We start from the raw sequence: 56,171 nt of genomic DNA, 5'->3' as shown, positions 1-56,171 counted from the left end.
TGTTAGCACTTCATGGAGAATATGGGGAGGACGGTACGATTCAAGGTACACTAGAAACTCTCGGTGTTCCATATACCGGAAGTGTCATGCTATCAAGCGGTATTTGTATGGATAAAAATATGTCGAAAAAAATGATTCGTTATGAGGGCATTCAAACACCAGATTGGATTCATCTTTCAAATACGGAAGAGCTGCAGCTTGATGAAATAGATAAAATGGGATATCCGTTAGTAGTAAAACCAAATTCAGGTGGTTCCAGTGTAGGGGTAAAGATCGTATACGATAAGGATTCTTTACTTTCTTCTCTTGAGGATGTATTCAAATGGGATTCTGAAATAGTGATTGAAAAATATATAAAGGGCGAAGAAATTACATGTTCTATTTTGGACGGAAAGCTTTTACCAATCATTTCGATTCAACATACGGCTGAATTTTTTGATTATCATGCGAAATACGATGATATCGCTACGATTGAAGAGGTTGTGGAACTTCCGGCTACAACATATGAACGTGTTGTTGAAGCTGCAATGACCTGCTATAGAGCATTAAAATGCAGTGTTTATGCTAGGGTGGATATAATTATAAAAGATGGAATCCCGTATGTGATGGAAGTGAATACATTGCCGGGGATGACAAAAAATAGCTTGTTGCCTAAAAGTGCCCATGCGGCAGGAATCTCATATAGTAAGCTGTTAGATATGATTATAGAAACCTCATTACAAGTTAGAAAGAGCGAAGGTTTCTAATGGTGTATAAAATTAAAATATGATTTGAAATCTTAAAATTCTAACAAAAACACCATTTCTAGTTACTCAGTTCATTTAGGTCTATGTGAATACACAAAGCTTTTGATAGTTGTATGAACTAAAAAGTATTTCGTTTTTTCTATTATTCGCGAAATATATAAGATTTTTGAAAAGGGGAGTAAACAAAAATTCTATGCTCATATATTTTTTCTAACATGTAAATTGGATGACAGTGTAGTCAATTCAGAAGTTGTACCGAAATTTTGTGTTGGAAAATATAAAGATAATATGATTATACCTAGGGGGAATCATGCATGTCCGATTGGTCTCAATTAGATAAAGAATATGTAATGTCTACGTACCACCGCATACCGGTTACTATAGAAAAGAGTGAAGGTTGTAAGCTTTATGATGTGAATGGTAAAGAATATCTTGATTTATTCTCTGGTGTAGGAGTGAATATATTAGGCTACAATCATCCTAATATTATAAAAGCCACCTTTGAACAAGTTACAAGATGCTTACATCTTCCCTTTCATTTTTTAAACCCAGTTGCTATTGAATACGCCAAAAAATTAGTCAATTATTCTTTAAAAGATGGGAAAGTCTATTATACAACCTCTGGTGCGGAGGCTACCGAGGCGACCTTAAAACTAATCCACAAGTACAGACATATAACAAATCAAAAACGTGATGGAGTAATTGTACTTAAAGAAAGTTTTCATGGACGTACATTAGGTGCTCTTCACTTTACAAGACAAGAAAGTGTATATCAAAATTTTCCGCGTACGTCTATTCCTGTATATGAAGTGGAACGAGAGAATTTAGAGGAACTAGAAAGAACCATACTCAAGGAAAATCCAATTGCTATTATGCTAGAGCCAGTATTAGGAAGTGGTGGGATATATCCTTTGTCGGGTGAATATTTAAAAGGTGTTGAAGAGCTTTGCAGACAGTATAATGTGTTATTTATTGTTGACGAGGTGCAAAGTGGGATAGGGAGAACTGGAAAATTGTTTGCTTATCAGCATTTTGATATTACGCCTGATATTATTCAATTTGGTAAAGGAGCGGGAGGCGGTACACCTTTAGGGGGAATAATAGTAGGTCCACGACTTTATGATATATTCTCACCAGGTGATCACGGAACAACATTCGCACATTCACCAATTGGTACGGCTTTAGGATTAACTGTATTAAAAACATTAATGGATGATGGTTTAATGCAACAGTCTTATGAAACGTCCTTATATTTAAATGAAAAACTTCAAAAAATCCAGAAGGAAAACTCCTCTTTTATCGAAGAAGTACGTCATTGTGGAATGATGTTTGGAATCAGTATTCACGACACGAATGAAAATGTAAACAAACTACAATTAGAATTACTAAATAAAGGCATGCTTGTAGACGTTACAAAGGGAAATACAATTCGTTTACTTCCCCCTTATATTATTACAAAAGAAGAAATCGATGAATTTATTCATCAGTTTATTTCCTGTATCGAAAAATCATTCGCATTGACAAGCTGATTGTAGTAAATACTTATTCTCTCTTCTATTTACTATTGTGGCGTTAGAATAAAGTCGTACTGTTATATCCCTTTAGCTATAGTTAAAGGATATTTATTTTTTGATGAAAGGCATTGAAAGGAAGTTGTTCCTATGAGTAATCCAAAACATTATGTTTCAGCGGGTGTAGTCGTTTTAAACGATGAGGGGAAGATCCTATTAATTCATAGCCCGCGTAGAGGGTGGGAGCAACCAGGAGGGCAAGTTGAAGAAGGGGAATCTATTCAAGACGCTGCTATAAGAGAAGTAAAAGAAGAAACTGGGATTGATATTTGCGTGACAAAGTTCTGTGGTATATATCAAAATCTAAGTTCAGATGTTTGTGCGACTTGTTGGCTAGCAAAACCGATCGGGGGTAAGTTAGAAACAAGTAGTGAGAGTTTAGAAGTCGGATTCTTTACGGTTGAAGAGGCTTTACAGATGGTTACGTGGTCAAATTTTAAAGAGAGAATTGTAAAAAGTTTAGATGAAAAAGAGCAACCTTTTTTTGTGGTGTTTTAATAGATAATATAGGGTAATCAAAAATAGAGAAAGTATAGCTTTCTCTATTTTTGATTAACGTTTTATATGATTTAAAAAGGTAATTGTTTTTTCAACCGTAGTTTTATTAATCGAATAATACTTTGTTTTACCTTCTTTTCTCACATGAAGGAGATCGCCGCTTTCTAGTACAGCTAGGTGCCGAGATACAGTGCTTTGGTGTAATCCAGTTTCATTAATAATTTCTTGGGCAAATAATTCTTTATGATTAGCAAGCACCGTTAATATCGTTAAGCGTGCTTGATCCCCTAAAGCGGTAACAGTAGGGGTGATTTCGTCTATAGTTAAAAGAGTATTGGGTGTAGTATTTTGTTGTGGAGATGTTGACTTTGGTTCAAATAAAATATACAGTATCTCATCAACTTTAAAAAGAGATAAGAAGTTTCCCATATGCAATGTTGGAATAAAAGTAATGTTTTTGGAAGAACGAATTGTTTCAATCCAAGAACTGTCAGGATATAATCCGTATTCCTTTTATTCTGTCTCTTGTCTTCTGCTATTACTTCGATGTTTTAACCTACACGTATATGATCATCATAAGTTTTTTTATTCAGTGTTGCGGTTGTTTTTTTAATCCAGCACACCGGGCGCTATTACCAATTATAACCCCTATAGAACAGCGGAATATGACGAATAGTTTATATGATTCCGTAACGAGAGGGATAACTGTACTCAGCCCGTTTCTCTCCATATTGTTAATGAAGACAGTAGGTGTCATTCACTTTTTTACGATTGATGCAATTACATATTTCATAAGCGCACTTTTTCTTTTTAAGCTGAATGTAACAGGGGATGTGGTGGGTGCTAAAAAGAAACAGGTAAAAGAAGTATTTCTCTCATTACGTGAATTTTGGCTTTGGATGAAATCTAATAAACAAATTACATTTTTATTCCTCCTTACATTTACAATGGTTTTTATGAATACATGGGTTTGGAAAGTTGGATTATTATTATCATTGGGAGAGTTCACAAAAGAGAGTAAAGAAATTTATAGTGTCATTCAAGGGTTCTTTGGATGCGTAGTAATCATTACAAATATGATGATCCCCTTCATATGGAAAAACTTGAATTTAACTATTTATACAATCGCGTCTATCATCTGGGGTGTTGGGATCTTTTTGCTTGGATTTACATTTAATATTTCATTTTACTTTGTTGGAGTATGTATAGTCGGGATTGGTCTACCGTTAGCGGGACTAACGAGGGTATACATATTACAAAAACTCGTTCCGAAAGATATGTTAGGGCGAGGGTTCAGTTTTAATGCAGTTTTGCTTTACTTAGCAGATACAATATCTCTCTTTGTATTTGGAATTCTGTCTATATTTATTTCTCTAAATGTTATGTTTATTATGTGCGGAATTGGAATGATGATAATGTCAATTGCATTGAAATTCCTTGTCTTTAGAAGACACTCTGTGAAAGAAGAGGAAAAGTTAATGTGTTGAAATTGGAGGAGTTCTTATAAAAAAGGAATAAATCCAATGTAAGCGTGCGGATGTATTCCTTTTCTATTTTTTAAAATGTTGTTAGAGCTGCACTCGACTATTTTTCACAGGTTCGTACGTCTTATCAAGTATTAAGTTATAAGTCAGTCCAAGTAATACTAAAAAGCCTCCGATTATTTTACCGATAGATACATCATTTGATGTGAAGAAATCAATTATAACTCCCATAAATAATTGCCCCACAAAAATCAATAAAGTTAAATAGAAAGATGATATTTTAGGAGTAATATAGTTTGATAATACAATTACAATAACACCAACTAAACCTCCTAAATATACTACAAATGGTATGGAGTGCAATGTCGTAGCTGATACGTGAAGAGATTCATTGCTAAAGAGTAAAAATAAAAAAGAAAAAAACAATCCCGTAATATAATTAACAAATGTTCCTTGGAAAATTCCAATCTTTGCTGCTAAGTTAGCATTAATAATTCTTGCAACTACAATGGAAATTCCGGCTAAAATTGCAATGCAAATATATAACATAGTTCCATCCTCCATTAAAAAATAGTCATTACAACAATTCCCGAAGAAATCAGAAGTAATCCAAACATTTTTTTCTTTTCAAATTTCACGACCTTCATACCTAATAAGCCGAAATGATCGATAATAATAGATGAAACAGATTGCCCAAATAAACTTAAAGCGATTGTAATAGAGACACCGAGTGCTGTGAAGCTTATATTACTAAATAGTACGGTGAAAACACCGATAGCTCCTGCACTATAAAGATAAATCGGTATCCCTTTTTGCATGCGAAGTTTGGATTTGCTAACGAGTAAAACAATGACAATGGCAACTAATCCAACGATATGAATCATCACACTAGATGTATAGTTACCTGTCATTTCAGATAAGATCCCATTTAAAGGAATCATAATGGCGATGAAAGCACCTATAATAATTGAGAGTAAATTATACAATGACGTTCCCCCTTTATAAATTTACATGTAATGTATCATGATTAAATTGTGAGCTACTATGACATATGTCATAGTGAAAGGAAGAAATTTTCTTTATAATTAAAATGAGTTACAAAGGTGGGGGATGTATGAAGAAAATATGTAATTCTCATAAGTTAGATGATTATGTGCAAAAGAATAAAATTGCATCATTTTTTAGCAATGATATGAAATCATATATGGAACTATTACTCTTTAAAAAGAATGAGCATATTTGTAAGGAGAATGAAGATATTCACTATCTGTATTTCTTTGTTGAAGGAAAAGCGAAGGCTTATAACACATTAAGTAATGGGAAATCTGTATTATTATGTTTTTATGATAGCTTGCAAATATTGGGAGATGTTGAATTAATCCACTCACAAAAAACAGCTTCAAATGTACAAGTGATGGTAGACTCTTATTGCATTGGAATCCCTTTAGAAAAGGTGAGAGAACGATTGCTTCAGGATGCAACCTTTTTAAGGTGTATCTGTGGTTCTTTGTCTCATAAGTTAAATAGATTGTCAAAAAACAGTACGATTAATTTACTGTATCCTCTTGAGAATAGGTTAGCAAGTTACATTCTTGCGACTGGAGAAAGACTTATTCATAATGAACAAAGAATTATATTTAATGGGAATTTAACTGAGACATCGGAATTGCTAGGAACAAGCTACAGGCATTTATTAAGAACATTAAATACTCTTTGTGATAAAAGTGTAATTAGAAAGAATAATGGGTACTTTGAAGTGACAAACATCGGCCTTTTAAAAGAGCTTGCGGCAGATGTTTATAAATAAAGAGAATGTAAAAGTATATGTCTAGTGGTATTTCAATAAGAAAGTAAATTATTAAATTGTTACTTATATCGAATTTAAAAGCGCACTATTAATGATAAAAAGTTTCTTATCATCAATAGTGTGCTTTTTAGGTTTATAGGTTGAGTAGAAAGAAGAATTGTTTTCCTTGATTTGTAAAAAAGAAAACTATAATATTAAATCAAACATATGAACATATGAACATATGAACATATGAACAGTTATTCATATGTTATTGTAATAAAAAGGAGGAGGAAATATGTTAGATGTAATTATAGTAGGAGCTGGTCAAGCAGGTTTAGCTATGGGATATTACTTACAGCAAGGAAACTATAACTTTGTTTTATTGGATGGAGGGAAGAGGATTGGTGATTCATGGAGAAAGCGGTACGATTCTTTACAATTGTTTACACCAAGGGATTATTGTGCACTGCCAGGTATGAGGTTAAATGGAAATCAAAATGAATTTCCTAGTAAAGATGAAATTGCAAATTATTTAGAAGCTTATGCGAAACGTTTTTCCATACCGGTGAGGTTAAATATCAATGTTTCCAAAATAAGAAAGAAGGGACATGCGTTTGAGGTTTTTACTCCTAACGAAATTCTACAATCTAAACGAGTTATTATCGCATCAGGTGCTTTTCAGAGGCCTTACATTCCTTCTATTTCACAAAACCTTTCCAATGATACCTTTCAAATTCATTCTTCACAATACCAATCACCAATGCAAATTCCAGAGGGATTAGTCCTTGTAGTAGGAGGGGGGAATTCCGGTACACAAATTGCAGTAGAACTAGCGAAATCTCGTGATGTTACGATTGCTGTAAGTCATCCGCTTTCTTTTTTACCACTAAAAATAATGAGAAGGAGTATTTTTGCTTGGCTGGAAACAATAGGACTATTATATGCTGGAATCAACACATGGCGGGGAAGATGGTTTCAGAAGCAGAAAGATCCTATATTTGGTTATGAATGTAGAGAGCTTATTCGTAATGGAGCAATAGCATTGAAGCCGAAGGTCGTAAATGCATTGCAGAATAAAGTAGTGTTTTCAGATGATAGCGCATGCAATGTTCAGAATGTAGTATGGTCTACAGGGTTCATACCGAATTATCAGTGGATTGAAGTAGAAGCTGCAATGAATCAAGCAGGATCACCAGTTCATACAAGAGGTGTTAGCGGGGTGCAAGGGTTATACTATATTGGTTTACCTTGGCAACATCAAAGAGGATCAGCACTGCTTTGTGGTGTGGGCCGAGATGCAGAATTTTTATTTTCAGTTATTCAAAAAGAAGATTCAATGTTTAATACAAGAATAAAAAAATAGACCGGTAGCAATTCCTACCGATCAACAATATGTACATGAATTAGGAGAGGTCAAACTTTTATTAAATTCATTATAACGTATTCTGATAATTTAGAAAATTATAAAGTGATCTTTATATGTTGAGAAAGTTTTTTTGTGCTGCAATATATGGAGAATTAAGAATATCGCATGTGAAATATGTAGTATAGGTTTTATTTTCAAGGATAATAATACCAATTTTCGTGTTATTTAGAGATAGATTTTGGTAAAGTTATAATATGGATATTAATTTATATAAAATTGTTTTTATTTCTATAGTATGTCTATTAATAGAGAGAGGGATATAGTATGAAATTTGATGATCAACGTTTACTCGGAATTAGATTAGGTTCTTTACTTGTAACAGAAGAGAATCAATATTTAGTCATAAAGAAAAAAGAACATTATTCCTTATTAAATATTGAAATGTTAGAGTGTACACCTCTTGAAGTATCATTGGAGCATCTTGAAGAAATGCTTCACGAGGATCTTCAAGAAAGTATAAAGGAAATCATCGCTCCTGAGCATCTAAAGATTGTAGCTAAAAATATTATATAAAGTAAAAAAAGAAGAATAATAATTTGATGAAAAATGTAATGTTAGGTGGGGGATATAGGTGAAAATACGCATTCATGAAAAAGATAATTCTAAAATTGCAATTATAGAAAGTTCTGAAATCGTAATAAGGGATGTGCAAGGAGCATTAGACTTGATGGCATCCGTCAATTTTTCCTATGATTGTCAAAAAATATTGATTAACAAAGTAAATATTACAGAGGAATTTTTTAACTTAAGAACTGGCCTAGCGGGTGAAATATTACAAAAATATATGAACTACCGCATAAAATTAGCTATTGTTGGGGATTTCAATGTATACAATAGTAAAAGTCTTGCGGATTTTATATATGAATGTAATAAGGGAAAAGCTGTATTTTTTTTAAAAGATGAGGAATCCGCTTTAAGTGCTCTTCACTGTGTGTAGTTTCGGATATATAATTTTTTGTACTTAACTCTATAAAAACTTTTCTGTATATTATTGTCAGAACTAAAAAAAGCTAGCCTTTCGCTAGCTTTTTTAATGATAGCCCTTACTAAAGCTTTCTATAGTTCTAATAAGTTAATAATTTCTCCAATAATCCCTTCATTTTGGTGAACACCTAGGTCTGAATTTGTCATAATGATAGCACCGGTGCCTTTATGTGGATATGTAACAATCATGCATTGAAATCCAACGCCCCAGCCAAGTGAAGAAATTTGTATTTCTTGATCTGATTTATCAAGAAATACACCTAATCCGGTCCATTTTGAGCAACCTTGTGTGGAAATCATTTCTTTCATTATTTTTGATGATAGTCCGAGTTTACTATTGCCTTGCAAAGAATGGCTGATTTCCATTACTAGAGCAGCTAAATCTGTTGGGGTTGACCAAATTCCTGCAGCAGCTGAATAGGGATAGAACGGATACTTTCCATCTACTACATGTCCGTTCTTATTGTGACCACATGCAAGGTGATCATTTGTGATCTCTTGTTTAGGAGCTTCTAGTGTACTGTTATTCATATTTAAAGGTCCAAATATTAACTCTTGTAATAATAGATTAAAAGATTTTCCGGTAACGTCTTCTATCAGTTGTTCTATTATACAAAATCCAGCGTCTGAATAGTGAAACTTGCTTTCAGGCTCATATTGAACTTCGATAGGGACTGGGCAATAGGATGTTTTACCTTGAAGGATCTGTAAAATCGCAGGTTTTCCTTGGATGGGGTGATATATATCAAAACTTTCATCCGGATCAATAATTCCTGATTGATGACTTAATAGATTTCGTAAGGTAACTTTTTTATCATAAGTGAATTTATTTTCAGGAACTTTCCAGGATATAAGACGGTTATTTACATTTTCATCTAAGTCCAGTATTCCTTGATCTGCTAATTTCAATACGAGCATCGCTGTGAGGAATTTACTTATAGAACAAGCGTTGAAAATAGAATTCACGTTAACTTTTCTAACCGTCCTCAATTCAAGTGCGCCAAAGCCTTCAGCATGTTCTAATTCTCCATTACGAATAATAGCTAGGCTTAATCCAGCTACCAGATATTGATTCATTTTTTCATATATATCTAGCGTTTTGAGTTCCATATGATTATTCTCCTTTTTCAATGTTACATTCACTATATAATAAACAAAATGTTAAATAAAGGAATATAATGCGATGTATCGTATTTAACTAGATTGGGAGCGGAATGTTAAAAGTAAGATATAAAGAGAGAGAGAATAGTTAGCTTTTTCGTTAGATCAAAGACGAAATCAATGCATTAATTTCACCACAAATGTAATGACCCAATAAAGAGTTGAGAGGTACATAAATGATTTGTAAGGCTGATGTGATAAAACATCAGCCTTTATGTTACGTACTTATATATTCCATCTTAAAATTAGTCCTGCATGTACAAGGCCTCCACCGAATCCATACAAAAGTAAAGTGTCACCATTATTGATTTTTCCATCTTTTAATCCGATATCAAGTGCTAACGGAATAGAAGCAGCAGAGGTGTTTCCGCAATATTGTAGACTCATGAGTGTGCGATCAAGAGAAATACCTGTTCGTTCACAAATGGATTCAATCATCCTCAAATTGACACTATGTGGAATGAACCAATCAATATTTGATATATTTAAATGATTTTTTTCTAGTAATTCTTGCACGCCTTGTGGGACTGTATTTACAGCCCATTTGTAAACAGCTCTTCCGTTTTGAATGAGGTAAGGTGTGTCTTGTAATTGAGTTCCATTCATTGTTTTGGATAAGGCAGTTTGATATAAGTTGATTCCGCCAGAACCTTTAGATCCCATATGAGTTCCTAAAAAACTAGGGTTGTTTTCATCATATTCTACAAGGGCTGCACCAGCGCCATCTCCGAAAAGTATACAAGTAGTACGGTCGCTATAATCTGTGATTTTTGAAAGAGTTTCCGCACCGATAACTAGTATCTTTTTGTTTGTCCCGGAAGTAATAAGGCCGTTGGCAACAATTAGTCCATACACGAACCCAGCGCAAGCTGCACTAATATCAATTGCGCCTGTATGAGGTATTTCAAAATGAGCCTGAACTTGACTTGCTGTATTTGGGAACATGTAATCAGGTGTAGCAGTTGCGACAATAATTAAATCAACGTCATCAATAGAAACGTGGAATCGGTCGATTAAATTTTGAACAGCTCGAATACATAAAGTTGTAGAAAATTCATCAGAGGAAGTGATTCTTCTCTCATGCATACCGGTTCGTTGCACAATCCATTCATCTGTCGTTTCAACAAGATTCGATAAATCTTCATTTGATAGAACTTTCTCGGGTACATAAGTCCCAACAGCTGTAATTCGTGCTTTTGAATTCATACAAATCCCCCTCGTTTTATCACTAAGTTATAATACCTGGTTCTGATTATAAATAAAATTTCTTATTAATTCAATTATTTGTAAAAATAAGTCATTAATTATATGATCTGAATATAGAACTGGACTAGAAGGGAGAGTTTTTGATGTTGATAAGTAGGGTTACTTTATACAGTAACGCATTAGAAGAAATGAAAGATTTCTATTTAAATAAATTAGATTTTCAGTTATTACATAGTAGTGAAATGAGTTTTAGCATCCAAGTGGGAGAGAGTGAATTAGAATTTCGAAAAAATAATTTGAATAGCAAGCCTTTTTATCATTTTGCTTTCAATATACCGTCCAATCAGTTTTCTGAAGCAAAAGAATGGGCAAAAAAGAAGGTCGTTTTAAATGTAGAAGATGGAGAGGATGAAGTATATTTTTCACGCTCTAATGCACATTCGTTCTATTTTATGGATCCTGCGGGGAATATTGTAGAGTTTATCTCTAGGCATACTACATCTCCAGAAAGTAATGAACCTTTCTCTATTGATTCGATATTAAATATGAGTGAAATGAATTTGACGACAGATGAAGTTCTTGAAGTAGGGAATCAATTGATAGAATATGGGATTTCAGTAAGAGACGGAGAAGCATTAAGTGATGGTTTTCACTTTATGGGAGAAAACGGAGTCTACTTATTATTAGGGCCATCAGGGCGTCGATGGTTTTTCTCGGATTTAGATGCAGAAGTTCATCCGTTAATGCTAGAGATTGATAACGAAAAACAGATTGAGATAAATAGACAAGGAGAATGTAATATATCCATTAAGAAGTAAAGGGATCCAGATAAATGCCCTCATTTGTTTAAGATGAGGGCAGTAGTATTATGGTGTTTTTGAGGGAGTCTTGTATCGAAATATGTATAAAGTCCATCCTGCCATAATGAGCGGGATGATAACTGTTTTATTTTCGATTTGTTTTTTTGAAAATGAACCAGCCAATCATATCGAATAGTAAAGTCAATACAATGCAAAGGACGACAAATTGCAATGAAAATTTGAGGTAACGAATCATAGTGGATGTCCTCCTTCACATCAATGTAATAACTATATATGAAATTCATTTCATGGTAAAATTTTGATATTGAACATTGGTGCGAAATACATAGATTGTAAGGAGAGGAGAATATGGAATTTTGGATTGTAATACCATTTATTGTTTTTGGAGCCATTTATATTGGAGAAAAATTAAAGCAAATGGAAAAAAGAACGGATGCTAGACTAAAGCGTATGGAAACTAGATTAGAATTAATAACAAAACAAATGGGAATTAGAGAGGTAGAGCCCGAAATTAATAATGAACTGCGGCAGCTTGTGAAAGATGGAAAAACAATTACAGCAGTTAAGAAAGCGCGCGAAGCATTTGGGTATTCATTGCTGGAAGCGAAAAAATATGTGGATTCTTTATAACAATATAAATAGATCCATATCTTAATATGGATTATACTGAATGGAAAGCAGAAAAAAGATAAGCAAATTTGCTTATCTTTTTTCTTTTTCGCTCTGTTAAATTTTAATGTTGCTAATCAGATTCTAATGCTCCAGTTAATTGAAGAAGGTAGAAAGAATTCACAGTATTACACCTGAAAAGTTGCCTTTTAATACTACTTTTTCATTCTGGTTTTTACATGAAAAGGATGCGATAATAGCTGTTCTATGATTTTCTTGCCTTTCGTATTTTTCAATTTTAGCTTCACAAATTATTGTATCCCCAGTAAATACAGGTCTTAAAAACTCAAAATTCATAGTACGAGCCAGTACGTTATTATCTCCACCTATTTTCGTTGGTAGAGTTGCCGTTAGTAACCCTTGAGTTACAAGTCTTCCCTGTTCATCTGGGGTTATATGGTGAATCCCTTCATCACCTGAAACCTCTGTAAATAATTCAACATCTTTTACTGTAAAAGTTCGTTCAAACGTAATTATATCTCCGACTTTTAAAGACATATAAATCTCCTCCCTGAAGTTTAAATACTGCTATGGTCAGGTTTAATCTGAATATTGTAACAAAATCGAACGGTGTTCAACCATTCCGACTGTTAGTTTAATAAGGACTACATATTGAATTTTGATAAGCGTAAACCGTCATACGTTTTTCTCATTTCATTGATTAGACGACCACCAACAGAGGATGTAGGTTCAACAGAGTGTTTCTCTCATTGAAAAGCTTGCTCTTTTTTCGTTTGAGATAGTTTGTCCATATGCTTTAATAAGTTATTAAATGCTTTGTTCACCATTTCCCCTTAACAGAGCCCTCTTTTTAGAAGGATTAGTGAACCATTCTTGTGTTCACATAAGCTGCTAATACAACATGTCCAACGATAATAATAGGAACAATAATTTGTATGTTGGGCGTAGTGAAGACGCTACCAATTGCCGCAATAACACCAGCTGCTAAGTTATAAAGCCCAACTATGTTTGCTAGTTTTTGCTTATCTTGTACACGCTTTTCGTTAAATCCAGATAAGAGCCAAGTATACTGTTTTACTCCTACAAAGTAAGATAATGCGAAAGAAATTATAGCGATGATACATAATGATGGAGAAGCGAATAGGGCCATGATTACACCTCCGAAATCATTCTTATCCCGCATTAAAGGGCAGTAACACTCCTACCTCAAAATTCAGCGGAAGCGAAGAAGTTAGGTGGGAGATGAACTGTTCATAAAAGCCCGATTGGTTCAACTAATAATCAGTGGGGGATGGAGAAAACCCCCACTGATTAAAGTTTCACTTTATGTGCATTCTATAAATCGTCTAGCACTGTTAGAGAGTTTCCGATCTTTCAACCAGATTATTGATGATTCAGATTGGAATGGGAAATCTATTAAATCTACTATTCTGATAAATTCTTGCGGGATATAAGATACAGCACTTTTAGGTAGAATCGAGGCTCCGATCCCAGCCATGATGAGCATAAGTACAAATGCAGAGTCGGGACATTCACATGCTATATTTAATTTTATACCATGCCGACTGCATTCATCAATGACGAGCTGATGGTAACTGTCTTCTTTATCTTTATGTAAAAGTAAGAGGGGGATATGATCTAGTTTAGTTATGGAGATTGGAAGATTTGAATGATGAAGCTCCCATTTTGCAGGCATGACTAATACGAATGGCTCCTTTGATACACAAATACTAGAAAAAGCCTTCTTATTAAAAGGGGTACGTAAGACAGCGAGTTCAATATTCCGATTTTCTAATTGCTCTATTAAGTATAAAGGACCACCTTCCCATATTTTTAAGTTTACATTTGGATAGTTCTCTTGAAAATAGCGGATTTTTTCAGATAAAAAAGGACCAAAGTTTGTATGGATTGTAGCAGCAACCGCTTGGTCTATTTTTGAAATTGCGACCGCTTTTGCTGGAGAAATAGGGATGGCTGTTTTTGGGGGCTCTGCTTTAGCAGGATTTGCTCTGTTCCGAGTTTTATTTGGATTCACAGAAGGTCCATCTTTCGTGGTTTCGAATAAGACAGCAGCAAACTGGGCAGCGCCAAAAGAAAGAGCTTTTCTAACATCCCTTGGTTTTGTTGGTGTTCCGTTAGGCGCAGTATTAACTGCACCAGTAGCGGTTATGTTACTCTCTTTTACAAGTTGGAAAATGATGTTTTTCATCCTTGGTGCAATTGGGATTGTATGGGCGATTATTTGGTATTTTACTTTTACAAATATGCCTGAAGATCATCCGCGAGTGACGAAAGAAGAACTAGCTGAAATTCGTAGCTCTGAAGGTGTGCTTCAATCAGTAAAAGTAGAGAAAAGGATCCAAAAAGAGCCGTGGTATTCTTTCTTTAAAGTTCCGACATTCGTCATGGTTACGTTAGCGTATTTTTGCTTTCAATATATCAATTTCTTAATATTAACTTGGACACCGAAATATCTGCAAGATGTATTCCATTTTCAATTATCTTCTCTTTGGTATCTTGGCATGATTCCTTGGCTTGGAGCTTGTATTACATTACCGTTAGGGGCGAAGCTATCCGATCGTATTTTACGTAAAACAGGAAATCTTCGTTTAGCTCGAACAGGATTGCCGATTATCGCTTTATTCCTTACAGCGGTTTGCTTTAGTTTCATTCCAGCGATGGATAATTATGTAGCTGTATTAGCACTTATGTCACTTGGGAATGCATTTGCTTTTTTACCAAGTTCATTATTTTGGGCAATCATTGTCGACACAGCTCCTGTTCAAGCAGGAACTTATAGTGGAATTATGCATTTTATTGCGAATATCGCGACAATCTTAGCCCCGACCTTAACTGGATACTTAGTTGTAAGTTATGGCTATCCTTCTATGTTTATCGTAGCTGCCATTTTGGCCGCTATAGCAATGGGAGCGATGTTATTTGTGAAGCCAGGGCAGCAAACTAAGGCTGAAAGTTTGTTCAATTGGAAGAGTAAGGAGAGATTGGAGGAGCCTCGTACAAATATTTAAATGATTAGAATAAGTGGTGTGAAAAACGAGTTGTATACAAACTCGTTTTTTATTTGTCTGAAACGAATGTTTTCTATAGTGAAATATGAATTAAGTGGGAAAAAATTGAAAATAAAGGCTGGGATCGTACATGTATACAGTTGGACAGTTTTCAACAATATGTGGTGTATCCATTAAAACGTTACATTATTATGATGAAATTCATCTTGTGAAACCGCTGCATACTGATTCTGTAACAGGATATTTTATCGAATAGTAAAGAGCATGTATGTTTGAATCTGAAAAAATATAATTTTGGGACATTATATTCGGTCGTGTATGAGTTAAATAATTTGAGAATCCATCGTGCAGAAGGACAACCGAATCGTTGTAAATATAAAGAAGATAAAAGATTGGTAGAAGAAATTTATAAAAAGAGAAGGGGAATATAAAGTGAAGCTTTCTGAATTTCAGCAGTATGTATCAAATTTTAGTAAAGAAAAAGGGTTTGCGGATACGACAATTGAGGAGCGTACAATGTATTTGATGGCTGAACTAGGGGAACTAACAGAAGCGGTATTAAGGCGAAATGATGATGATAATATAAAAAGAGAAATAGGCTTAGAAATGTTTGATGTAATTTGGAATGTGTGTGATTTAGCGAATAAATTAGAAATTGATTTAGAGGAAGCATTTCAGGAAAAGATGGAAATCAATCGAGATAGAGAGTGGTAAAGATAGAAAGTGTGGATGGTATGACGCTAACATGAGATAATAGAGAAAGGAATGCAATAGGTAGGATTGTAATGGAGGAAGAAAGTGAACTTAAAATATAAATGTTTAATACTAGATCATGATGATACAGCAGTAAAAAGTACACCGGATATACATTATCCATCATTTGTAGAAGCTTTAAAAGATTTAAGACCTAATGAAACGCCATTATCATTAGAAGAGTTTGTTTCAAATTGTTTTCATCCTGGTTTTCTGAGTTTATGTAAAGATATTATTCGTTTTACACCAGAAGAGCAAGAGCACCAACAAAAAGTTTGGAAAAAATACACCGAATCGAAAATTCCAGACTTTTATGAAGGGTTTCCTGAATTGGTACGGGAGTTCAAGAGACAGGGCGGAATTGTAACGGTTGTTTCTCACTCTGAAAGTAGTCGCATTAAGAGGGATTATGAAAAGCATTGTGGATTTGTCCCAGATGCAGTGTTTGGATGGGAGTTAGAAGAAAATCAGAGAAAGCCACATCCGTATCCAGTGAAAAAGATTTTGTCTATGTTTCATCTACATGAAGATGAAGTCATCGTATTAGATGACTTGAAGCCTGCACTAGAAATGGCAAAGAGCTGCAACGTTACATTTGCAGCAGCTGGTTGGTCGCATCATATTCCGAAAATTAGAAAGCGAATGGAAGAGGAATCAGATTATTATTTTGAGAGTGTAGAGAAGTTTAAAGAATTTATCTTTAATGAGTAAAGAGGAGAAAGAACTTGGGAAACACCAAGTTCTTTTTTTATGCTACATCGCAGATATTAGAATAATTGTAGGTGTTCTATTGAACAAATAGCACATTTCAAGAGTGAATAGATTATGTAACTGTACGATTAGAAAAGTATGAAGATAAGAAGATCCCGTTAGTTTTTGTTGATTTTTGTATGTATAGCTTTATTAGGAGGAAGACAATATAACAGTATGGCTCCCTCAATATAATATTCTTTTTGGAGGTTGTTTAGTAAAATCAGCAGGTGCGAAAAATTTAGGGAATGTTGCGGATGCATATATAGATGAATCGATATGAAAATATAAAATCAGTTATACCAGGGCATGGAGATGTAGGAGATAAAAGTTTGCTTTCTCATACGTTAGAGTTATTACAAATAAAATAGAGAAATTGAAAGAGTGATAGAAAAGAACCCTTTGCAGGGTTCTTTTATTTTGATAATCTTTTGACTTGATGATCTTTTCCCCATTCACACAGTTCATTCATAATTTGAATTAAAGATTTTCCGTATTCGCTTATTGTGTATTCAACTCTTGGTGGAACTTCTTGATATACAGTACGATGGATAATCCCATCAGCTTCAAGTTGTCGCAATTGTTGCGTCAGAACTTTTTGTGTAATATCTGGGATCGCACGTTTCAGTTCGTGTGTCCGCTGCTTTCCGTTCATGAGAATGCATAAAATACTACTCTTCCATTTTCCTCCGATGACTTCAAGGGTAGTAGCGATAGGGAAGTTCTGATTCATCTTCATATTACACCTCCATAGGTACTTTGAGGTTCCTATAGCACCTGAAAGTACGTACTTTTCAATTATATGTAACTAATACATACTAATACTAAAGGATTTCATTTATTTATAAGGGGGAAGGGAATTTATGAAAACACTTGTAATTGTAGCACATCCAGATATTGAAAAATCAAGAATTAATAAAAGATGGATAGAAGAACTGGAGAAATATTCTAATGAGATAACAGTACATGAATTGTATAAAGCGGCTCCCAATTGGGAATTCGATGTTGATTATGAACAAAGACTATTATTAGAACACGATCGTTATATATTTCAATTTCCGCTCTATTGGTATAGTTCACCACCATTATTAAAAAAGTGGTTTGATGATGTGCTGACGTACGGTTTTGCATATGGTTCTACAGGGGATAAAGTACGTAATAAAGAATTTGGTTTGGCGATTTCTATAGGGGGATTAGAAACGCAGTATAAAGATGGGTTTACAATGAACGAACTAACAAAACCATTTCAGGCAACTTGTCTATACACAGGAATGAAGTTCATACCAACATTTACGTTGTATGGAGCAGAATACCAACTAAAGGATGAAGATATCGAAAGAAGTGCAGCTGAGTATATTAACTATATTATGAATAAAAGTAATCTTTATATATGATTTAAAAATATCCCGATCCTTTATAGGTATCGGGATATTTTTATTGGTTTGAAATAAAGTTTGAACAGAATGGATTCCAATATAAAAAATCGCCGGATAGAAAAAAGAGGGACCTTTTTCATAATTACTTCATATGAGTTATGACTTGTTCGGTTGAAAGTTGTTATGTAAGGGGTGTGTCATTGACTTTTGAAACTTTCTTACCATCTTTATAGACAAGACAAGAAACTTCAATTAATAAACCATTAAATACTGTAAAATAAAATCCATAACTACTACCTCTCATTGTATAAGGTTCCTTGTCTATTTCAATGCCTCCAGCTACTAAGCGATTATATGCTTGATCAACTTCACTTGAAGTTTCCACTAAAAATCCAATATGAAAAGCTTCAGGATATCTAATAGTCTTTTGCCCTTTGAATGCTTTCGGATCACTTAACACGAGAATAAATCCATTCTCATCACTCATTATTACAAGAGCCTTTCCTTTTTGTTTTAAAAATTGAAAATCAAAAAATGTCTCAAAGAAATGTCTAGCTTCTGATAAATCATCAACACATAGATTTAAATGGTTTAACCTCATTCAATCATCTCCTTTTAAACAGGAAATCCCTATATTAGTAACATTTGAAAGGGAATAGACAAGTATTTGAATGTTACGGTCATGGCTTTCTGTTTAGTTATAGTTAAGGCAACTAGACTATATATATGCTATGTAACATCATAATTATTCTATTCGTACCTTTTGATCTTTACTAGAAATAGAACAACAAACTAGTGAATCTATTCTTGCTAACCCTGTACAGGGTTTAGCGGTTAGAATGGGGGGAATAATGGGAAGTGAACAAGAAATGATGAATATGTTTATTAATTTACTAAATTCTGTATTTCATTTAAAATGATAAAGAAAATTCCAATAATATAAATTATTTGGCAGGAAGTATGATTCGTAAATTTCAGTCTTTGAGTATAAAGGAAGAGATAAAAATTGAAACAGCCATTGTTACAAGTAGAAACCGAAAGGCTTATGATCCGTCCTGTTCTAAAAGAAGATTATATAAGTTGGTATGAAGGTTTCAACAATCGTTTACCACCTCAATATAAGTATGATGATGGTTATCGAGATATGTCGTCTTCAACAAAAGAATGGTTTACTGAATGGATTATCAATGGGCGATGATAGGGTATTCAATCCATAATCAGTACGGGAAAATGGGCTGTGGCTTAGAAAGTGTACGGGCCGCTATGGACTTATTCTTTGATCATCTTAAATTCCATCGCATTGAACTGCATATAAATGTTGATAACGAGCCATCGATTCGTCTGGCGGAAAGAGCAGGATTCGTTTTTGAATGTACAAGAAAAGCGTTTTCTCTTGAGAACGGAAAATGGACTGATTATTTAACTTATTATAAAAATCGTCCTGAAGAGGTTTGATCCATCTTTAGGAGAGTTAGATTGGTAGTTTCAATTTTTGTATAGAAGGGTGAACACAATGTACAATCTTACAACTATTCAAAACATATTTGGCCCCTCGAAAAAAGTATTAAATGGTTTGCCAAATGCAGTAACAATTGAAGAAATGGATGAAGATTCTTTTTATGATGCTCAAAATTATAAAGAGCAGATAAAAAAGTTTGAAGAGCTTTGTTCAAATTGGAATGTAAAAAGAGCAAGCATTTTACTAGATAAAAGTTTCAACAGTTATACTCTGAGTGCAAAAGTGTTACGTGAATTTGGCTTTGAGCTTTATGCAGCGAAAATAGAGGTGTTTCGTAAGCTTTCGGATAGCGTAACTCTAGAAAAACAGTATGATTTTTGCTCTATAGACGTAGGGACGTTGTCTGAAGAGGAATTTAAGTCGCTTTGGGAACGATGTATGTCAGATTCGGACAACAAATCATCAAGTCTTAACATTAATGAACATTTTCATGCTATACAAGCAGAATTAGGTAAGGGGTGGGAAAAATCATGTATTGCTTTTTATGATAAAGAGCAACCGATTGGAATATCCATTCCTCATATTGAACCTGGTACGAAGAATGAAGGTCGATTATTTTATTTTGGACTATTGCCGGAGGAACGTGGAAAAGGACTTAGTGCTCATATCCATCTTCAATCTTTATACATGTTAGAACAGATGGGGGCTACTTATTATATTGGAAGTACTCATATGACAAATGAAAAAATGCAAAAGGTTTTTTGGAAAAACGGATGCTCTATAAGGACAGAAACGGAATTGTATTGCAAAATATTTAAATAAATTCAGGAGATGAGAAAATGAAGGAAATAAAAGTTTTCCATTATGATGCATTTAGTACAAAGCCGAATATGGGAAATCCAGCTGGGCTTGTAATAGATGCAGAAGGATTAACTAATGATGAAATGCAGCTTATTGCAAAAAAAGTAGGATTTAACGAATCGTCTTTTGTGCTTCCTTCGAATGTAGCGGATATAAGGATCCGTTATTTTACACCAGGGCATGAAATGAATCTTTGCGGACATGCGACAGTGGGAACTATATTTGCACTTCACGAAAGAGGGCTACTGAAGGGGAAACGAAATCTCACAATCGAAACGAAAGCGAGTGTTTTACCAGTACATATAGATATAGATGAAAATGGAGAATCATTTATTAAAATGAGACAAACGGCGCCACAGTTTCAAAAGTTTGATGGTTCCATTGAAGAGTTAGCGCACAGCATTGGACTTCATGGGAATGATTTAGATGAAACGCTACCAATTGTGTATGGGAGTACTGGAATTTGGACTTTATTAGTTCCAATTAAAACGTTGGATGCTTTTCAAAGAATGAAACCAAATAATGAAGAGTTTCCATCTATTCTAAAAGAAGTACCGAAGGCATCGATTCATCCTCTTTGTTTAGAGACGTATGATGAAGCAGCACATATGCATGGCCGTCATTTTTCATCACCTTATTCTGGAACGATAGAAGACCCAGTGACGGGAACGGCTTCTGGGGTAATGGGAGCTTACTATGCTAAGTTTTTGAAAAAAGATTTTAATAGTGAAATGAAATTCATTGTGGAACAAGGGCAAGAAATGAATAAAGATGGTCGGGTCGCTGTTTATGTAACAAAGAAGCAGGAAGATGAGTCCCTACAAATTGAGATTTCTGGAACTGCAGTGTATGTAAAAGAATTTCAAATTTCGATTTGAAAAAAGTCCGGTCATATACCGAACTTTTTTCATCTGTTTAAAACTTCAATAAAAGAGGCATTTCCATTTTGTCTCATTACAGAATGAAAATTGTTATTTTCTAACGTTTCGGCAACCTGTTTTAACTGTCTCACATCATCATGATGAATTAGTAAACTATCTGCTCCGCTTTCTTCAATGTGGAGATGCTCAACCTTACCGATAGCCTCATTTACAGCTTGTAAAAAATCGGGTTTCATATATATCCTCCTAATATGTACAGGTATTTTTTTATAGCATGCCCGTATTTATCAAAATTAAAAGTTGGCGGGAATACAAGAAGGGCTCATTGTTTCATACTTCTAATTCGAAGCAGGTTTTCATTACGTGAAAATAAAATATATATGAGGGAAAGAAGTGTGAAAAGGAGAATTGAAATGAATATAGCAGGGTTTAAAAATTCGATTGAAATGTTATTTGGAGAGCATCTTCATAAATATGGTGATGATGAATATGGCTTCACCAATATTAGCAAAGAGGAATTTTGTAAAATAGGTTATACAACGAACCTAACGCTGGAAACAATCGAAGAAGCACGAGTAAATCAAGTCGATATGATCATTACACATCATGCACCGTGGAGCTTTTTATTCGGTATGGAAGAATCTTGTGTTGAGAAATTAAAAGAATATGAAATCAATCATTTTTGGATACACTTACCTTTAGATTTTGTGAATTTTGGAACTTGCACTTCATTATTTAACGAAATTGAGATTGATAAAATACTCGAATATTCTTCGTATGAGGAAGAAGAGTTACCTGGGATTGGAGAATATGAATCTCCTATTTTATTGTATGATTTAGTGGAAAGAGTAGAAGAGAGATTAGAGGAAAAGGTAAAAGCGTGGAAGAATCATAATCGTCCGGTGAAACGAGTAGCAATCTTAACAGGAGCAGGGAACAACACAAATATTATAAAAAGAGCATTGGAAAAAGGTTGCGATACATATATAACGGGAGAGAAAACGTTATATACAGTTCAATATGCAAAATTTAAGGGAATCAATCTTATTGTTGGTAGTCATACGTTTACGGAAGTTTTTGGAGTGGAAAGTTTAGCTTATAAATTAAAAGAGCTGAATCGGGCATTAGAAATTACTAGATTATATGAAGAGCATTTGGAGTGAGGGAGAGAATGCCAACGATATACGCGAACTATGGGGAATCAAGGGTGAAGTTAACATGGCTAAAAGCAAATACATTACCAGATTATGAAGGGATTACGAGTGTCCATGGTTTTTGTTTTTATAAAGATAAGGTTGTATTAATAGATCATCATAGTCGTAGTTGGGATTTTCCTGGAGGGCATCTTGAACAGAAGGAAACGCCAGAAGAATGTTTTCAGAGAGAGGCATGGGAAGAAGGGTATGTGAAAGGGGAATGTACCTTGCTTGGATATATCATTGTAGACCATAGTGAAAATCCAAATTGGAATGAAAATGATTCATATCCCAAAATAGGATATCAACCGTTTTACCGGATGGATATTACAGAAGTTCATGATTTTAATGGAGAGTATGAATCGAATAGAAGAATATTTGTGAAGCCGAGCGAGGTTACATTGTATTATCCAAAGTGGAATGAGATTTATGATGAAATAGTAGCTGCTGCATTATTGGTTTCAGAAAGATAGAGATTCCTTCTTTTATAATATAAGGATTTTTAAAGGTTTTTTCTTATATTTGTCAAATAATTATAAAGTCGTTTCATTTAATAGTAGTGATATTCAAGTACGGGTGCAGAATAGGAATGAGAAAAATGAATATTTCGGAAATTATTGAACAATTGGTTGTTAATGAAGTTATTACTGATTATCCGAAAGGGTACAAAAAATTAACTGGCGGTACTACAAGTAGACTGTATCTTCTAGAAGGAAAAGAGCAGTGTGTTGTAAAGTTGAATGAACCAAAGGTCATTGAAGAAGAAGCGTATTTTCTTGATTTTTATGAAAATGAAAGTATATTTCCTAAGCTTTTGTATGTAGACCCGCTCAATAGATATATGGTCTATTCATTTATCCCTGGTTCCACAAGTTATCATGCTCGGGATAAAAGAGATATTCTTTGTACACTTGTACAGAAAGTGATTGATAGATATAAACCAGCTATGAGTATGGATCAGTGGGGATGGAAAGAAGGACCGGTAGACTCTTGGCAGGATTTTCTTTTAAACAGAGTGATGGAGGCTAATGAGAATGTAAAATCTTACATTACACAAGAAGAGTTTCATAGTGTTCTTAAATTAGTACACAGTCCAAATAGAACGGCACATAGCAATCAACCATATGTATTACATGGGGATTGTGGATTCCATAATTTTATATTTAAGGAGCATAAATTATATGGTGTGATTGATCCTTTGCCAGTTTTGGGAGATCCAATATATGATTTAATTTATGCATTTTGTTCGACGCCTGAAGATTTAACGAAAGAAACTATAGACTATGTAGTAGAACAATGTGTATTTCATAAGAATACAAAGGGAAAAGTTTTATATGAAGAAGTACTAATAGGGTTGTACCTTCGATTAGAAACTTGTATCAGGCATCATCCTGAAGATTTAGAAGCCTATTTAATAGCATGGCGTTATTGGATAAATGAGCTTCAGTAAAGAAATAAAATGCTTTATTTTTAGAATAACAGCTTAAAAGAATCGAAAACAAAAAGGGGATAGGAGAATGATTATGAAAAACTTTATTTGTACAACATGTGGCGTACAATATGCAGCAAGTGTAGAAGAACCAGTGAATTGTATGATTTGCAATGAGGAGAGACAGTATATTAATCCGAAAGGTCAATCTTGGACAACACTGGAGGATTTACAAGAGAGTAATACATATAAAAATGAAATCATTGAAGAAGAAACAGGGCTTTATAGTATTACAACAAAACCAGAATTTGCGATTGGCCAAACAACTTATTTGGTAAAAACAGATTCATATAATTTATTATGGGACTGTATTACTTATTTTGATGAAAATACAATTGAAAAGGTAAAAGAATTAGGAGAGTTAGATGCGATTGCGTTATCCCATCCACACTATTATTCTACTCAAGTTGAATGGGCAGAACGGTTCGATGTACCAATCTATATACATGAAGATGATAAACAGTGGGTTATGCGTCCGAGTAAACATATTGTTTTTTGGTCAGGAGAATCATTGCAATTAGCTGATGGACTCACTATACATCGTCTAGGCGGACATTTTAAAGGTGGTTCTGTTTTACACTGGTCACAGGGGAGTGAAGGGAAAGGGATTTTATTAACAGGCGATATTATTCAAGTTGTAGCGGACCAGCAGTGGATGAGCTTTATGTACAGCTATCCAAATTTAATTCCGTTACCAGCAAATAAAGTTGAAGAAATAGCTAAAAGAGTAAAGTCATTGCCTTTTAATCGTTTATACAACGCTTTTCACCGAGTAGTAAAAGATGATGCAAATGAGGCGGTACAGCGTTCGGCACAGCGCTATATTTCAGCCTTAGAAGGGAAATTATTTCATACATAAAAGGGGAAACGGAAATGAACACATTAGTATGTTTTGGTGATAGTATTACAGATGGTGAAATATTCTGGAATGGCGAACCTAGATTAACTCCGCGTTTACAAGATTTATTTCCTGATTGGAAAATAGTAAATGCAGGTGTTTCTGGTGATAATACGTTCGATGCTTTGAGAAGAATAGAAGAAGATGTGTTATCTTATGAGCCGACATTTGTAACAGCCTTTTTTGGTGCGAATGATGCAGCGTTTCATAAACAAGTATCACTACAAGAATATAAAGAAAATTTAATCGAGATTGTGAAAAAAATCTCACCAGAAAAGGTGCTGCTAATTAGCCCGGCACCAGTGGATGAGGAAAGACAGCACGCAAGAACAAATGAAGTACTATCACAGTATGCAAAAGTGGTGGAAGAAGTGGCAAAACAAACAGGAAGTTATTTTCTTGATTTACATTCTCATATGATTCAAGAATTAGAGTATAAGAAGTTTGTAGAAAATGAAGATCGTGATGGGCTGCATTTTGGAGAGACTGGCTATGAATACTTATCAGCGTTAATCGGGGAGAAGTTAAAAGGAATTTTAGAATAAACGGTGGAAAAGAAAAAGCAAAGCTACTGGTAGCTTTGCTTTTATTGTTTCCTTTTTGGTCTACGTACTAATTCACCACCGCAGTTTGGACACACTTGATTCGTTTTTTCTGTGCATGGTGCACAAAATGTACATTCATACGTACAAATATAAGCCTCCGAATCTGTTTGAAGTGAAGTGTTGCAAGTTTGACAGTTTGTTTTCATTTCTAATGCCATATGATTTCCTCCTACTTGTATGAATGTTTGTAATTTAATGATAATATAAACGGGAGAATATGTCTTTTTCATATGAAAGTATATTTGGAAGTTAAATTAGCATTTGCAATGAAATGTGCTATTTTATTTTGAAATTGATTGTTTAGTGACTTTTAAAGATGCATTAAGGGGGATTTAAAGCAAATCTATAAGTTTGTTAGTTGCTAAAACGGTAGCAAACATTTCATGAAGACTTACTAATGCAAGCTTATGGATATCTTCTGCATGATGATAATTTCCATCATATGAGATTCTACCAAATGTAGCTGTCGCATCTGAAACGACATAAGTTGAAAAACCTAAATTACCAGCCATACGTGCTGAAGTGGATACGCAATAGTCCGTTGTTAAACCGATAATGACGGCAGTTTCATAATTGTGTTCTCGTAAATATGCTTCTAAATTGGTTCCGATAAAAGCGCTATTCACATTTTTTTGAAATACTGGTTCATTTGGAAGTGGAGTAGCAAAGTCTTTAAATTCACTTCCGCTGCTTTCTTTTCTTAATGGGTGATTTTCTTTATTTGAGATGTGCTGCACATGAATTACAGGACGATTTGTTTTTCTCCATGTTTGTAATATAAGCTCCATGTTTGTTTCAGCATGTATATTATTGCGTTGTCCCCAGTAAGAATCATCGAATCCTTTTTGAATATCAACTAGAATAAGTGCAGCATTTTTAGGTAATCGATTCATTTGTTATTCTCCTTTTCAAAAATGATTTATTTTCCATATGGTAATGATATCAATTATTGTAAAAGTAGAGAATTTCCAGTATTTTTGAAGGGTATAACAAAAAGTTTGAACAAGGGGATAAAGAGGATGGAGATTGAGTGGTTACGATGTTTTTTACTTTGCTCAGAGTATAAAAGTTTTTCAAAAGTAGCAGAGCATTTTCATATGACACAACCTGCAGTAAGTAAGCAGATAAAGAAATTAGAAGCTGAATTAGAAGTGGAATTATTAAGTAGATCTCCACAAGGTATAGAATTAACAGAGGCTGGTATGTATTTTCAAAAAAGAATAATTCCATTCGTTAAAGAATGGGATGGCATTAAACAAGAAATGAAAGACATGGGAGAATCCGTACGTGTAATATTAGGTTTACTCCCTAGTCTTGCAGCATTCTATCTTCCAGAAAAACTTGTTGGAAGCCAAAGTGAGAATATGAATTTAGAAACGAAAGTATATGATATGTCTAAAGAGATTATGGAAGATATTTTATCAGGGAAATTAGATGTAGGTTTAGTAGATGAAAAATGGGTACCAAAAAAGCTTTGGAATAGGCAGTTGTTTGTGGAACCATATGATGTAGTTTTTCAAAAGACACATCCGCTTAGTAAAAGAGAAAATGTAACCATAAAGGAGCTGTTATCGGAGAATTTAGTTATGTATCCAATCGGTTGCGATATTCGAAGAGCGATTATGGATGAGTTTGAAAGATTGGAAGTAAAACCTAATATTAGTTCTGAGGTATCGTTTCGAGACTTTATTCTTGGGATGGTTGCTGCAGGGGCGGGAATTACAATTGTTCCACGGACGATTTCAGAACGTATTGAACATTTGCCACTGCGTACGATACCCATCCGGGATTTTCAAAAACAAAGAGCAATATATTTGATTGCACGAAATGAAAGGATTGGTAAAGCTCTCTTTAAGATGTTTACAGGAACTGCTTTGTAATTGTTGGAAGGTACTTTTATTACAAACTATTTCTTTTATATACATATCTATACAAAATTGAACAAGTAATACAGCAACAGGGGGTACATGTTTTGTTAGAGAATAATAATTTTTTGGATTCAAAAAGTGGTGTGAGTTTTAACAGTTTACGCGCTGACTGTGAGAATTGCTTCGGCTTGTGCTGTGTTGCGCTTCCTTTTGCAGCTTCAGCCGATTTTGCTGTTAATAAAGATGGTGGTAAGCCGTGCTCTAATCTACAATCAGATTTTCGTTGCAGTATTCATAAAAACCTTAGGCAGAAAGGTTTTAAAGGATGTACTGTATTTGAGTGCTTTGGTGCGGGGCAAAAAGTTTCTCAAGTTACCTTTGAGGGAGTTGATTGGCGCAAAGGTCTAGAACAGGCAAAGAAAATGTATGATGTTTTTCCAATTATGCACCAACTTCATGAGATGCTTTGGTATTTGAATGAAGCTTTAACGTTAAAGGTGACAAGTCCGATTTATGGGGAGCTTCGTGACGCGATTGAGGAGACAGAACGACTTTCAAGGCTTAGTCCAGATTTACTAATGAAAATAAATGTTCCATTACACCGAGCAGATGTAAATACTCTTCTTTTAAGGACGAGTGAACTAGTATGGATGGAGTCACGTCACCGGTATAAAGGGACGAAAAAAAATAAGAGAACTGACCACCGAGGAGCAAATCTCATGGGGATAAAGCTTAGAAGGGCAGATCTTAGGGGAGCGAATTTAAGAGGAGCATACCTCATTGCTGCTGATCTTCGAGGTGCTGATTTAAGAATGGCTGACTTTATCGGTGCTGATTTACGAGATGCTGACTTAAGTGGAGCAAATCTAACAGACACTATTTTTCTAACTCAAGTCCAGATTAATGCAGCGAAAGGGGACGCAAACACGAAATTACCAAGTTTACTTTCTCGTCCAGCGCACTGGTCTGCTTGAGAAAAAGGTAAATGAAACATTAGGTTTAATTCAATATAAATGTATGTAATAGCTTTATAATCAAAAACACAGGCCGTATTTTTTTTATAGCCTGTGTTTTTGATATTGTTAGTTTTTCTTCTCAAATGTGGCAATGATTACACTAAATATAATAAGAGCACCACCAATAAAAAAGTTACGATTCAACGTTTCATTTAAAAGTAACCAGCCTAATAATGAACCAACAATAGGCTGGAAAAAGAAAAACAATGAACCGATGCTGGCATCCATTAACTCAAGTCCTTTATTCCAAAGAAAAAAGGCTCCAGCGGTCGAGATGATTCCTAAATATAAAATACCTAAAATGATAGTGGTATTTAAGTCCCCAATTGGATTAGATTGTAATTCCCAAATCATGCAGGGTGTAATGAAAAATAGTGAAAAGAAGATTGCGTACGTTGTAATGACTAAAGATGAAAATTGTTGAGAAGCAATCTTTACATAAATAGATAGTAGAGCCCATGTAATCGCAGCCCCCACTAAAATGATTGTGCCGATAAAATAAGAGCCAACTTCTATATCCCACCCAATAACAATTGTGACGCCTAGTGTAGCTAAGACGGTAGAGAGTATTCTGCGAGTCGTTAACTTTTCTTTCAAAATCAATGTAGCAAACACGACCATAAATGCTGGAGTGGCCGATGTAACTAAAGAGCCTGTGTGCGCATCTGATAATTTTGTTCCAACAAATTGGCACGTAATTGAAACAAAGTAGCCGATGAAGCCAATCCAAGCAAAGAGTAGCCAATCTTTTTTATTTATTTGTATCGTTGTTTTTTGTTTTCGTTTTGTCGTTTTTAAAATCATGTACAAAACTACAAAGGCAATAATAAAGCGAAGCCAGACAAGTGTGAGAGGCGGAATAAAGTCTAGTACATATTTACTAACAACATACATACCACCCCAAATACTTGCTGCAAGTGATAAACATATAGCGCCTAAAATTGTTTGTTTCATTGTGAAATACCTCCGTCTATTTATAGGATTGTAAAATAGGGAATCCTAAGACGAGGCATGTTTTTTTATAAAAAATACGTATGCCCGTCTTAGATTATAGACGGATTACAGGTTGATCGTTTTCAAATAGGTTGTTGTAGTACATAAGAATTTCTCCTCTCAATATTTTGTATTTGTTTATCATAAATAAGTTTTATAATAAAAGTATAACTTAATTTTCAGATTATTGGAGGGGTAAAATGAAATGTGTTGTGATTCAGTCTCACACTAGTAATTATCCAGAACCAATTAGTTTAGAAAAAGGAGATCAAGTGCGAGTTGGTAATATATATTCAGGGCCAGAAAACTGGAACAATTGGGTATATTGCCGTGCTGAGCATAGTGGTCTGGCGGGATGGGTTCCAAAGCAAATAATAACATGTGAAAACAGTGATTCTGGTATTGTGCTTGAAACATATACGGCGAAAGAATTAAATGTAGAAAAAGGAGATATTCTCATTGGTTTAAAGGAATTAAATGGTTGGCTATGGTGCAAGAAAATAGAATGTGAAGAAGTTGGTTGGATTCCGAAAGTAAATGTACGGTTAAAGCAAAAGATGTATTTTGAAAATTAATATGATGAAATATGGATAAAAATATAACTCAATTCTTTTCGCCCTTGTGTTATAAATTATAAATTCAAACTCATGAAACTCTAAATAAGAGAAATAATAGTAAAATAACCCTTGTATTTCACTGGATAAAATATGGCATAATCATTTTGTCGCAAAATATATAGAAAAATAAGGGTATGTAAAAGGAGAAAATGAATGAGTTTTGCTATTGAAGTTTTAATTCAAGCAGCAATTGATGTCGTGTTTGAATATGTAAAAGATGATGAAAAAACGAAGGAATGGAATACATTTTTAATCGAAAATCGTTATCCGTTAGAGCGAGTGAAAGAAAATCCACGTGTAGGAGATACATTTATTTCCGTTCAAAAAATGGGTAAGAAAATATTTGAGTCGGAAGTGGAATTTTTAGAATATGAAGCACCGTATATCATTACTCTTGGCGGTGAGATGAAACAAGGATATTCTACTACAACATACATATTGTAAGAAGAGGAAGGCACACTTCTTACATTAATTGTTGAGTATACACCTAGCAATCTATTCTATCGTATTTTATATAAATTAACAGGTTGGATGTATGGATCAGCTTGAACGTTTAGCAGAGTGTGTAGAAGCTACTCATAATAAAGAAAAAGAAATATAGGAAGAAGGAGATCTGCAACATATAGCGGATCTTTTTTGCATATATTGTGAATAATAAACCGTCACGTTTGACTGTATAGTTTATGTATTGTATGATGTTCTTAACATAAATGGGGAGGGAAAAATCGTTGGGAAGGTGTATCGAATCGGACAGTTGGCTCACTTGGCTCACGTATCGAAACGAACGATTGATTATTATACGAATCTAGGTATCTTAAAAGCGGAGCGATCTCAATCTAATTATCGCTATTACGACGAAACAGCATTTGAAACATTACAATTTATTGAGAAATGCAAGGAAATGCATATGCCGCTTTGTGAGATTAAAGAGAGGATCGAGGAGAGGAAGAAGCTGCTCGGTATCAATGAACACGTTTCGAAACAAGTGAATGAAGTGACAAACCATATCCATCGATTAGAAACAGAGCTAACACAGTTGAAACCTCTGTTAGATGGGTTAACAGATTCACAACGTGAAAAAATATCGAAATCTTTATCGGGTCAAACGACAGCTTTAATACAAACACTGATACTATTTTTATAGTTGAAGTTGGATCCAACTCTTTTAATTTCTGTATAGGGCTATGTTTTCTAAAGAAACAGAGAATAAGAAAACATTATAAGTATACAGGAGGTGAACACCTTAGTTTTTTTACTAAGGGGATTCATTGGAAATATTTAATTTAGTCATGGTTGCGATTTTAATCGCATTTACTGGATTTTTCGTAGCAGCAGAGTTTGCGATTGTTAAGGTACGTTCAAGTCGTATAGATCAGCTTGTTGCGGAAGGAAAACGCGGTGCGTTAGCAGCAAAAAAGGTAACAACAAATTTAGATGAATATTTATCTGCTTGTCAGTTAGGAATTACAGTAACGGCAATGGGACTTGGTTGGTTAGGTGAACCGACAATAGAAAAGCTATTGCATCCATTATTTGAGAAATGGAACTTAAACCCTTCTATTTCACAAGTATTGACTTTTGGCCTTGCATTTATGACAATGACGTATTTGCACGTTGTAGTAGGGGAATTAGCTCCGAAAACAATGGCAATTCAAAAGGCTGAAAGAGTAACTTTATTATTTGCTGGACCTTTAATGATGTTCTACAAAGTGATGTATCCGTTTATTTGGGTACTAAATAGTTCAGCGCGTGTCGTAACTGGCTTATTCGGTTTGAAACCAGCTTCTGAACATGAAGTAGCACATACGGAAGAAGAGTTACGTCTTATTCTTTCAGAGAGCTATGAAAGTGGAGAAATTAATCAAGCAGAATATAAGTATGTAAATAATATCTTTGAATTTGATAATCGCATTGCGAAAGAGATTATGGTACCACGGACAGAAATCGTCGGTTTCTATCTCGAAGATTCAGTAGAAGAACACATGAAAATTATCCAAAGCGAACGATACACACGTTATCCAATCTTTGGAGAAGATAAAGATGATATTATCGGTATGGTCAACGTAAAAGACTTCTTTATTCGATATATGAAAGGCGATACAGAAGATTTATCATCTATTCGTACGTATATGCGTCCGATTATTGAAGTGATGGAAACAACTCCAATTCATGATTTACTTCTGCAAATGCAGAAAAAGCGAATTCCAATGGCTGTATTATATGATGAGTACGGAGGTACAGCCGGAATTGTAACGCTTGAAGATATATTGGAAGAAATCGTCGGCGAAATTCGTGATGAATATGATGAAGATGAACATCCACCAATTCAACACGTAAATGAACATCATAAAATTGTTGATGGAAAAGTGTTAATTTCAGAAGTGAAAGATTTATTTGGTCTACACATCGAGGAAGAAGATGTGGATACAATTGGTGGATGGATTATGATGCAGAATCATGAAATTGAAGAAGGACAATGTGTCGAAGCAGAGGGATATGAGTTTAAAGTTCTTGAAAAAGATGCATATCAAATTAAGCGCGTTGAAATTCGAAAAATTGATCATCAACAAGAGAAAGCAGCAACTGTGTAGGTTGCTGCTTTCTTTTTCACCTATCGCAAAACTTGAAACAAGGAGCGGGTATTTTGATTGAAGTTGCGTTACGAGTATACAAACTACAATTATATATGATCTTTAGTGGTTTACTACTTCTATGGACGATAACGCCTTTTTCAAAGCAAGTTACTGGATTCGGGATCGGATTAGCTGTAAGTGCATACTGTCTTTGGTTGTTAGCCAGACGAGTTGAAAAGATTGGGAAAAGTATTGTATTAAAACAACGTGCGCCTGGATTAGGAATTTTAAATCGTTTTGCAGCTGCGATACTAGGTGCGATCATTATGTATGAAATTGAACATGAAATGGAAATGTGGGCATTTGGTACGGGCATTTTAGGTGGTCACTTTTTAATGATTGCGAATTTAGCTTATGCGAATATGCAGTTAGTAAGAGAAGAAGAGGAAAAAAGAAAAAGGGTTACACAGGATTCAAAATAAGAAGATAAAGTGAAACTTTAATCAGTGGGGGGTTCTTTATCTCCCACTGATTATTAGTTGAACCAATCGGGGTCTTGCTGCCCGTTAATGCGGGATAAAAGGGAACCGAAAACGGTTCTTTTTTTATTTTCTTATTTTTTCATGGGAAAATAAAAAAATTTAGAAAACCCATCGCTTTCTAAAGGTTATGTATGTTATTATGACAAAAGACTTTTTGAAAGAGGTGGATGCAAATGTTACAAGCGCTACTTATTTTTGTACTTCAAATTATTTATGTTCCAGTTTTAACGATCAGGACGATTTTGCTTGTAAAGAATCAAACAAGATCCGCTGCTGGTGTGGGATTACTAGAAGGGGCAATCTATATTGTAAGTTTAGGAATTGTGTTTCAAGATTTATCAAATTGGATGAATATTATAGCCTATGTGATCGGTTTTAGTGCCGGACTTTTATTAGGCGGTTATATAGAAAATAAATTGGCAATTGGGTATATTACATACCAAGTTAGTTTACTAGATCGTTGCAATGAGTTAGTTGATGAGTTAAGACATTCAGGATTTGGTGTAACTGTATTTGAAGGGGAAGGGATAAATTCCGTACGCTACCGTTTAGATATTGTTGCGAAACGTTCCCGCGAGAAAGAGCTTTTGGACATTATTAATCGAATTGCACCGAAAGCGTTTATGTCTTCCTATGAGATTCGCTCTTTCAAAGGCGGCTACTTAACAAAAGCGATGAAGAAACGAGCATTGATGAAGAAGAAAGATCATGCTTCATAAAAAAATTAGCTAATTTCTTTTGATTTAATAGTGTTACACATTGTATAAAAAGAAAAGGATAGATGCAGGCAGAAGCAATCTGAGTGATCTATTCTTTTTTTTTGCCACAAAAGAGCTCATTTGCTACTACAACATAAATGGTTTGTAGTATGGAAGGGTGACTTGTTGATATAATAGCTGAAAAAGAAAGTTTTAAATAAATTTGATATTTGTTTCGCATCGTCATCTTTTATTTTTAAATACTCAAGAGATATTTTGTTCTAGACATCATTTTTTCGTTACAGTGCGTATAAGAAGATAAGGAATTGCGGAAACAGCTGAAAATCGCATATGCGAAGATGTATGAAAGAATATGATCAGTTAATTGGAGAAGGGATTTGCATTACCAAAAGAGAATATGTTGAGAATCTATAAACTATTTTATTCCAACATAATGATATTCATTGAAGACGAGGAGGAAAAAGCGTGTATAAATTACCGTTAGGCTTACAAATACCAGATCGAATACCAGATCGAATTGGGGGGGATGATTACCACACTATACAACAAAAACGGGCGAGAGCGAACATTGTGGAAGGATACAAGATGAGAGAGATTGAAGGTGAAAAGTTTCAGTATTTTACCGAAATCAATATTGATGCTGATAGAATTTGGCACTTGTTTGTAACATTAGTTAATACAATGATTAAAGAAGGGATAGCTTATGGAATTGTAGGAATGAATGGGGAAGAGCCCGTTCTTAGTCGCTTTACTGAATCTGACCGAATCATGAATCTTTTCAAAGAATATAAATTTGAACTTACAAATGATGGATTTCTCCAATTTGGAATCGCGACTGAAGATGGTACATCCTATAATGAAATTTTTGTGACAAGCTTTAAAACCTTTCAAGTGTGGAGTGAAAACAAAAGTGACGTTCTAACTGCATTGAATCAACTGCATTTAAAGGAGTATAAGGACCTGGATTTCATTCATGATTTTCCAATAAAGTCAAAAGCACTTTCTCCACAACAATACCCTGGGATTCGACATTACACAGAGGTTTTGGAAGAATTGGAAAAAGCTTTTTCTCTCTTATTATAATGAATATGTTCTGAAATAGGAAATCATAAGAAGGCGAATAAAGAGGTTTATAAAAGAAAAAAGTACATCACTTTAGATAATGGTGTACCAATGGATATATAATGTGTAACCTTATATAGTTTTTCTTTATTCTGTAAGAGTAGACTTCTCCTTTTTATGTAGAAAAGTAGAATTTATTTTTGTAAAAAATCTATATTCTCTCTTAAATCGTTAATAATTATCAGATAATACTAGATATTTTAGTCTATTAATTATTATAATAGAGTATGAGATGGTTATATTTGAGGCAGGAGAGATAGGTTCCTAGGTAGGGGTCTAGGCGACGCTTTGCTTTTTGCGACCTTTAAGCAGATGCACCTACTCTTTTTTGCTAATATAGGGGATGGAGAGATTATCATGAGCAACATGCAGCAAAAAACAGACGTTATCTTAATTGGTGCCGGAATCATGAGCGCGACTTTGGGATCATTACTGAAAGAGTTAGTACCTGAATGGGAAATCAAAGTGTTCGAGAAACTCGCAAACGCAGGAGAAGAAAGTTCTAACGAATGGAATAATGCGGGAACGGGCCACGCTGCACTTTGTGAACTGAACTATACATCCGAAAAATCTGATGGATCTATAGATATTCGCAAAGCTATCAAAATTAATGAACAGTTTCAGCTTTCAAGACAATTTTGGTCTTATCTTGTAAATAGTAATCTGATTCGTAATCCGCAAGACTTTATCATGCCAATACCTCATATGAGTATGGTGCAAGGGGAAGAAAATGTAACGTTTTTGAAAAAGCGTTTTGAAGCGCTTTCAAACAGTCCGCTGTTTCAAGGAATGGAATTTTCTGATGACCATGAAAAGCTGGAGGAGTGGATGCCACTTATTATGGAAGGGCGTACATCGAATGAGCCAATAGCGGCAACGAAAATCGATTCTGGAACGGATGTCAACTTTGGTGCTTTAACACGTATGTTGTTTGACCACTTGCAGAGTAAAAATGTCGAAATAAACTACAAACATAGTGTCGAGAATATTAAACGTGCTAGCGACGGATCATGGGAAGTGAAAGTGCATGATATGAATAGTAGTAAAATCGAATACCATACTGCAAAATTCGTCTTTATCGGCGGTGGGGGCGGAAGTCTGCCTTTACTACAAAAAACCGGTATTCCTGAGTCAAAACATATTGGAGGGTTCCCGGTAAGCGGATTATTTATGGTATGTAACAATCCGGAAGTTGCAGCGCAGCACCATGCAAAAGTATACGGTAAGGCTAAGGTTGGTGCTCCGCCAATGTCTGTTCCGCATCTTGATACAAGATATATTGACAACAAAAAAACATTGCTGTTTGGACCGTTTGCCGGCTTCTCACCAAAGTTCTTAAAAACTGGTTCGAATTTTGATTTGATAGGTTCCGTAAAACCGAATAATGTCCTCACTATGATGGCGGCAGGCGTAAAAGAGATGTCATTGACAAAATACTTGATCCAGCAAGTTATGTTATCGAATGAAAAGCGCATGGAAGAATTACGCGAGTTTATTCCGAACGCCAAAAGCGAGGATTGGGATATAGTGGTAGCGGGACAACGTGTGCAAGTTATCAAAGATACTGATGCCGGTGGTAAAGGAACACTTCAATTTGGTACGGAAGTTGTTAGTGCCGCTGATGGCTCGATAGCTGCATTGCTCGGCGCTTCCCCGGGTGCTTCTACTGCTGTTCACGTTATGCTTGAGGTATTAGAAAAATGCTTCCCACAACATATGAAAGAGTGGGAACTGAAAATAAAAGAAATGATTCCTTCTTATGGCGTGTCACTAGCGGAAAACCCAGAGCTTTTCCAAGAGATTCATACTTCAACAGCGCAGACGCTTGATCTAAGCCAAAAAGAACTAGTTTACAGTTAATTCTTTGGATGTAGGAACAAGGGTATTTAAGGAAGTTAAACAGTTCAATAAAAAAATAAATGGTAAAGAGATTATACTAGGAAAAATAAAGAAGAAAGAAAATGAAATACACAAAAGAGACTATAAGTAATTTGTAAGCAAATAAAAAACAAATATCTGATAAATAGTTAGTGTTTTATCTGAAGAAGTTAGTGTTAAAGGTTTTACATTATAAAATATGAAATACTAATTCTATAACAATTGTGTTGATTGACAATAAAGTTGTTTAACAAATATTATCAAGACCTAAATCAAAAAAAGTCATAAAAAATAAAGGGTGATACATATTAGTCATGTATAATATGTATCACCCTTGTAATTCTTGTTCCACAATCGCGCCCTTTAATAGAATATCTGTTTTTTTAATGATTTTAGGTAAAGCATCTTCGTTTGACAAAAGCTAAATCTACCATTATCATCAACTCGAACTTATTTATGGGAGTGATAAAGATGAAAATTTATGTTGATGCAGATGCTTGTCCGGTAAAAGATATTATTATCTCTGAAGGTACGAATGCTGAAATTCCTGTTATCCTTGTTACTAGCTTTTCTCATTTTTCTAATGCGGAACAACCATCAGGAGTGGAAACGATTTATGTTGATTCTGGAGCAGATGCTGCGGATTATCGGATTATGAAGTTAGCAGAAAAAGGAGACATAATCGTTACGCAAGATTATGGTCTTGCTTCGCTAGGTTTAGCAAAGGGGTGTACGGTTCTTCACCATAAAGGGTATAGCTATACAAATGAAAACATTGACCAATTATTACAAACACGTTATTTGAGTGCAATGGCTCGAAAAAGTGGAAAGCGTACAAAGGGGCCAAAACCATTTACATCAGAAGATAGGGAGAAATTTAGGGAGCTTTTTAAAAGAGCGATTTCACTTTAAAAAAGAACCGTTCATTTTTAAGGAAAACCAAGAAAAATAATATTTTGACAAGTATTTCAGTTCTTTTTTAAGCCTTACACTACACTCACATGAATCAACATTATAAATATTTGATGTAGCATATTAATGGTACCATATTCTATCAAATGACTTAATATACAAGAAAAGACGCTTTTCTAAATAAACGCGCCCGTTTGTGAAATTGGCAAAGGCAGTCTAATTATCGAATAGCCCTCTTCCTCTCAGATTTGCGGAAACAGGCTCCTTTCCTATTTCACGTGCCCATATAGATAACTGACCAATATGGTGGATTTCGTGGACAATGACATGACGTATGATTTCTCCGTGTGTACATTCAATGACTCGGCGCCTGATTGGTGCGTCTCTAGAGCTAATCGGTTCTTCATTGAAATCAGTTTCTGAAAGTTTCCGAGAATCCATTTCATTTGTCCAAGATGTCACAAATGGTTTCACTTTCTCATGGTATTGAGCTGAAAGATTTTTCACTTTTTGTAAGCTAGCATAATCCTCAAACAATGGCTCCTCAGGCACTGGTTCACCTCGCAAACCTAAGATCCACATATATTCCACATCTACAATGTGAAATAGGGTATGTAGGATACTGCCGAACCCACCGACCCGTTTCTTTAATAGTTCTTCATCCGGTATGTCTTCGCACAATGTAAACCAATCATCACGAACTTGCCAGTTATATTGAAACAGTTTCAACATCACAACAACCTCCATCTTTTATAGATTTAATATTTAATTTTCACCAAAAGACTTCAAAATCCTTTTTTAAATAATAACTCTAAAAAAGCCTGTTAAAATCCTCAACAAACTGGCCCGTGTGTTGAACAAGCAGGGACGGATAACGGCCGATCTCGGATTTAACTCTTACAATAAAGTCATTCACCAATATGCCCGTTCTGTAATTCCACAATCGGGCACCTTGTTGAATAACAGCTTAAAAGAAAATTGGTTATCTTTTTTACATGTTAGAAGAGATTGTGAAAAAAATCACTTAAAGAGGAAAAATACTTCAAGAAATATTCTGATGGAAATGTGTTAGAATAGTTATTAGGAATGAGTCTAACTGATTAAAAATGTGTAGTAATGAAGAGAAAAAAGTTTGAAGCGAGGAAATGATATGAGTACAATCAAAAAGAACAAGTCCCATAAACTAAAAATCGTTTTACGAGCATTAATGATTATTATTGGGGCATTTATAACAGCATATGGACTAGAATCAGTATTAATCCCAAACAACGTATCAGATGGTGGTGTGACGGGCTTAAGTATCGTTAGCTCAGAACTATTTGGATTACCATTAGGAATTCTAATTGCAGTCATTAACATCCCTTTTGTTTGGTTAGGATATAAGCAAATTGGTAAAAGTTTTGCTGTTTATTCGGTTATCGGTATTGCTTCACTAGCAATCGGTACTGTTCTTATGCACCAAGTACCAACTATTATTGAAGGGGATACATTGTTAATTACCGTTGTTGGGGGAATTATCATCGGCTTTGGTATGGGGTTAGCATTGCGTAACGGTGGCGCATTAGATGGAATTGATATGTTAGCCGTATTACTTTCTCGAAAATTACCTTTTGGGACAAGTGATCTCATCTTATTTTTAAACATGTTTGTCTTTATTTTTGTCTCAACAGTATTTGGTCTTCAAGGAGCTATTCTTTCGGCAATTGCTTACTTTATTGCTTCTAAAGTAATTCACATCGTTGAAGTAGGTTTAAGTGGTTCTAAAACCTTTAAAATTATCACAAAAGAACCTGAATTAATGGTAGAAACAATTCGAGATCGCTTAGGTCGAAGTGCAACGTATAATGAAGTTTACGGCGGTTATTCAAAGGAACAATTTAAAGAAATCACTTGTGTCATTAACCGTTTAGAAGAAAGTAAAATGAAAGAACTCATTCATGAAATTGATGAAAATGCCTTTATTACTGTATATGACGTAGCAGAAGTAAAGGGCGGTAATTTCAAAAAACATGATATTCATTAATGGTTTCACAAAAAAACACCTTTTAGTTTTACTAAAAGGTGTTTTTTATACTGGATATTATTGTGGGTTTGAAATACAGTTTAACCGTTTATAAAAAGATGAACCGGAATGATCTACATTTCGTTTGTTCTTATTGAACGATAGAGCAGTTGTGTGGAAGAAGAAATTGGTGGTGAAATTTTAAATATATGAGAATATGCTTATTATAATAAGAGGAGACATAACAAAAAGTGAAGATTATAAAGTTTAAGGAAGCTGATACTGAAGAGATTATTTCTTTGTTTTATGAAACGGTTCATTCAGTAAATTTGAAAGATTATTCTCAATTAGAATTGGATGCTTGGGCGCCAAGAGATGAAAAAGAATCTAAAATGAAATCTTGGAAAGAATCATTAGATCGAAATATAACATTTGTTACAAAAGTTAATGATAAAATTGTTGGATTTAGCGATCTAACGCATACTGGCCACTTAGATAGACTGTATGTTCATAAAGATTATCAAGGACAAGGTATAGCCACAGCTTTAGTAAATATGCTTGAATCTGAGGCGAAAAAATTAAATCTTTTAGAAATTGATACAGAAGCAAGTATTACAGCTAAGCCATTTTTTGAACATGGAGGCTACAAAATTGTTTGTTCACAAACTGTAGAGCGTAAAGGTGTTACACTGACTAATTTTAAAATGATAAAAAAATTATAATTATTTTATGAAAAGCACCGTTCAATAGACTGGACGGTGCTTTTCATTGCATTATATACGTTTATAATCCTGTATGAATCATCTCTTTTTCATGTTTTTGCTCCATATTTTTTAAAATATGAAGCAAAATAAAACCTGTAACACCAAGTGTTCCCAAAATAAACCAAGGTGTATACGTCCCTTGCATCTGTGATGTAAGCCATGTTCCTGTATAGTTTCCAATTATAAAGCCAATAGCAAGTGAGAGCTGATAAAAACCAAAATATGTAGCTGTATAAGATTCATTACTATAATTCGCAATTGTAATGTCAGCATTAGGCAATACAAGCGTTTCACCGATTGTAAATAAAATAACACAAACAAATAGCCAATACGGATCTTGAAATAAGGGGATTAGTAAAAAAGAAATTCCCATTAATAGAACGCCATATTTTACAATCGATAGTGTATTGTATTTGTGAAAGATTTTCCTAAAGGCGATCATAAATAAAACGCCTGTAATAGCATTCAATGTAATAACAATTCCTCCTAATTTTTCATTATGACTGATGTTGGTCATATGAAGAGGAAGAGCAACAGTAAGTTGAGTGAACATAATGTAAAAGAAAATCATGATGCCTGAGAATGAGAGGAAATGCTTGTTTTCAAAGACGACTTTGAATCCAGATAAGAGCTGTACATTTTCTGTAGAAACTTGAAAGTGATTTCTAAGAAGATAAAAAAGGACAGCAAATAATAACATGAGTGATCCGGTAAGTATAAATGGATACAAAGGATTCCATATGAGTAACAGGCTGCCAGCAATTGGGCCGATAATAGCTCCGCTGTTAAAAGCAAGATTTAAGTATGTAAATAAATCTTTTCGGATACGAGCAGGTTGTGAGCCAAATACAGCGCGTGCAGCGGGTTCATAAAATGCAGTTCCAAATCCAATTAGTGAAGCAGAAATTGAAATAGTATGAAACTCTGAAAATATCCCTAAACAAATAAAGCCAATGCCTCTTAATAGTAAACCAGATATCATCATAATCATATAGCCTACTTTGTCGGCAATGATACCAGAAAATAAAGGGATAACTCGTGATGTGATAGTCATAATTGTTAAAATTGTTCCTACTTGCATGGCAGAAAAGTGTAAAAAATTAGATAAATAAATAGCGAGAAAGGCATACACAGCAAAGTATCCAAATGCCATGAAAAAGGAAGAAATGAGTATAAAACGTATGGGTATTGAAAAGTTCTTCATAAAATCCCTCCTGTGATGTAACCATTAAAACATTTTAATGGTTAACTGTTTTATATTATAATTATACATAAAGTCAGAAAAAAGTAAATTTTAGAAAGATGGTGAATGAATTTGAGTCACGGCCAAGAGGCACCAGGACAATTAGAAGTTGTAAGAGATTTTTTAAATACATGGAGAATTCCAAATGACACAAGAAAGCAGGTAGATGAGCTTAATACAGTAGATGATGTACTTCAATTTATGAGAAACCATTTTGATGAGGAACTCTCTTTTGGTACGTTGGATGAGCTGAAGCAATTTAGAGATGGAATTCGTTTCGTGGTTGAGGAGAAAGGGACACTACAAGAATGGTTTAGAAAGTATCCGTTTCGAGTATGTGTGACAGAGAATATGGATTCTGTTGCATATGAACCAATTGGAGAAGAAAATTTGTATACGATGATTTTACAAAGTATTTTGGTTGCTATTGATCAAAAGAGATGGAGCCGGTTAAAAGCATGTCCAGATTGCCGCTGGGTTTTTTATGATTATTCTCGTAATGGGAGTAAACGTTGGTGTGGTATGTATGCTGGAGGTAAAGATGGGAGAGCGTGTGGTACGATTGCGAAAGTGAAAAATTATCGGGCGAAGAGAAACGGACGTTCAGGTTATATGATGTGAATTTTAGAGAGGAATGAGAAGTGGAGAAATGTCGTTTATAAATAGGATTGAGAAAGCTGGGGGAATGAGAAATGGAGCAGACAAAAATGTTAGAGCTCAATAAAAGGTGTTGGGATGTAGTAGCACCTTGCTTTTTTTAGTAGATTCTTTGCCAAAGTACGGTCCGTATACTGCTTCTGAAGATGAGATTCATTTATCATTTTAACCGAGAAGACCCCCTCCTCTAAACGAAGTGAAGGTGGAGGTCTTCTCGGTTTTGTCTTTTTTGAAAGAACGTATGTTTGTTTTGTTGTATAATGATCTTATCAAACAAAATGAGGTGAGAACAGGTGAAGAAAGCGTATTTTTCGAAACGAATCTATAAGACAGATTTACCATATGAAATGGTAGAGGCATTAACACAGACAATCGAAACATGTAATCGGGCGAAACGCTTTGCATTTCAAACGATTGTTCGGGAAAAACGTTGGAACCGAAAGATGCATGCGGATAGTCTTCATCTTGTTCTCAAGCGGAATTATCAATTGAATGATTACTATGCAAACAGTGCGACGCAAGAAGCGAAGGCATTGTTTACAGGTTTAATGGAGTTACAAAAAATATATGAGAAACAAACACAGGAGAAGGTTAAGAAACTAAAGAAAAAGTTGAAACAAGAACGGACAAAACTGGCAAATCTTCGCAAAATCAAACAAAGTTGTGTGAAAGGAAAGCTGACGTTTCTAAAAAACACCCGCTTCGTGAAGCACAACAACCTCATCTCCTTATCTCGTAAAAAAGACACCTTAATTTGGCTGAATGAATCTCTGTTTGAACACCAGTACTTAGATGCTCAAATCAAAAGAATCCAGGCGAAAATCGGCCTTTTAACCCACAGACAACTTCGTTTAACCCACAGACAACTTCGTTTAACACAGAAACTTGCATCATATAAAACGCATATTCCAAGCGCAGTATTTGGAAGCAAAAAACTGTTTCGCTTTCGATTTACCATCGATGAGTTTGTACGTAACCATGACAAATGGAAAATATTATTTTCTCGTGCTCGAAATAAACAACTCATTCTATCTGGCCGTAAAGATGCCAAATATGGAAATTTTGGGTTTCAGTATGTGCCTGAGACACAGGAATTATGGATGACGACAAGTTCCGGAAAAACACTTAAGTTCCCAGCTGTTACATTCCCGTATGGACAAGAAATCATAAAAGAAGTAATCACAACCCAATTACAGTGTAAGAATAAGAAAAAACATGGCAAACCGATTGCGTGGTCTGTGGAAGATCATGGGGAGTATTACATTGTGAAATGTTTAGTCGATGTGCCAGAAAATTCTCATACGAATTATAGTACATCAGATGGCGCAATTGGTGTGGATTGCAATCTCGAACATTTTGCTTGGGCGAATGTAACGAAGGACGGGAATTACAAAGGAAGTGGTGCCCCCCGTTTTTCAATTCTAGGTAAATCCACCGGACAAATCACAAAGATAATCGAAGCGGAGGCCGTTCGCTTAGTAGACTTAGCGGAGCGGTATAACAAGCCAATTGTCATCGAGAAGTTAGATACAACCCAATCGAAAACAGGGGATCGTTATGGAAATAAGTGAGCGAATCGAATGAAGAGTATGTTCGCTTATGAAAAGATGACAAGTGCAATTCTAGGCCGCGCGGATAAAAGGGGCGTGGCTGTCTTTCAAGTCAATCCCGCTTACACTTCGATTGCAGGAAAGATGAAATATATGCGAAAATTCGGTATCTCTATTCATCAATCTGCTGCTTTTACGATTGGGCGCCGGGGATTAGGATACAAAGAAAAAGTGCCGCGGGTTCTGCAGCCTTATATTCCAAAGAAAGATGCACATCACTGGAGTCATTGGCATCAACTGAATAATCGATTGGATATTCGCACGCATCATTTCTATCAGCTATACGATGTAGATCAGCCGAAAGAAGCCTTACAAATCGAAAGGTTACACTTGTTTAAAAGTGAAAAGAAAAAACTAGCAAAGCTACTTGCATGATAAAAAAGGACGCTTTGTCCCAGTCTCCTACGCTTATTACCAGAGCAGATAACAAGTCTAGGAACTGGATGCATGACAAGGTGTTCTACTCTCGATATAAGAAAAAAGTAGCTGTACCTCTTTTGTTTTCCTCGGAAGATCGAATGGGTCGTCTTAGGGACACTACGGAACTTCTATATCGTTGTATCCTCTTTGTTGAACGAGAGGAACTGTTTTTGCTAGGGCCGAAACAGGAGAATCCTCCACCTCAGGCTCGTGTAGAGGTAGGTGGGGGGGAGTTCAATATTCGTCAAAGCAAGAATCAATATGTAAAGCAATTTGATCTACATAGAGTTATTGGTGCAGTTTCTGTTCCATTTTTACTTATCGTTTCGTTAACGGGAGGTCTTTTTGTGTATGATAAAACTATTTTTGGATGGTTTGGTGCAAAGGCTACTGTGATGCCAGCGAAAGAAAAGCTAATTTCTAAACCTCTTTCAGGAGGAAAGATTCTTCTTGATCGATTGTTACATACAGCTGAAAAAGAAGTGCCAGAAGGAACAATTATGCAAGTGAGAATTCCAGAGAAGGTGAAACAAGGAAAGGCAGAAGGGGCTATCGAAATTCGTATGAGCCGCTCGTATGATCCAGGTGTGGATGGACCAGTATAGTGGAAAAGTAATCGCAAAGATGGATCCCAATGTAGATCGTGGACTTACCTATCAAACTTGGCATCTTCCGTTACATACAGGGACATTTGGTGGACTATTTACAAAAGTCTTATATGTAATCGGTGGACTTACTCCATCTATTTTAATGTTTACTGGAATATATATGTGGTGGTACAAGAAAAAGAATAGGAGAAAGCAGAAAAGAAATTTAGTAACTGCAGCATAGTATCTTATTTTCCAAACTTTGCAGTTGCTTGTTTGGAAAGTGTGCTTTGTTTTGTGCCTATATAATCATAATAAGGAGGCTTAGTAAGAAAGAAAGATTATATGAGAACTAAAAGGACGTATGTTCTAAGTGATTCAGTAGCAAACAAAACTTCATTACACATGGTAATGAAGTTTTGTTTTTCTGAATAAATCGAATAATGTTTTTTCACTTAAAGAAAGAAAAAGCATGAAAGGTCTAACTTAGTAAAGTGCAGCATAGTTTTTTAATTTATAACGTTTCTATCATTACCTATTAGCAATTTTAACATGTTAATTTATCTTTTCGGCTGAAAAATATGTTGAAAAAAATATTTGTGATGTAAACTATCTACAATTTTGTTTGCTTGATACGTACGCTGTTGCTCCAATCGGAGGCGTTGCTCCATCATTTTTATTTCATGATCTGATAAACGTAACATTGTAAAAGTCTCCTTTACTATAAATATAGTTTTTTGTGATAACGATTCCATACACTTTATAGTTAAGGAGGGATACAGTGTAACATAGGTAAAAAGCACCTTCCCTCTCCCATTACGCTTACGAGGTTAGCTGTCGGACTCGGGAAGTGAGAGTTCCCCTACTTAAAAAAGATTCGCCCCAAGTAGCATAAGCTACATAAATGGTTCCCCCGTTCCAAAATTTGGATTCAGCAAAAGGTTTTATAAAGTAAAAAATAACATAATAAAACACACAAGTCAAACTATTTATTTTTTTCTGTCTTTTTCTAATTGAGTAAGGACGATTCCGTCGGGTACTACAATGTCGTTTACTTCAACAAAGCCGTGTTTTTTATATAGAGAAAGGGCAGGGATGTTTGCTTTCCCTGTTTGTACAATATATTTACTTGTATCAGGGGATGCGCTAAATAAATGAAGGAGTAACTTTGTTGCAATTCTTCTATGGAAATAGTCGGGTGATACAACTAGGCGATGGATATCAATAATTGCTCCTTCATTTACAAAAGAAATAAAACCTATTAGTTTATTTTCAAGGATGTATCCATAAAATGTCTCATTACAATTTTGAATGTCTTTCACAGTATCATATAAACGTGGGATTGCTACACTGTTAATGTATTTTGCCTCCACCTGATAAGCAGGAATTTGGATTGCTAAAATAGCGGATGCAACTTCAATAGAAGCAGGATTCATTTTAAAAATCATTTGTCGATCTCCTTTCTGAAAGAGGGAGCGTAGGTTGGTTTTTGTCTTGAAATAAGATACAATTCACATCGAATCGTGCTAAAATCCTAATTTAGAATGAAAAAAGATATTTTAATATACTTATAATCTCCATGTTGTTTGACAGAATTTAGTTTTTTTGGATACAATGTATGTACATAATTTCGTGTTATTGTAGTAAATCTCCTTTTGTGAATAGTTATAATTCAATGGGAATTACAAAGCGCTAGTAATTAAATAAGGTGGTTTATAACTTTTGTATTTAATTATAAATTAACATCCTAATAGAAAAAGAGAACGGAAAATGGGATGGATTATCACATTTTTCGTTGGGGCTATTATAGGTATTATAGCAGATAAGGGAAGGGATTTCTTCATGGCATGTTTGGTAATATTATTGTTGGTTTATTAGGTGCAATTGTATCGGCTTTAATTGTATCATTTGTAGTAAAAGCTACATGTAAATAGAAATATATTACTGATTGTCTCATAAAGCCCTTTTTAAGGGCTTTTCATACTTAGAGAGGTGGTATATTTGGAGAAAATAAATTTACGAAAGAGAGATAAACTGAAAAAGTTTTTTAAAGAGCAAAATTATTTAGCGGTGCTACTTGGATTTGCCTTACTATTTGTGAATATATTACTACTAACAAAAATTTCGTTTGTATTTACACCGTTCATTGTCTTTTTAAAAACAATCTTTTTTCCAGTGTTGTTAGCTGGTGTACTATTTTATATTTTACATCCATTTGTTTCGCTTTTAGAAAGAAAAGGTGTTTCTAGAATCATTTCCATTGCTTCTATATACATACTTGTAATCGGGTTGTTTGTTTTTCTTGTTGTAACAGTTATTCCGATTATTAAAGATCAAGTAAATGCATTAATAGATAACTTGCCATATTTCGGTCATGAAGTTGAAAGGGCAGCACGTAGATTTGGAGAAAGTAATATAATTGGAAAGATTCAAGATAGCTTAAATATTGATGTAGGTAGTATTGTAAAAGATTCTACAATAAATTTTACAAATTCACTATCATCAGTGACAGGGAATGTAACTGGGTTCTTAAGTACACTTACAGAAGTAGTTCTTACATTTGTAATGGTTCCTTTTATATTGTTCTATCTCTTAAAAGACGGTGAACAATTACCAAGATACTTTTTGAGATTTATTCCGGAACAAAGACGATCTTCAGCTAAGCTTATATTAGATGATATGCATTACGCCATTAGCTCATATATTAGAGGGCAAATTATTGTTAGCCTATTTATTGGTATTATGTTATTAATTGGTTATTTAATTATTGGGATTAAATACGCCGTGTTACTTGCAGTTTTAGCGATGATTGTAAACGTTGTACCATATGTAGGACCGATTATTGCCATTCTACCTGCTTTAATCATTGCCTTTATTGATTCACCAGCAATGATTCTAAAAGTCATTATTGTGATGATGATTGTACAATTGGCAGAAGGAAAGTTTATTTCACCGCAAGTCATGGGGAAAAAATTAGATATTCACCCAATTACGATTATTTTTATTATTTTAACAGCGGGTAATCTATTTGGAATTATGGGAGTCATCTTAGCGATTCCGGGATATGCGATATTAAAAGTGCTTGTTACACATGGGTATCGATTTATTAAATTAAACACGTAAAGAAAAGAGCTAAAACAGAGAATGTGTCTGTTTTAGCTCTTTTTCATTTTTTAACTAATAATTGATTTGCATATTCGCGTGCCCAACGATCCGCTTCTAATACTGTTTCTAAAGAGGGATTCGTGATGCTGTGATGTGCCTCAAGTGTAGAATAAATTGTTTTTTCAATATCAAAAAATGAAATTTCATTTTTAAAATATAGTACATTTGCAATTTCATTAGCTGCATTTAAGACTGCAGGTGTTGTACCACCAGTTTTTCCAGATTCATAAGCATAATGTAGGCAAGGGGATTTTTTGAAATCTGGTTTTTCGAAATATATTTTACCATGATAATTCCTCCAAAGTTGTAGAATCCTTTTCTGCAAACCTATACTTCTCGTTTTGCAGCTTCTTCTAATGTTTCTCCATATTCAAGAGCACCACCAATAATGCCCCACATATTAAAATCAGTGCGGAGTTGAAGTGATATCTCATTTACAATAATAACGTGTGAACCAATTAGTATAAGCGGGTGATTACCTACGAGCTTCCGCATGTCTTTGATATATCTCATTTTCTTTTCTCCTTTAGAATTAGCAATACTTATGTAATTCTTGTAACATTTTTTCTGCTCGATTTGCTACAGAAGAAAGGTTTGGGTCTATTTTTGTTCTGAAAAATAAGGTTCGTAAAAAAGTTTTTAAATTTGCACATAATTTACAGTATTCATGACAAGAGAGTCTTTTTTTGAGCTGTGGTAAACGTTTTATTTTTTTATAAATAATCGAAAAAAGTTGATCTCTTGAGAAATCATAATAAAGCATAGATAGGAGGGTGGTTACAATTCTTTCATCTTCGTTATTATGATATACGGTAGAGTAAATGAAAATTTTATTTAATATGCAATGAGCAATCTCTTCATAGCAGGAACAGGTAATATGTGGATTGTGTACGAGTTCGTTAAAAACATCAGATGCATGGGCAATGCTATGAGCCCAGCCTTTATCTTGTACATATCCACGGTAATCTATTTCAAGATTCATATATGTAATAAGCTTTTCTTTTACTTTTTGTACTGTTTCTTGTAATAAAAATGAATGAGAATTATCGAACTGTATAATTAAACCTATTAATAAAGTGGTATAAGAACGAGTGAAAACTCCATCCGTATTTGGAGAGGCAATTTCTCGATATAAGTAATTATTACTTAGACAGGTTGTTAATAAAGTCTCCAATTGATCATGGGGTAGGAATTCATTTTGAATAAAGTGTGAAAAACATTTATATATTAATTGATCACGTACATAGCTATCAGTCGTGCCAATGTTTTGAATCATATGGGAACTTAACTCGTTAAGATCGATGTTCTGCATCTGTGTATAGTCATTTTGCTGGATGAGCTCCAATTGTTGTTGCAATGCAATGATATCCAAAGCTCCTCCTCCTCTGTGCTTTAGTAATGAATTGTTTCCTAGTATTCTATATATTCGAGGACAATCCTGCTCATGCAAGGATAAATAATAACCTCTCCCGAAGTAGTCAACAAGGAGGGAGCTTATTATGTTAAAACAAAAGCTTAAACATATGATTGCACTATATCCAGTTGTATTGTTTGATGGTTGGCATATTGAAAATGTATCGGAACGTCAAGAAGGAGAGAAATGGGAAACACTTTGGTTTCAAGTTTTTACACGAACAGGAGTATTTCGAGTAAAAGAGTTTTTTCTAGATATTATGGAGCCAACATTTCCTGATAGTTGTATGTATCAAGCACAAGGTGAATGCTTTCAGTATAATGGTCTTGTATATTGGAGGGGGCTGAATTATAAAGGTAAAGTTAGTTATGCCATATCTAAATGGAAAACGCAGATTGAAATTTCGATCGATGAAGGGTTTGTGCAACAACAAGAAATGGAAAAGTTCTTGGAAGGTTTGCAACCATTAGATTTAGAGAAGGCAAAAAAACAAATCAATAAACCGTTTCATCAATTAAGTTTTCAAGCAAGAGTACCAAATGGTGGTGAAATAAGCAGATGTAGTAAATGGTTTTCACCAAATGAAATACAATATAACGCTTTACCAATTACAGTCTCCAATTCTTGGCGAATCGAATCTATTGGTTTAGGAAATAATGAAATGCAATATGTGTACTGGGATGTAAAAGAACAACTATATGCACTTTGGGCGTGTCGCCATGTGAAGCGTAATTACTATCCGGCATCTTCATGGATTAAAAATTACAGTTCAATGCAAATGATAAATGGACTAGAATTTTATACACATCCTCAGCGTGGCACAGTTGTATATCAAGATTTAGGTGACGAGCAGATTGCCTATGTATTTCGTGGTATTCCAACTACAACATTCTTAAAAGTACAAGAAATCTTTTCTTAATTTCTAAGAAAGACAAGGGAGTGTCATAAATATAGTCACGACAGAACTAGTATATTTGTAATACAATAAAATAGAGTATTGCTTGATTTAACGGATTATATAGAGAAAGTATTGGTGAAATGATGAAACAACATAAAAGCTGGTTACAAGCAAGTGTAGAACGAAATCTAGATAATAAGTTACATATATTATGGGAAGATGAAGTAGAGGAAGTTGCTATTTATTGGAGTACTTCATCAGAAAAGATTGTGGAAAATGGACAATTTTTATTAAGAGTATCAAAAGCATCTTCTTGTACGATAGAAGATCCAAGCCCTAAAGCACGTCCTTATTTTCGATTAGTAGCAAATAATGGACAAGTAGTTACTGTAGCTGAACGTAGGTTATCACTACAAGGAGCATTTAATTTCCGTGATTTAGGTGGTTATGAGACAAGTGATGGCCGCAAAGTAAAGTGGGGCAATTTATATCGTTCAGAGGAATTAGCAGGATTAACAGAATGGGATATTGCTTATTTACAACAGTCTGGTTTAAAACTAGTATGTGATTACCGAACAGATTTTGAAGTAAAGCATAAACCAAACCCAAGTATCACTGGTGTTCGTCAAGTTTGTTTACCAGTCATGCAAGATATAGCAAAAGATCTAAATATTAATGAGTTTTTCCAAGTCGGAGATTTATCGATGCTTGGAAAACCAGGTGAATATTTAGTGAAAATGAACAAAGGCTTTGTAGAGGGTAATGAAGCATTTGTACGCTTTCTACAGCTAGCTCAAGATCCGGGAAATTTACCGCTAGTTAATCATTGTACAGCTGGTAAAGATCGAACAGGGTTCGGTTCTGCTTTATTATTACTTCTTCTTGGTGTCCCGGAAGAAACGGTGATGCAAGATTATTTATTAAGTAACGGATTCCGTGAAAAGTTAAATCAAAAAATGATGGCCTTTTTAGGTGCAAAGTTACAAAATGAGGAAAGTAAAGAGATATTAGGGGCTATGTTTGAAGCTCGTGCAGAGTATTTACAGGCAGCAATTGATGAAATTACCCATAAATTTGGCAGTATTGAAATCTATGCTGAAAAAGGACTTGGCTTTACAAAAGAACAACTAGAAAATATGAAAACATTGTTACTAGAAGAGAGGTAATATGTAAATTGTTTTGATGGGAAATCCTGTATTATGTATATAATATAGTTTTATTAAATGAAGAATGAGTCAGAATAAATGAACAAAGCTGTAGTAAAAGAACTGAATTTCGAAGGGGAAATCCAGGATCAGCTACACAATATGTAGTAGAAGATAGAGAAAAAATATAGGTAGGTTTATAGACGTTCTGATTATGAACAGAAATTGAAATATATATTCAAACTAGAGCAGTAGTGAGTAATGGAGGTACCTATGAAATATAAAGTTATCTTATTCGATGTGGATGATACATTATTTGATTTTAGTATGTCTGAAAAAAAGGCATTAAATAAAACGTTTGTAGATTTCGGATTACCTACGGGGTTGGTAGATTATGAAGACAGCTATAAAGAGATTAACAGAGTATTATGGAGGGATTTAGAGCAGGGGATTCTAACTTTATCTGAATTGGGAGTGGAGAGATTTAGGAGATTATTTCTAGCTCATAAGCTTGAAATAAATGCTGACATATTCAACAGTATATATCTTGGCTATTTAGGGACAGAAATACATATGGTATCAGGAGCTGTAGACTTGTGTAAAACGCTTGCTGATTGTCGGCTAGCTATTATCACGAATGGGTTCACAGATGTGCAGAAATCTAGAATCAAGGGGTCGCCTCTCTGTGATACTTTTGAGCATATTATCATTTCGGAAGAGGTTGGATTTCAAAAACCAGCGCGAGGGATTTTTGATTATGCATTTTCAAAGCTGCAGATTACAGATAAAGAGAGCGTATTAATTATCGGTGACTCGTTAACTTCCGATATTCAAGGAGGAATAAATTACGGGATTGATACGTGCTGGTTCAACCCGTATCGCAAGGAAAATAATATGGGCATTAAACCAACATATGAAATTCGTGATTTAACCGATATTATAAGGATTGTAGGAAAGACGGGGAACTAAGGGTTTTTTAATGAATTCTTTTAGCTACACTGGGCTATTCTCAACAATAGGTGCAAATTTTACAAAAATCCCGCTTTCTACGTCATAGTAGAGAGGGGGATTTACTATACTTCATCAAAAATGAATATTTCCTCAATAGAAGCGTTCAATGCTTTTGCAATATCATAAGCCAATTGTAAAGAAGGGTTATATTTTCTCTTTTCCAAATGACTAATGGTTTCGCGTCGAACACCAATAAGCTTTGCTAAATCATCTTGGGTCATATGTGAATGGGTGTGGTATTCTTTTATTTTTGTTGTGAATGTCATGGCGCATCTTCCATTTCATCAATTGGTTTGTTGTATAAATAAATAGAGAATCCAAACGTAAGAATAAGTAAAACAAATAGGTAAATGAAAAGTGAATAATATATATAATTAAAGTTCAGAAAAATGATAATATTTAAAAGTTATAAACAGTAAAAATATTGTAAAATGGTTGCAAGAGGAAGGGGGAAATGGAACACATGATTAAGTGGATGTTAATTGTTTTATTGATTGTGGCAGTAATTGTTGTTGGAACAATAGTAGTCGGGAAAAATGGAGATGAAAATTATAGTAAATCAACGAAAGGGAATATTACAAGGCTTACAATGATTTACCTTTTGTTAGCAGTTGTTTTAATTGTTGGTCTAGGTATATATATATATTTTAATGGCTAAGGAACTATATATAGATTGAAATACCGATATAAAACTTTCCTTTTAGGTGGGAGAGAGCGTCCGTCTTTGGATAGAAGCGGTCAATGCCTTTTTTAGCCCTATGCCACGTGAAACCAAATGGAGAAAACGAGTGGGGATTCCTTTTTATTTTCGCGGCTGTGATGTACATGTCGGAAAATCAAAATGAATATATATACTTACTATAGGAATAATAGTGAATTCCTTTTTCTGAATGCATAAATAAATTATAAAAAGATTTTGTGAAAGATTATTCAATCTGAAAAAATGTAAAAATCTAAAAATACAAGTATGCTATAATAGAGATATAGTTTATTGGTAAATGAGGAAAGGATTGGATAAAATGATTGAAATTGTGAATGTGTCAAAAAGTTATAATGGTTCTTCCTATGCTGTGAAAGATTTAAGTTTAACAGTACCTAGTGGAGAAATTTTTGGATTTTTAGGGCCGAATGGTGCTGGGAAATCAACAACAATTAAGATGGTAACAGGTATTCATGCAATAGATAAAGGAACAATTTCGATCAACGGAAAAGATGTGATGAAAGAGCCTATGGAGGCAAAGAAAACATTTGGTTATGTTCCGGATAGTCCAGATATGTTTCTGCGATTAAAAGGGATAGAATATTTGAATTTCATGGCTGATATGTATGAGGTGCCGAATGCAATTAGACAGGAAAAAATTCAATTTTTAGCAGAGAGATTTGATCTTTACAATGCATTGTCTGACCAAATTCAAAGTTATTCACACGGAATGAGACAGAAAATTATTATTATCGGTGTTCTTCTGCATGATCCAGATGTATGGATTTTAGATGAGCCAATGACAGGGCTTGATCCAAAATCAGCATTTATTTTAAAACAGATGATGAGGGAGCATGCAGATAAAGGAAAAACGGTATTCTTCTCTACACACGTACTAGAAGTAGCCGAGAAGTTATGTGATCGTGTAGCGATTATTAATAAGGGGAATTTGCAGTTCCAAGGAAATTTAAATGAAATGCGAGATCATTTTAAATCCAATGAATCACTTGAAAAAATGTTCTTGGAGATGACAGGAAATGAATAAAATTTGGACATTAACAAAAGTATTATTGAAATTAAATTATGCAGATATCATAACGGATAAAAAGAAACGGTGGGCGTATGCATTTTCATTTTTAGCATTACTATTTGCGGGCTTTATATTTATTGGTCCACTTACATATGGAATGTATGTTGGAATGAAATCAATTGGTCAGGAAACATCGATAATCGGAATGGGATTAGCTGTTGCGAGCATATGGGTATTTGTAATTAGTATTACGAACATTTTAACTGTATTTTATTATAATAATGATGTTGAAACCCTATTACCTTTACCACTACAACCATCACAAATTATTACGGCGAAATTCATTACGGTATTAATTACACAATATGTAATGGGATCTTTTATTTTATTTCCACTCTTTATTGTTTACGGTTTGCAAAGTGGTGCATTTATTACATACTATTTATATGCACTATTAATTTATATATTTTTCCCTGTTATTCCATTAGTACTCGCATCACTCTTAATGACAGTTATTATGCGTTATACAAATATAGCCAAGAATAAAGATCGCAGTAATGTATTTATCGGAATATTAACTCTATTATTCGTCGTAGGTATTAATGTATTTATTCAGTGGAGAAACAAAAGTGCAGTATCAGGGGATATGGTTGCAAATTACTTTGCTGATAACCAATCGTCTCTGTTCGTTCAAATGACAAATTATTTTCCAACAACATACTTTGGTGCAATGGGATTAATAGAAAATGCCTCTTGGAAAGGAATTATATACGTTGTGATTTTTGCAGCGATTTCCTTAGCGTTTTTTGGGTTGTTCTTCTATGTTGCACAGCGTACATATTTAAAAGGAGTTATCGGACTTTCGACGAGTACTGCAAAAAAAGAGGCTATCTCAGCAGAGAACTTAAAAAAATCGACTGTACAAAGTTCACATATAAAGGCTTATGTAAAAAAAGAGTTCAAAATTTTATTCCGAACACCACAATTTTTTATAAATTGTATTGTGCAAACTTTCGTGATGCCAATTATGCTATTCTTTATTCTTTTCGTACAAGAGGGAAACTTAAAGTGGTTAACAAAATTTATAAAAGAGCCAGAATGGTCTGGTCTAGCTCTTGGCATAGGTTTTTGTGCAGGACTATTCTTAATGGGAAGTAATGTCATTGCTACAACGTCTTTTTCTAGGGATGGAAGCTCGTGGTTTGTTAATCGTTATTTACCAGTAAAGGCAGCAGATATATTTTTTGCAAAAGTCTTTACAGCATGGCTTATAAATATAACAATTTTAGCTGTGTTTGGTCTTATCATGACAATTGTTGCCGGTGTTTCACCACTCTTTATGTTGTTATGGTTTCTACTAAGTGCAAATGGCCTTTGGTTAACGAATTTAATCGGTACACGTTGGGACGCTCAAACGGCGGATATACATTGGGATTCAGAGCAGAAGTTGTTTAAAAGCAGGTATACAACTCTGTGGAATTTCCTTGCAAATATTGCGATGGATCTAGTAATCGTAGGCGTGGTTGTTGGATTATACTACTTCTTTGGAATCGGTATGTGGGGCATGTTTAGCATTCTATTAATCGTATTTACTATTATAAATGTAATAGTAACACGCAGTTTACAATTAGGAGCAGAGCGCATTCTAGCAAATATTAAATAAAAAATGATA

General features: G+C 34.4%; 63 protein-coding genes, 10 pseudogenes and 1 riboswitch (1 of these 74 running past the window's edge). Of the genes and pseudogenes, 50 read left to right on the top strand and 23 right to left on the bottom strand.

Features of this window, described 5'->3' with window-relative positions; translation table 11 throughout:
* The 3 genes from MHH71_RS29730 to MHH71_RS29720 form a co-directional block, all read left to right on the top strand.
* Positions 1-746: the 3' portion of a D-alanine--D-alanine ligase gene (locus MHH71_RS29730; protein WP_006095236.1), read on the top strand. Its footprint begins 169 nt before the window's first position; the window shows 746 of its 915 coding nt (coding positions 170-915); its start codon lies off the left edge, out of view; the stop codon is at positions 744-746.
* Positions 747-1,060: 314 nt separating this feature from the next.
* Complete coding sequence (locus MHH71_RS29725) at positions 1,061-2,275, top strand: aspartate aminotransferase family protein (RefSeq protein ID WP_006095237.1); 1,215 nt, start codon at positions 1,061-1,063, stop codon at positions 2,273-2,275.
* A 132-nt stretch (positions 2,276-2,407) separates the two neighbouring features.
* Entirely contained in the window at positions 2,408-2,815 is a 408-nt protein-coding gene (locus MHH71_RS29720; protein ID WP_006095238.1) for an NUDIX hydrolase, read from the top strand.
* A 54-nt stretch (positions 2,816-2,869) separates the two neighbouring features.
* Here the strand turns inward: MHH71_RS29720 and MHH71_RS29715 are convergent, their stop codons facing one another.
* A complete protein-coding gene (locus MHH71_RS29715; RefSeq protein WP_006095239.1) occupies positions 2,870-3,244 on the bottom strand; it encodes an ArsR/SmtB family transcription factor in 375 nt (124 codons plus the stop codon).
* 137 nt (positions 3,245-3,381) lie between these two features.
* On the opposite strand from MHH71_RS29715, the gene MHH71_RS29710 reads away from it, so the two are divergent.
* On the top strand, positions 3,382-4,302 hold the full coding sequence (locus tag MHH71_RS29710; RefSeq protein WP_240516993.1) for an MFS transporter: 921 nt from the start codon (positions 3,382-3,384) through the stop codon (positions 4,300-4,302).
* Positions 4,303-4,383: 81 nt separating this feature from the next.
* Here the strand turns inward: MHH71_RS29710 and MHH71_RS29705 are convergent, their stop codons facing one another.
* A complete protein-coding gene (locus MHH71_RS29705; protein ID WP_018781811.1) occupies positions 4,384-4,848 on the bottom strand; it encodes a DMT family transporter in 465 nt (154 codons plus the stop codon).
* A 14-nt stretch (positions 4,849-4,862) separates the two neighbouring features.
* The gene (locus tag MHH71_RS29700; protein ID WP_006095242.1) at positions 4,863-5,285 is read right to left on the bottom strand and encodes a DMT family transporter; all 423 of its coding nucleotides are present in this window, start codon (positions 5,283-5,285) and stop codon (positions 4,863-4,865) included.
* A 128-nt stretch (positions 5,286-5,413) separates the two neighbouring features.
* On the opposite strand from MHH71_RS29700, the gene yeiL reads away from it, so the two are divergent.
* The 4 genes from yeiL (at position 5,414) to MHH71_RS29680 (ending at position 8,451) form a co-directional block, all read left to right on the top strand.
* The gene (gene yeiL / locus MHH71_RS29695; protein WP_018766244.1) at positions 5,414-6,106 is read left to right on the top strand and encodes a transcriptional regulator YeiL; all 693 of its coding nucleotides are present in this window, start codon (positions 5,414-5,416) and stop codon (positions 6,104-6,106) included.
* 277 nt (positions 6,107-6,383) lie between these two features.
* On the top strand, positions 6,384-7,451 hold the full coding sequence (locus MHH71_RS29690; protein WP_006095243.1) for a flavin-containing monooxygenase: 1,068 nt from the start codon (positions 6,384-6,386) through the stop codon (positions 7,449-7,451).
* A 327-nt stretch (positions 7,452-7,778) separates the two neighbouring features.
* Complete coding sequence (locus MHH71_RS29685) at positions 7,779-8,027, top strand: hypothetical protein (RefSeq protein ID WP_006095244.1); 249 nt, start codon at positions 7,779-7,781, stop codon at positions 8,025-8,027.
* Positions 8,028-8,085: 58 nt separating this feature from the next.
* Entirely contained in the window at positions 8,086-8,451 is a 366-nt protein-coding gene (locus MHH71_RS29680) for a DUF4180 domain-containing protein (RefSeq protein ID WP_003198761.1), read from the top strand.
* A gap of 119 nt (positions 8,452-8,570) precedes the next feature.
* Here MHH71_RS29680 and MHH71_RS29675 read toward each other — a convergent pair whose 3' ends face one another.
* Positions 8,571-9,608, bottom strand: a complete 1,038-nt coding sequence (locus MHH71_RS29675; RefSeq protein ID WP_078211800.1) for a serine hydrolase domain-containing protein — start codon at positions 9,606-9,608, stop codon at positions 8,571-8,573.
* Positions 9,609-9,884: 276 nt separating this feature from the next.
* Positions 9,885-10,865, bottom strand: a complete 981-nt coding sequence (locus MHH71_RS29670; protein ID WP_006095246.1) for a ketoacyl-ACP synthase III — start codon at positions 10,863-10,865, stop codon at positions 9,885-9,887.
* A 143-nt stretch (positions 10,866-11,008) separates the two neighbouring features.
* On the opposite strand from MHH71_RS29670, the gene MHH71_RS29665 reads away from it, so the two are divergent.
* Together MHH71_RS29665 and MHH71_RS29660 are read left to right on the top strand one after the other, a co-directional pair.
* Complete coding sequence (locus MHH71_RS29665; RefSeq protein WP_006095247.1) at positions 11,009-11,683, top strand: VOC family protein; 675 nt, start codon at positions 11,009-11,011, stop codon at positions 11,681-11,683.
* A 351-nt stretch (positions 11,684-12,034) separates the two neighbouring features.
* On the top strand, positions 12,035-12,316 hold the full coding sequence (locus tag MHH71_RS29660) for a hypothetical protein (protein WP_006095249.1): 282 nt from the start codon (positions 12,035-12,037) through the stop codon (positions 12,314-12,316).
* Between the two features lie 159 nt (positions 12,317-12,475).
* Here the strand turns inward: MHH71_RS29660 and MHH71_RS29655 are convergent, their stop codons facing one another.
* The 4 genes and pseudogenes from MHH71_RS29655 to MHH71_RS29640 all read right to left on the bottom strand — a co-directional run.
* On the bottom strand, positions 12,476-12,853 hold the full coding sequence (locus MHH71_RS29655; RefSeq protein ID WP_006095250.1) for a hotdog domain-containing protein: 378 nt from the start codon (positions 12,851-12,853) through the stop codon (positions 12,476-12,478).
* Positions 12,854-12,996: 143 nt separating this feature from the next.
* A pseudogene (locus MHH71_RS29650) lies at positions 12,997-13,140 on the bottom strand (IS1595 family transposase); the annotation flags it as partial.
* A gap of 35 nt (positions 13,141-13,175) precedes the next feature.
* Positions 13,176-13,466: a DUF3784 domain-containing protein gene (locus tag MHH71_RS29645; protein ID WP_003207782.1), complete on the bottom strand. Its 291-nt coding sequence runs from the start codon at positions 13,464-13,466 to the stop codon at positions 13,176-13,178.
* 174 nt (positions 13,467-13,640) lie between these two features.
* Positions 13,641-14,207: pseudogene (locus MHH71_RS29640) on the bottom strand (LysR family transcriptional regulator substrate-binding protein); the annotation flags it as partial.
* Here MHH71_RS29640 and MHH71_RS29635 point away from each other — a divergent pair.
* The 6 genes and pseudogenes from MHH71_RS29635 to MHH71_RS29610 form a co-directional block, all read left to right on the top strand.
* Positions 14,188-15,345, top strand: a pseudogene (locus MHH71_RS29635) (MFS transporter); the annotation flags it as partial. The pseudogenes MHH71_RS29640 and MHH71_RS29635 overlap by 20 nt on opposite strands.
* A gap of 130 nt (positions 15,346-15,475) precedes the next feature.
* Positions 15,476-15,601: a MerR family DNA-binding transcriptional regulator gene (locus MHH71_RS29630; protein WP_006095255.1), complete on the top strand. Its 126-nt coding sequence runs from the start codon at positions 15,476-15,478 to the stop codon at positions 15,599-15,601.
* 16 nt (positions 15,602-15,617) lie between these two features.
* Positions 15,618-15,776 carry a hypothetical protein gene (locus MHH71_RS29625; protein WP_231398750.1) on the top strand — a complete coding sequence of 53 codons (159 nt, stop codon included), beginning with the start codon at positions 15,618-15,620 and terminating at the stop codon, positions 15,774-15,776.
* Position 15,777: 1 nt separating this feature from the next.
* Positions 15,778-16,059 carry a MazG nucleotide pyrophosphohydrolase domain-containing protein gene (locus MHH71_RS29620; protein ID WP_006095256.1) on the top strand — a complete coding sequence of 94 codons (282 nt, stop codon included), beginning with the start codon at positions 15,778-15,780 and terminating at the stop codon, positions 16,057-16,059.
* Between the two features lie 84 nt (positions 16,060-16,143).
* Positions 16,144-16,809, top strand: a complete 666-nt coding sequence (locus tag MHH71_RS29615; RefSeq protein WP_003198733.1) for an HAD family hydrolase — start codon at positions 16,144-16,146, stop codon at positions 16,807-16,809.
* A gap of 199 nt (positions 16,810-17,008) precedes the next feature.
* Positions 17,009-17,219: pseudogene (locus tag MHH71_RS29610) on the top strand (subclass B1 metallo-beta-lactamase); the annotation flags it as partial.
* Positions 17,220-17,263: 44 nt separating this feature from the next.
* On the opposite strand, the gene MHH71_RS29605 reads toward MHH71_RS29610, so the two are convergent.
* Complete coding sequence (locus MHH71_RS29605) at positions 17,264-17,587, bottom strand: winged helix-turn-helix transcriptional regulator (protein ID WP_003207774.1); 324 nt, start codon at positions 17,585-17,587, stop codon at positions 17,264-17,266.
* Positions 17,588-17,711: 124 nt separating this feature from the next.
* Here MHH71_RS29605 and MHH71_RS29600 point away from each other — a divergent pair, with 124 nt between their 5' ends.
* A complete protein-coding gene (locus MHH71_RS29600; protein WP_006095257.1) occupies positions 17,712-18,242 on the top strand; it encodes an NAD(P)H-dependent oxidoreductase in 531 nt (176 codons plus the stop codon).
* 163 nt (positions 18,243-18,405) lie between these two features.
* Here MHH71_RS29600 and MHH71_RS29595 read toward each other — a convergent pair whose 3' ends face one another.
* The gene (locus tag MHH71_RS29595; RefSeq protein ID WP_006095258.1) at positions 18,406-18,825 is read right to left on the bottom strand and encodes a VOC family protein; all 420 of its coding nucleotides are present in this window, start codon (positions 18,823-18,825) and stop codon (positions 18,406-18,408) included.
* A gap of 405 nt (positions 18,826-19,230) precedes the next feature.
* On the opposite strand from MHH71_RS29595, the pseudogene MHH71_RS29590 reads away from it, so the two are divergent.
* The 3 genes and pseudogenes from MHH71_RS29590 (at position 19,231) to MHH71_RS29580 (ending at position 21,422) form a co-directional block, all read left to right on the top strand.
* A pseudogene (locus MHH71_RS29590) lies at positions 19,231-19,679 on the top strand (GNAT family N-acetyltransferase).
* Between the two features lie 58 nt (positions 19,680-19,737).
* Complete coding sequence (locus MHH71_RS29585; protein ID WP_006095261.1) at positions 19,738-20,505, top strand: GNAT family N-acetyltransferase; 768 nt, start codon at positions 19,738-19,740, stop codon at positions 20,503-20,505.
* Positions 20,506-20,522: 17 nt separating this feature from the next.
* Positions 20,523-21,422 (top strand): PhzF family phenazine biosynthesis protein, encoded by a 900-nt coding sequence (locus MHH71_RS29580; RefSeq protein WP_006095262.1) that lies wholly within the window; start codon positions 20,523-20,525, stop codon positions 21,420-21,422.
* Between the two features lie 29 nt (positions 21,423-21,451).
* On the opposite strand, the gene MHH71_RS29575 is transcribed toward MHH71_RS29580, so the two are convergent.
* A complete protein-coding gene (locus tag MHH71_RS29575; protein ID WP_003198717.1) occupies positions 21,452-21,661 on the bottom strand; it encodes a hypothetical protein in 210 nt (69 codons plus the stop codon).
* Positions 21,662-21,838: 177 nt separating this feature from the next.
* On the opposite strand from MHH71_RS29575, the gene MHH71_RS29570 reads away from it, so the two are divergent.
* From MHH71_RS29570 to MHH71_RS29550, 5 genes are all read left to right on the top strand, one after another.
* Positions 21,839-22,588, top strand: a complete 750-nt coding sequence (locus MHH71_RS29570; protein ID WP_033798963.1) for a Nif3-like dinuclear metal center hexameric protein — start codon at positions 21,839-21,841, stop codon at positions 22,586-22,588.
* An 8-nt stretch (positions 22,589-22,596) separates the two neighbouring features.
* The gene (locus MHH71_RS29565) at positions 22,597-23,094 is read left to right on the top strand and encodes an NUDIX domain-containing protein (RefSeq protein WP_018781793.1); all 498 of its coding nucleotides are present in this window, start codon (positions 22,597-22,599) and stop codon (positions 23,092-23,094) included.
* Between the two features lie 125 nt (positions 23,095-23,219).
* Positions 23,220-24,071 (top strand): aminoglycoside phosphotransferase family protein, encoded by an 852-nt coding sequence (locus MHH71_RS29560; protein WP_033798964.1) that lies wholly within the window; start codon positions 23,220-23,222, stop codon positions 24,069-24,071.
* 73 nt (positions 24,072-24,144) lie between these two features.
* Positions 24,145-24,969 (top strand): MBL fold metallo-hydrolase, encoded by an 825-nt coding sequence (locus tag MHH71_RS29555; protein WP_033799664.1) that lies wholly within the window; start codon positions 24,145-24,147, stop codon positions 24,967-24,969.
* A gap of 14 nt (positions 24,970-24,983) precedes the next feature.
* Entirely contained in the window at positions 24,984-25,553 is a 570-nt protein-coding gene (locus MHH71_RS29550) for an SGNH/GDSL hydrolase family protein (RefSeq protein ID WP_006095267.1), read from the top strand.
* 41 nt (positions 25,554-25,594) lie between these two features.
* Here MHH71_RS29550 and MHH71_RS29545 read toward each other — a convergent pair whose 3' ends face one another.
* Positions 25,595-25,771 carry a DUF1272 domain-containing protein gene (locus MHH71_RS29545; RefSeq protein ID WP_006095268.1) on the bottom strand — a complete coding sequence of 59 codons (177 nt, stop codon included), beginning with the start codon at positions 25,769-25,771 and terminating at the stop codon, positions 25,595-25,597.
* A gap of 174 nt (positions 25,772-25,945) precedes the next feature.
* Positions 25,946-26,506, bottom strand: a complete 561-nt coding sequence (locus MHH71_RS29540; RefSeq protein WP_006095270.1) for a cysteine hydrolase family protein — start codon at positions 26,504-26,506, stop codon at positions 25,946-25,948.
* 126 nt (positions 26,507-26,632) lie between these two features.
* Between MHH71_RS29540 and MHH71_RS29535 the strand changes: the two genes are divergently transcribed.
* Together MHH71_RS29535 and MHH71_RS29530 are read left to right on the top strand one after the other, a co-directional pair.
* Complete coding sequence (locus MHH71_RS29535) at positions 26,633-27,493, top strand: LysR family transcriptional regulator (RefSeq protein ID WP_033798965.1); 861 nt, start codon at positions 26,633-26,635, stop codon at positions 27,491-27,493.
* Positions 27,494-27,585: 92 nt separating this feature from the next.
* A complete protein-coding gene (locus tag MHH71_RS29530; RefSeq protein WP_033798966.1) occupies positions 27,586-28,455 on the top strand; it encodes a pentapeptide repeat-containing protein in 870 nt (289 codons plus the stop codon).
* 108 nt (positions 28,456-28,563) lie between these two features.
* Here the strand turns inward: MHH71_RS29530 and MHH71_RS29525 are convergent, their stop codons facing one another.
* Positions 28,564-29,451 (bottom strand): DMT family transporter, encoded by an 888-nt coding sequence (locus tag MHH71_RS29525; RefSeq protein WP_006095273.1) that lies wholly within the window; start codon positions 29,449-29,451, stop codon positions 28,564-28,566.
* A 239-nt stretch (positions 29,452-29,690) separates the two neighbouring features.
* On the opposite strand from MHH71_RS29525, the gene MHH71_RS29520 reads away from it, so the two are divergent.
* The 9 genes and pseudogenes from MHH71_RS29520 (at position 29,691) to MHH71_RS29480 (ending at position 37,853) form a co-directional block, all read left to right on the top strand.
* A complete protein-coding gene (locus tag MHH71_RS29520) occupies positions 29,691-30,065 on the top strand; it encodes an SH3 domain-containing protein (RefSeq protein ID WP_006095274.1) in 375 nt (124 codons plus the stop codon).
* A 195-nt stretch (positions 30,066-30,260) separates the two neighbouring features.
* A pseudogene (locus tag MHH71_RS29515) lies at positions 30,261-30,708 on the top strand (SRPBCC family protein).
* 135 nt (positions 30,709-30,843) lie between these two features.
* Positions 30,844-31,251, top strand: a complete 408-nt coding sequence (locus MHH71_RS29510; RefSeq protein WP_018766274.1) for a MerR family transcriptional regulator — start codon at positions 30,844-30,846, stop codon at positions 31,249-31,251.
* Between the two features lie 124 nt (positions 31,252-31,375).
* Positions 31,376-32,698, top strand: coding sequence for a hemolysin family protein (locus tag MHH71_RS29505; protein ID WP_018766275.1), 1,323 nt, complete (start codon positions 31,376-31,378; stop codon positions 32,696-32,698).
* Between the two features lie 53 nt (positions 32,699-32,751).
* Positions 32,752-33,162: an ATP synthase subunit I gene (locus MHH71_RS29500; RefSeq protein ID WP_016115482.1), complete on the top strand. Its 411-nt coding sequence runs from the start codon at positions 32,752-32,754 to the stop codon at positions 33,160-33,162.
* 233 nt (positions 33,163-33,395) lie between these two features.
* Complete coding sequence (locus MHH71_RS29495; protein WP_018766277.1) at positions 33,396-33,941, top strand: DUF2179 domain-containing protein; 546 nt, start codon at positions 33,396-33,398, stop codon at positions 33,939-33,941.
* Positions 33,942-34,406: 465 nt separating this feature from the next.
* Positions 34,407-35,024, top strand: coding sequence for a hypothetical protein (locus MHH71_RS29490; RefSeq protein WP_006095279.1), 618 nt, complete (start codon positions 34,407-34,409; stop codon positions 35,022-35,024).
* Between the two features lie 351 nt (positions 35,025-35,375).
* A complete protein-coding gene (locus tag MHH71_RS29485; RefSeq protein ID WP_003198678.1) occupies positions 35,376-36,923 on the top strand; it encodes a malate:quinone oxidoreductase in 1,548 nt (515 codons plus the stop codon).
* Positions 36,924-37,412: 489 nt separating this feature from the next.
* Positions 37,413-37,853 (top strand): YaiI/YqxD family protein, encoded by a 441-nt coding sequence (locus MHH71_RS29480; protein WP_033796284.1) that lies wholly within the window; start codon positions 37,413-37,415, stop codon positions 37,851-37,853.
* 216 nt (positions 37,854-38,069) lie between these two features.
* Here MHH71_RS29480 and MHH71_RS29475 read toward each other — a convergent pair whose 3' ends face one another.
* Positions 38,070-38,585: a DinB family protein gene (locus MHH71_RS29475; protein ID WP_000915549.1), complete on the bottom strand. Its 516-nt coding sequence runs from the start codon at positions 38,583-38,585 to the stop codon at positions 38,070-38,072.
* Between the two features lie 418 nt (positions 38,586-39,003).
* Between MHH71_RS29475 and MHH71_RS29470 the strand changes: the two genes are divergently transcribed.
* Together MHH71_RS29470 and MHH71_RS29465 are read left to right on the top strand one after the other, a co-directional pair.
* On the top strand, positions 39,004-39,876 hold the full coding sequence (locus MHH71_RS29470) for a YitT family protein (protein ID WP_026008611.1): 873 nt from the start codon (positions 39,004-39,006) through the stop codon (positions 39,874-39,876).
* A gap of 230 nt (positions 39,877-40,106) precedes the next feature.
* Positions 40,107-40,577 (top strand): GNAT family N-acetyltransferase, encoded by a 471-nt coding sequence (locus MHH71_RS29465; protein WP_003198671.1) that lies wholly within the window; start codon positions 40,107-40,109, stop codon positions 40,575-40,577.
* A 61-nt stretch (positions 40,578-40,638) separates the two neighbouring features.
* Here MHH71_RS29465 and MHH71_RS29460 read toward each other — a convergent pair whose 3' ends face one another.
* Positions 40,639-41,823, bottom strand: a complete 1,185-nt coding sequence (locus MHH71_RS29460; RefSeq protein WP_018781778.1) for an MDR family MFS transporter — start codon at positions 41,821-41,823, stop codon at positions 40,639-40,641.
* Positions 41,824-41,928: 105 nt separating this feature from the next.
* Between MHH71_RS29460 and MHH71_RS29455 the strand changes: the two genes are divergently transcribed.
* The 5 genes and pseudogenes from MHH71_RS29455 to MHH71_RS29435 all read left to right on the top strand — a co-directional run bounded on the left by MHH71_RS29455 (position 41,929) and on the right by MHH71_RS29435 (position 45,380).
* On the top strand, positions 41,929-42,483 hold the full coding sequence (locus MHH71_RS29455) for a CGNR zinc finger domain-containing protein (RefSeq protein ID WP_006095284.1): 555 nt from the start codon (positions 41,929-41,931) through the stop codon (positions 42,481-42,483).
* A 71-nt stretch (positions 42,484-42,554) separates the two neighbouring features.
* A pseudogene (locus MHH71_RS29450) lies at positions 42,555-42,679 on the top strand (class I SAM-dependent methyltransferase); the annotation flags it as partial.
* Between the two features lie 133 nt (positions 42,680-42,812).
* Positions 42,813-44,504: pseudogene (locus tag MHH71_RS29445) on the top strand (IS200/IS605 family accessory protein TnpB-related protein).
* A 215-nt stretch (positions 44,505-44,719) separates the two neighbouring features.
* Positions 44,720-45,154, top strand: a complete 435-nt coding sequence (locus MHH71_RS29440) for a PepSY-associated TM helix domain-containing protein (protein ID WP_006095288.1) — start codon at positions 44,720-44,722, stop codon at positions 45,152-45,154.
* Positions 45,126-45,380 carry a PepSY domain-containing protein gene (locus tag MHH71_RS29435; RefSeq protein ID WP_231382332.1) on the top strand — a complete coding sequence of 85 codons (255 nt, stop codon included), beginning with the start codon at positions 45,126-45,128 and terminating at the stop codon, positions 45,378-45,380. The genes MHH71_RS29440 and MHH71_RS29435 overlap by 29 nt, the downstream gene beginning before the upstream one ends.
* A 316-nt stretch (positions 45,381-45,696) precedes the next feature.
* On the opposite strand, the gene MHH71_RS29430 is transcribed toward MHH71_RS29435, so the two are convergent.
* On the bottom strand, positions 45,697-45,840 hold the full coding sequence (locus MHH71_RS29430; protein WP_003198661.1) for a hypothetical protein: 144 nt from the start codon (positions 45,838-45,840) through the stop codon (positions 45,697-45,699).
* A gap of 99 nt (positions 45,841-45,939) precedes the next feature.
* A riboswitch (cyclic di-AMP (ydaO/yuaA leader) is annotated at positions 45,940-46,083 on the bottom strand.
* Positions 46,084-46,125: 42 nt separating this feature from the next.
* Positions 46,126-46,584 (bottom strand): GNAT family N-acetyltransferase, encoded by a 459-nt coding sequence (locus MHH71_RS29425; RefSeq protein ID WP_006095290.1) that lies wholly within the window; start codon positions 46,582-46,584, stop codon positions 46,126-46,128.
* 553 nt (positions 46,585-47,137) lie between these two features.
* Between MHH71_RS29425 and MHH71_RS29420 the strand changes: the two genes are divergently transcribed.
* Positions 47,138-48,259, top strand: coding sequence for an AI-2E family transporter (locus tag MHH71_RS29420; protein WP_018766287.1), 1,122 nt, complete (start codon positions 47,138-47,140; stop codon positions 48,257-48,259).
* A 43-nt stretch (positions 48,260-48,302) separates the two neighbouring features.
* Here MHH71_RS29420 and MHH71_RS29415 read toward each other — a convergent pair.
* The 3 genes and pseudogenes from MHH71_RS29415 to MHH71_RS29405 all read right to left on the bottom strand — a co-directional run.
* Positions 48,303-48,587, bottom strand: a pseudogene (locus MHH71_RS29415) (1-deoxy-D-xylulose 5-phosphate reductoisomerase); the annotation flags it as partial.
* Positions 48,588-48,631: 44 nt separating this feature from the next.
* A pseudogene (locus tag MHH71_RS29410) lies at positions 48,632-48,814 on the bottom strand (NUDIX domain-containing protein); the annotation flags it as partial.
* Between the two features lie 19 nt (positions 48,815-48,833).
* The gene (locus tag MHH71_RS29405) at positions 48,834-49,673 is read right to left on the bottom strand and encodes a DUF2785 domain-containing protein (protein ID WP_018766290.1); all 840 of its coding nucleotides are present in this window, start codon (positions 49,671-49,673) and stop codon (positions 48,834-48,836) included.
* Between the two features lie 127 nt (positions 49,674-49,800).
* Between MHH71_RS29405 and MHH71_RS29400 the strand changes: the two genes are divergently transcribed.
* The 3 genes from MHH71_RS29400 to MHH71_RS29390 all read left to right on the top strand — a co-directional run bounded on the left by MHH71_RS29400 (position 49,801) and on the right by MHH71_RS29390 (position 52,727).
* Entirely contained in the window at positions 49,801-50,634 is an 834-nt protein-coding gene (locus MHH71_RS29400) for a hypothetical protein (protein WP_006095295.1), read from the top strand.
* Positions 50,635-50,756: 122 nt separating this feature from the next.
* Entirely contained in the window at positions 50,757-51,779 is a 1,023-nt protein-coding gene (locus MHH71_RS29395; protein WP_018766291.1) for a tyrosine-protein phosphatase, read from the top strand.
* 252 nt (positions 51,780-52,031) lie between these two features.
* Complete coding sequence (locus MHH71_RS29390) at positions 52,032-52,727, top strand: YjjG family noncanonical pyrimidine nucleotidase (protein ID WP_018766292.1); 696 nt, start codon at positions 52,032-52,034, stop codon at positions 52,725-52,727.
* 104 nt (positions 52,728-52,831) lie between these two features.
* On the opposite strand, the gene MHH71_RS29385 is transcribed toward MHH71_RS29390, so the two are convergent.
* Positions 52,832-53,035, bottom strand: a complete 204-nt coding sequence (locus MHH71_RS29385; RefSeq protein WP_033798968.1) for a helix-turn-helix transcriptional regulator — start codon at positions 53,033-53,035, stop codon at positions 52,832-52,834.
* A 197-nt stretch (positions 53,036-53,232) separates the two neighbouring features.
* Here MHH71_RS29385 and MHH71_RS29380 point away from each other — a divergent pair, with 197 nt between their 5' ends.
* The 3 genes from MHH71_RS29380 (at position 53,233) to MHH71_RS29370 (ending at position 56,162) form a co-directional block, all read left to right on the top strand.
* Positions 53,233-53,427, top strand: coding sequence for a hypothetical protein (locus tag MHH71_RS29380; protein WP_026008613.1), 195 nt, complete (start codon positions 53,233-53,235; stop codon positions 53,425-53,427).
* Positions 53,428-53,788: 361 nt separating this feature from the next.
* Positions 53,789-54,514, top strand: coding sequence for an ABC transporter ATP-binding protein (locus MHH71_RS29375; RefSeq protein WP_017151715.1), 726 nt, complete (start codon positions 53,789-53,791; stop codon positions 54,512-54,514).
* Positions 54,507-56,162 carry a putative ABC transporter permease subunit gene (locus tag MHH71_RS29370; RefSeq protein ID WP_033798969.1) on the top strand — a complete coding sequence of 552 codons (1,656 nt, stop codon included), beginning with the start codon at positions 54,507-54,509 and terminating at the stop codon, positions 56,160-56,162. Before MHH71_RS29375 ends, MHH71_RS29370 begins: the two co-directional genes overlap by 8 nt.
* Positions 56,163-56,171 lie beyond the last annotated feature (9 nt).

Source organism: Bacillus sp. FSL H8-0534, assembly GCF_038005885.1.
GTDB classification, from domain to species: domain Bacteria; phylum Bacillota; class Bacilli; order Bacillales; family Bacillaceae_G; genus Bacillus_A; species Bacillus_A pseudomycoides.
Note: the sequence above shows the minus strand (reverse complement) of the source record. Positions and strands in the feature narration are given on the sequence as shown.

What these genes read in the sequence shown, in the direction of transcription:
- MHH71_RS29600 (WP_006095257.1), top strand. Translation starts at nt 17,712, where the DNA reads ATGAAAACACTTGTAATTGTAGCACATCCAGATATTGAAAAATCAAGA.
- MHH71_RS29540 (WP_006095270.1), bottom strand. Translation starts at nt 26,506, where the DNA reads ATGAATCGATTACCTAAAAATGCTGCACTTATTCTAGTTGATATTCAA.
- MHH71_RS29720 (WP_006095238.1), top strand. Translation starts at nt 2,408, where the DNA reads ATGAGTAATCCAAAACATTATGTTTCAGCGGGTGTAGTCGTTTTAAAC.
- MHH71_RS29400 (WP_006095295.1), top strand. Translation starts at nt 49,801, where the DNA reads ATGTTAAAACAAAAGCTTAAACATATGATTGCACTATATCCAGTTGTA.
- MHH71_RS29605 (WP_003207774.1), bottom strand. Translation starts at nt 17,587, where the DNA reads ATGAAGATGAATCAGAACTTCCCTATCGCTACTACCCTTGAAGTCATC.
- MHH71_RS29525 (WP_006095273.1), bottom strand. Translation starts at nt 29,451, where the DNA reads ATGAAACAAACAATTTTAGGCGCTATATGTTTATCACTTGCAGCAAGT.
- MHH71_RS29705 (WP_018781811.1), bottom strand. Translation starts at nt 4,848, where the DNA reads ATGTTATATATTTGCATTGCAATTTTAGCCGGAATTTCCATTGTAGTT.
- MHH71_RS29375 (WP_017151715.1), top strand. Translation starts at nt 53,789, where the DNA reads ATGATTGAAATTGTGAATGTGTCAAAAAGTTATAATGGTTCTTCCTAT.
- MHH71_RS29690 (WP_006095243.1), top strand. Translation starts at nt 6,384, where the DNA reads ATGTTAGATGTAATTATAGTAGGAGCTGGTCAAGCAGGTTTAGCTATG.
- yeiL (WP_018766244.1), top strand. Translation starts at nt 5,414, where the DNA reads ATGAAGAAAATATGTAATTCTCATAAGTTAGATGATTATGTGCAAAAG.
- MHH71_RS29475 (WP_000915549.1), bottom strand. Translation starts at nt 38,585, where the DNA reads ATGTTGAAACTGTTTCAATATAACTGGCAAGTTCGTGATGATTGGTTT.
- MHH71_RS29520 (WP_006095274.1), top strand. Translation starts at nt 29,691, where the DNA reads ATGAAATGTGTTGTGATTCAGTCTCACACTAGTAATTATCCAGAACCA.
- MHH71_RS29455 (WP_006095284.1), top strand. Translation starts at nt 41,929, where the DNA reads ATGAATTTGAGTCACGGCCAAGAGGCACCAGGACAATTAGAAGTTGTA.
- MHH71_RS29555 (WP_033799664.1), top strand. Translation starts at nt 24,145, where the DNA reads ATGAAAAACTTTATTTGTACAACATGTGGCGTACAATATGCAGCAAGT.
- MHH71_RS29675 (WP_078211800.1), bottom strand. Translation starts at nt 9,608, where the DNA reads ATGGAACTCAAAACGCTAGATATATATGAAAAAATGAATCAATATCTG.
- MHH71_RS29390 (WP_018766292.1), top strand. Translation starts at nt 52,032, where the DNA reads ATGAAATATAAAGTTATCTTATTCGATGTGGATGATACATTATTTGAT.
- MHH71_RS29425 (WP_006095290.1), bottom strand. Translation starts at nt 46,584, where the DNA reads ATGATTTTTAAAATGAATCCTGCTTCTATTGAAGTTGCATCCGCTATT.
- MHH71_RS29470 (WP_026008611.1), top strand. Translation starts at nt 39,004, where the DNA reads ATGAGTACAATCAAAAAGAACAAGTCCCATAAACTAAAAATCGTTTTA.
- MHH71_RS29645 (WP_003207782.1), bottom strand. Translation starts at nt 13,466, where the DNA reads ATGGCCCTATTCGCTTCTCCATCATTATGTATCATCGCTATAATTTCT.
- MHH71_RS29370 (WP_033798969.1), top strand. Translation starts at nt 54,507, where the DNA reads ATGAATAAAATTTGGACATTAACAAAAGTATTATTGAAATTAAATTAT.
- MHH71_RS29660 (WP_006095249.1), top strand. Translation starts at nt 12,035, where the DNA reads ATGGAATTTTGGATTGTAATACCATTTATTGTTTTTGGAGCCATTTAT.
- MHH71_RS29480 (WP_033796284.1), top strand. Translation starts at nt 37,413, where the DNA reads ATGAAAATTTATGTTGATGCAGATGCTTGTCCGGTAAAAGATATTATT.
- MHH71_RS29385 (WP_033798968.1), bottom strand. Translation starts at nt 53,035, where the DNA reads ATGACATTCACAACAAAAATAAAAGAATACCACACCCATTCACATATG.
- MHH71_RS29725 (WP_006095237.1), top strand. Translation starts at nt 1,061, where the DNA reads ATGTCCGATTGGTCTCAATTAGATAAAGAATATGTAATGTCTACGTAC.
- MHH71_RS29565 (WP_018781793.1), top strand. Translation starts at nt 22,597, where the DNA reads ATGCCAACGATATACGCGAACTATGGGGAATCAAGGGTGAAGTTAACA.
- MHH71_RS29550 (WP_006095267.1), top strand. Translation starts at nt 24,984, where the DNA reads ATGAACACATTAGTATGTTTTGGTGATAGTATTACAGATGGTGAAATA.
- MHH71_RS29670 (WP_006095246.1), bottom strand. Translation starts at nt 10,865, where the DNA reads ATGAATTCAAAAGCACGAATTACAGCTGTTGGGACTTATGTACCCGAG.
- MHH71_RS29715 (WP_006095239.1), bottom strand. Translation starts at nt 3,244, where the DNA reads ATGGGAAACTTCTTATCTCTTTTTAAAGTTGATGAGATACTGTATATT.
- MHH71_RS29535 (WP_033798965.1), top strand. Translation starts at nt 26,633, where the DNA reads ATGGAGATTGAGTGGTTACGATGTTTTTTACTTTGCTCAGAGTATAAA.
- MHH71_RS29570 (WP_033798963.1), top strand. Translation starts at nt 21,839, where the DNA reads ATGAATATAGCAGGGTTTAAAAATTCGATTGAAATGTTATTTGGAGAG.
- MHH71_RS29560 (WP_033798964.1), top strand. Translation starts at nt 23,220, where the DNA reads ATGAATATTTCGGAAATTATTGAACAATTGGTTGTTAATGAAGTTATT.
- MHH71_RS29685 (WP_006095244.1), top strand. Translation starts at nt 7,779, where the DNA reads ATGAAATTTGATGATCAACGTTTACTCGGAATTAGATTAGGTTCTTTA.
- MHH71_RS29495 (WP_018766277.1), top strand. Translation starts at nt 33,396, where the DNA reads ATGTTACAAGCGCTACTTATTTTTGTACTTCAAATTATTTATGTTCCA.
- MHH71_RS29665 (WP_006095247.1), top strand. Translation starts at nt 11,009, where the DNA reads ATGTTGATAAGTAGGGTTACTTTATACAGTAACGCATTAGAAGAAATG.
- MHH71_RS29630 (WP_006095255.1), top strand. Translation starts at nt 15,476, where the DNA reads ATGTATACAGTTGGACAGTTTTCAACAATATGTGGTGTATCCATTAAA.
- MHH71_RS29380 (WP_026008613.1), top strand. Translation starts at nt 53,233, where the DNA reads ATGATTAAGTGGATGTTAATTGTTTTATTGATTGTGGCAGTAATTGTT.
- MHH71_RS29595 (WP_006095258.1), bottom strand. Translation starts at nt 18,825, where the DNA reads ATGAGGTTAAACCATTTAAATCTATGTGTTGATGATTTATCAGAAGCT.
- MHH71_RS29545 (WP_006095268.1), bottom strand. Translation starts at nt 25,771, where the DNA reads ATGGCATTAGAAATGAAAACAAACTGTCAAACTTGCAACACTTCACTT.
- MHH71_RS29710 (WP_240516993.1), top strand. Translation starts at nt 3,382, where the DNA reads ATGATCATCATAAGTTTTTTTATTCAGTGTTGCGGTTGTTTTTTTAAT.
- MHH71_RS29585 (WP_006095261.1), top strand. Translation starts at nt 19,738, where the DNA reads ATGTACAATCTTACAACTATTCAAAACATATTTGGCCCCTCGAAAAAA.
- MHH71_RS29435 (WP_231382332.1), top strand. Translation starts at nt 45,126, where the DNA reads ATGATCCAGGTGTGGATGGACCAGTATAGTGGAAAAGTAATCGCAAAG.
- MHH71_RS29485 (WP_003198678.1), top strand. Translation starts at nt 35,376, where the DNA reads ATGCACCTACTCTTTTTTGCTAATATAGGGGATGGAGAGATTATCATG.
- MHH71_RS29575 (WP_003198717.1), bottom strand. Translation starts at nt 21,661, where the DNA reads ATGAAACCCGATTTTTTACAAGCTGTAAATGAGGCTATCGGTAAGGTT.
- MHH71_RS29430 (WP_003198661.1), bottom strand. Translation starts at nt 45,840, where the DNA reads ATGTTACGTTTATCAGATCATGAAATAAAAATGATGGAGCAACGCCTC.
- MHH71_RS29460 (WP_018781778.1), bottom strand. Translation starts at nt 41,823, where the DNA reads ATGAAGAACTTTTCAATACCCATACGTTTTATACTCATTTCTTCCTTT.
- MHH71_RS29395 (WP_018766291.1), top strand. Translation starts at nt 50,757, where the DNA reads ATGAAACAACATAAAAGCTGGTTACAAGCAAGTGTAGAACGAAATCTA.
- MHH71_RS29580 (WP_006095262.1), top strand. Translation starts at nt 20,523, where the DNA reads ATGAAGGAAATAAAAGTTTTCCATTATGATGCATTTAGTACAAAGCCG.
- MHH71_RS29655 (WP_006095250.1), bottom strand. Translation starts at nt 12,853, where the DNA reads ATGTCTTTAAAAGTCGGAGATATAATTACGTTTGAACGAACTTTTACA.